The 51,874-nt window shown below is 46.5% G+C and carries 44 protein-coding genes; 16 read left to right on the top strand and 28 right to left on the bottom strand.

The window, feature by feature from the left end:
- The 14 genes from HY879_08190 to HY879_08125 all read right to left on the bottom strand — a co-directional run.
- On the bottom strand, positions 1-1,107 hold a 1,107-nt coding region (locus tag HY879_08190), incomplete at its 3' end, for an HDOD domain-containing protein (GenBank protein ID MBI5603322.1).
- A 269-nt stretch (positions 1,108-1,376) separates the two neighbouring features.
- Positions 1,377-1,949 (bottom strand): pantetheine-phosphate adenylyltransferase, encoded by a 573-nt coding sequence (gene coaD, locus HY879_08185; GenBank protein MBI5603321.1) that lies wholly within the window; start codon positions 1,947-1,949, stop codon positions 1,377-1,379.
- A 17-nt stretch (positions 1,950-1,966) separates the two neighbouring features.
- Positions 1,967-2,521: a 16S rRNA (guanine(966)-N(2))-methyltransferase RsmD gene (gene rsmD, locus HY879_08180; protein MBI5603320.1), complete on the bottom strand. Its 555-nt coding sequence runs from the start codon at positions 2,519-2,521 to the stop codon at positions 1,967-1,969.
- Positions 2,522-2,651: 130 nt separating this feature from the next.
- On the bottom strand, positions 2,652-3,662 hold the full coding sequence (locus HY879_08175) for an aspartate-semialdehyde dehydrogenase (protein MBI5603319.1): 1,011 nt from the start codon (positions 3,660-3,662) through the stop codon (positions 2,652-2,654).
- 119 nt (positions 3,663-3,781) lie between these two features.
- Positions 3,782-4,840: a 3-isopropylmalate dehydrogenase gene (locus HY879_08170; protein ID MBI5603318.1), complete on the bottom strand. Its 1,059-nt coding sequence runs from the start codon at positions 4,838-4,840 to the stop codon at positions 3,782-3,784.
- Positions 4,841-4,850: 10 nt separating this feature from the next.
- Positions 4,851-5,381: a 3-isopropylmalate dehydratase small subunit gene (locus tag HY879_08165; GenBank protein ID MBI5603317.1), complete on the bottom strand. Its 531-nt coding sequence runs from the start codon at positions 5,379-5,381 to the stop codon at positions 4,851-4,853.
- 225 nt (positions 5,382-5,606) lie between these two features.
- Entirely contained in the window at positions 5,607-6,893 is a 1,287-nt protein-coding gene (gene leuC / locus HY879_08160; GenBank protein ID MBI5603316.1) for a 3-isopropylmalate dehydratase large subunit, read from the bottom strand.
- 79 nt (positions 6,894-6,972) lie between these two features.
- Complete coding sequence (locus HY879_08155; GenBank protein ID MBI5603315.1) at positions 6,973-8,514, bottom strand: 2-isopropylmalate synthase; 1,542 nt, start codon at positions 8,512-8,514, stop codon at positions 6,973-6,975.
- Between the two features lie 179 nt (positions 8,515-8,693).
- A complete protein-coding gene (gene pssA, locus HY879_08150) occupies positions 8,694-9,461 on the bottom strand; it encodes a CDP-diacylglycerol--serine O-phosphatidyltransferase (GenBank protein MBI5603314.1) in 768 nt (255 codons plus the stop codon).
- Positions 9,458-10,093 carry a phosphatidylserine decarboxylase family protein gene (locus tag HY879_08145; GenBank protein ID MBI5603313.1) on the bottom strand — a complete coding sequence of 212 codons (636 nt, stop codon included), beginning with the start codon at positions 10,091-10,093 and terminating at the stop codon, positions 9,458-9,460. Before HY879_08145 ends, pssA begins: the two co-directional genes overlap by 4 nt.
- Before the next feature lie 195 nt (positions 10,094-10,288).
- Positions 10,289-11,278 (bottom strand): ketol-acid reductoisomerase, encoded by a 990-nt coding sequence (ilvC, locus tag HY879_08140; protein ID MBI5603312.1) that lies wholly within the window; start codon positions 11,276-11,278, stop codon positions 10,289-10,291.
- The gene (gene ilvN / locus HY879_08135) at positions 11,275-11,835 is read right to left on the bottom strand and encodes an acetolactate synthase small subunit (GenBank protein MBI5603311.1); all 561 of its coding nucleotides are present in this window, start codon (positions 11,833-11,835) and stop codon (positions 11,275-11,277) included. The genes ilvC and ilvN overlap by 4 nt, the downstream gene beginning before the upstream one ends.
- 103 nt (positions 11,836-11,938) lie before the next feature.
- Positions 11,939-13,627 (bottom strand): biosynthetic-type acetolactate synthase large subunit, encoded by a 1,689-nt coding sequence (gene ilvB / locus HY879_08130; GenBank protein MBI5603310.1) that lies wholly within the window; start codon positions 13,625-13,627, stop codon positions 11,939-11,941.
- A gap of 5 nt (positions 13,628-13,632) precedes the next feature.
- A complete protein-coding gene (locus HY879_08125; GenBank protein MBI5603309.1) occupies positions 13,633-13,860 on the bottom strand; it encodes a DUF465 domain-containing protein in 228 nt (75 codons plus the stop codon).
- A gap of 190 nt (positions 13,861-14,050) precedes the next feature.
- Here HY879_08125 and HY879_08120 point away from each other — a divergent pair, with 190 nt between their 5' ends.
- Both HY879_08120 and HY879_08115 read left to right on the top strand, forming a co-directional pair.
- Positions 14,051-14,806, top strand: a complete 756-nt coding sequence (locus tag HY879_08120) for an enoyl-CoA hydratase/isomerase family protein (GenBank protein MBI5603308.1) — start codon at positions 14,051-14,053, stop codon at positions 14,804-14,806.
- A gap of 112 nt (positions 14,807-14,918) precedes the next feature.
- Entirely contained in the window at positions 14,919-15,461 is a 543-nt protein-coding gene (locus HY879_08115; GenBank protein ID MBI5603307.1) for an O-acetyl-ADP-ribose deacetylase, read from the top strand.
- Positions 15,462-15,466: 5 nt separating this feature from the next.
- Here HY879_08115 and malQ read toward each other — a convergent pair whose 3' ends face one another.
- Complete coding sequence (gene malQ / locus HY879_08110; protein ID MBI5603306.1) at positions 15,467-17,767, bottom strand: 4-alpha-glucanotransferase; 2,301 nt, start codon at positions 17,765-17,767, stop codon at positions 15,467-15,469.
- Entirely contained in the window at positions 17,764-18,708 is a 945-nt protein-coding gene (locus HY879_08105) for a CapA family protein (GenBank protein ID MBI5603305.1), read from the bottom strand. The genes malQ and HY879_08105 overlap by 4 nt, the downstream gene beginning before the upstream one ends.
- 315 nt (positions 18,709-19,023) lie before the next feature.
- Here HY879_08105 and HY879_08100 point away from each other — a divergent pair, with 315 nt between their 5' ends.
- The 5 genes from HY879_08100 to alaS all read left to right on the top strand — a co-directional run bounded on the left by HY879_08100 (position 19,024) and on the right by alaS (position 25,206).
- Positions 19,024-19,491 (top strand): phosphatidylglycerophosphatase A, encoded by a 468-nt coding sequence (locus HY879_08100; GenBank protein MBI5603304.1) that lies wholly within the window; start codon positions 19,024-19,026, stop codon positions 19,489-19,491.
- Positions 19,482-20,753, top strand: a complete 1,272-nt coding sequence (locus HY879_08095) for a competence/damage-inducible protein A (GenBank protein ID MBI5603303.1) — start codon at positions 19,482-19,484, stop codon at positions 20,751-20,753. Before HY879_08100 ends, HY879_08095 begins: the two co-directional genes overlap by 10 nt.
- Positions 20,719-21,294: an RNA 2',3'-cyclic phosphodiesterase gene (thpR, locus tag HY879_08090; GenBank protein MBI5603302.1), complete on the top strand. Its 576-nt coding sequence runs from the start codon at positions 20,719-20,721 to the stop codon at positions 21,292-21,294. The genes HY879_08095 and thpR overlap by 35 nt, the downstream gene beginning before the upstream one ends.
- A 120-nt stretch (positions 21,295-21,414) precedes the next feature.
- Complete coding sequence (gene recA, locus HY879_08085; GenBank protein ID MBI5603301.1) at positions 21,415-22,440, top strand: recombinase RecA; 1,026 nt, start codon at positions 21,415-21,417, stop codon at positions 22,438-22,440.
- 105 nt (positions 22,441-22,545) lie between these two features.
- The gene (gene alaS / locus HY879_08080; protein MBI5603300.1) at positions 22,546-25,206 is read left to right on the top strand and encodes an alanine--tRNA ligase; all 2,661 of its coding nucleotides are present in this window, start codon (positions 22,546-22,548) and stop codon (positions 25,204-25,206) included.
- A gap of 88 nt (positions 25,207-25,294) precedes the next feature.
- On the opposite strand, the gene HY879_08075 is transcribed toward alaS, so the two are convergent.
- On the bottom strand, positions 25,295-26,146 hold the full coding sequence (locus tag HY879_08075) for a serine hydrolase (protein MBI5603299.1): 852 nt from the start codon (positions 26,144-26,146) through the stop codon (positions 25,295-25,297).
- 338 nt (positions 26,147-26,484) lie between these two features.
- On the opposite strand from HY879_08075, the gene alr reads away from it, so the two are divergent.
- The 9 genes from alr (at position 26,485) to HY879_08030 (ending at position 39,726) form a co-directional block, all read left to right on the top strand.
- A complete protein-coding gene (alr, locus tag HY879_08070) occupies positions 26,485-27,630 on the top strand; it encodes an alanine racemase (protein ID MBI5603298.1) in 1,146 nt (381 codons plus the stop codon).
- Positions 27,631-27,706: 76 nt separating this feature from the next.
- Positions 27,707-29,368 carry an arginine--tRNA ligase gene (locus tag HY879_08065; GenBank protein MBI5603297.1) on the top strand — a complete coding sequence of 554 codons (1,662 nt, stop codon included), beginning with the start codon at positions 27,707-27,709 and terminating at the stop codon, positions 29,366-29,368.
- A 6-nt stretch (positions 29,369-29,374) separates the two neighbouring features.
- Positions 29,375-30,091 carry an SPOR domain-containing protein gene (locus tag HY879_08060; protein MBI5603296.1) on the top strand — a complete coding sequence of 239 codons (717 nt, stop codon included), beginning with the start codon at positions 29,375-29,377 and terminating at the stop codon, positions 30,089-30,091.
- Positions 30,088-30,543, top strand: a complete 456-nt coding sequence (locus HY879_08055; protein MBI5603295.1) for an N-acetyltransferase — start codon at positions 30,088-30,090, stop codon at positions 30,541-30,543. The genes HY879_08060 and HY879_08055 overlap by 4 nt, the downstream gene beginning before the upstream one ends.
- A gap of 125 nt (positions 30,544-30,668) precedes the next feature.
- Positions 30,669-33,188, top strand: coding sequence for a preprotein translocase subunit SecA (secA, locus tag HY879_08050; protein ID MBI5603294.1), 2,520 nt, complete (start codon positions 30,669-30,671; stop codon positions 33,186-33,188).
- Entirely contained in the window at positions 33,130-34,380 is a 1,251-nt protein-coding gene (gene argJ, locus HY879_08045; GenBank protein ID MBI5603293.1) for a bifunctional glutamate N-acetyltransferase/amino-acid acetyltransferase ArgJ, read from the top strand. Before secA ends, argJ begins: the two co-directional genes overlap by 59 nt.
- Before the next feature lie 81 nt (positions 34,381-34,461).
- Entirely contained in the window at positions 34,462-36,180 is a 1,719-nt protein-coding gene (gene ade / locus HY879_08040) for an adenine deaminase (GenBank protein MBI5603292.1), read from the top strand.
- Positions 36,181-36,200: 20 nt separating this feature from the next.
- On the top strand, positions 36,201-37,772 hold the full coding sequence (locus HY879_08035) for an AAA family ATPase (protein MBI5603291.1): 1,572 nt from the start codon (positions 36,201-36,203) through the stop codon (positions 37,770-37,772).
- Positions 37,765-39,726, top strand: a complete 1,962-nt coding sequence (locus HY879_08030) for an O-antigen ligase family protein (protein ID MBI5603290.1) — start codon at positions 37,765-37,767, stop codon at positions 39,724-39,726. The genes HY879_08035 and HY879_08030 overlap by 8 nt, the downstream gene beginning before the upstream one ends.
- 3 nt (positions 39,727-39,729) lie before the next feature.
- On the opposite strand, the gene HY879_08025 is transcribed toward HY879_08030, so the two are convergent.
- The 11 genes from HY879_08025 to HY879_07975 form a co-directional block, all read right to left on the bottom strand.
- A complete protein-coding gene (locus tag HY879_08025) occupies positions 39,730-41,187 on the bottom strand; it encodes an undecaprenyl/decaprenyl-phosphate alpha-N-acetylglucosaminyl 1-phosphate transferase (GenBank protein ID MBI5603289.1) in 1,458 nt (485 codons plus the stop codon).
- A complete protein-coding gene (locus tag HY879_08020) occupies positions 41,184-41,963 on the bottom strand; it encodes a glycosyltransferase (GenBank protein MBI5603288.1) in 780 nt (259 codons plus the stop codon). Before HY879_08020 ends, HY879_08025 begins: the two co-directional genes overlap by 4 nt.
- A 21-nt stretch (positions 41,964-41,984) precedes the next feature.
- Positions 41,985-43,022 carry a GDP-mannose 4,6-dehydratase gene (locus HY879_08015; GenBank protein MBI5603287.1) on the bottom strand — a complete coding sequence of 346 codons (1,038 nt, stop codon included), beginning with the start codon at positions 43,020-43,022 and terminating at the stop codon, positions 41,985-41,987.
- A complete protein-coding gene (rfbF, locus tag HY879_08010) occupies positions 42,985-43,767 on the bottom strand; it encodes a glucose-1-phosphate cytidylyltransferase (protein MBI5603286.1) in 783 nt (260 codons plus the stop codon). Before rfbF ends, HY879_08015 begins: the two co-directional genes overlap by 38 nt.
- Positions 43,767-44,843, bottom strand: coding sequence for a radical SAM protein (locus HY879_08005; GenBank protein ID MBI5603285.1), 1,077 nt, complete (start codon positions 44,841-44,843; stop codon positions 43,767-43,769). The genes rfbF and HY879_08005 overlap by 1 nt, the downstream gene beginning before the upstream one ends.
- Before the next feature lie 34 nt (positions 44,844-44,877).
- Positions 44,878-45,825: a glycosyltransferase family 2 protein gene (locus HY879_08000; GenBank protein MBI5603284.1), complete on the bottom strand. Its 948-nt coding sequence runs from the start codon at positions 45,823-45,825 to the stop codon at positions 44,878-44,880.
- On the bottom strand, positions 45,800-46,741 hold the full coding sequence (locus HY879_07995; protein MBI5603283.1) for an NAD(P)-dependent oxidoreductase: 942 nt from the start codon (positions 46,739-46,741) through the stop codon (positions 45,800-45,802). The genes HY879_08000 and HY879_07995 overlap by 26 nt, the downstream gene beginning before the upstream one ends.
- Positions 46,738-47,271, bottom strand: coding sequence for a dTDP-4-dehydrorhamnose 3,5-epimerase family protein (locus HY879_07990; GenBank protein ID MBI5603282.1), 534 nt, complete (start codon positions 47,269-47,271; stop codon positions 46,738-46,740). Before HY879_07990 ends, HY879_07995 begins: the two co-directional genes overlap by 4 nt.
- A gap of 6 nt (positions 47,272-47,277) precedes the next feature.
- Positions 47,278-47,931, bottom strand: a complete 654-nt coding sequence (cysC, locus tag HY879_07985) for an adenylyl-sulfate kinase (GenBank protein ID MBI5603281.1) — start codon at positions 47,929-47,931, stop codon at positions 47,278-47,280.
- Between the two features lie 34 nt (positions 47,932-47,965).
- On the bottom strand, positions 47,966-50,014 hold the full coding sequence (locus HY879_07980) for a glycosyltransferase family 39 protein (protein ID MBI5603280.1): 2,049 nt from the start codon (positions 50,012-50,014) through the stop codon (positions 47,966-47,968).
- 61 nt (positions 50,015-50,075) lie between these two features.
- Positions 50,076-50,996 (bottom strand): sulfotransferase, encoded by a 921-nt coding sequence (locus HY879_07975; protein ID MBI5603279.1) that lies wholly within the window; start codon positions 50,994-50,996, stop codon positions 50,076-50,078.
- Positions 50,997-51,874 lie beyond the last annotated feature (878 nt).

The raw sequence follows: 51,874 nt of genomic DNA, 5'->3' as shown, positions 1-51,874 counted from the left end.
TTCAAGGGCTATCCTGATGACATCATTCAAGGCAAAGGGCTGGAGTATCGAACTATTAATATCCTGAATCCCTTTTGAAAAAATAGTTTCGGCTTCTTCCTCTTCCCTGGGGAAAAACGTTTCGATGATCTTCAAATCATCTAGGCTGCCTTCTTCTGCGCCGGAGGTGATTTTAATTTCAGGCCCTGCCCATTCTATCAATTGCTTATGCAAAGAGGTTCCTTGTACATCGAGATTCAAATCAGCGGCCAGTCGATTCAGATCCCGGGCAGCGGCCGTTATCAGATGGTCGAGATTCTCCGAAATTTTTATATGATCTTTATAATCGTTGATAAGCTTTTTCAATTTATCGGTTTTTTCTTTTTTCCCAAAATCGGTTCCCAGAGTATTGGAGATTTCCGTAGAAAGGGTGGCTATCATACGGAGTTTCTCCATTTCTCCGAGATCGGCTGTGAGATCAGAAAGGCGGGTATTGTGCATACTCTGGATGATTTTTGAGGGAAAATTCCATTCCGTGGCGATCGTTACCCCTATTTCTTCAAAGGAAATCCCCAGGACGGAAGTAGAGACTGAATTTTCAGTGTAGTCTTTCTCAGTTTTTTGTCGCTCCATCTCGGCAATCTTCTCCGGCATGGCGAAAGCCGTCAGGATCTTACCCAGAGGATGAAGAAGGGCGCAGATAAAGGCTTCTTCCTCCTCTACAAAGTTCAGATCGTGGACTATTTTTTCTGCCATAAATCCGCCCAAATAGGCCTGGCTGATTATATCCAGAATTTTAGGATGCCCACTGTGTTTTTGAAGATGATCCAGGATCAGCAAGGTGAGGGAAATATCTTTGATGTTCTCTATACCCAAAAGAAAGATGGCCCGGGATATAGTAGTCACCTCACCGAACTGCAGATAAACGACACTGTTGACGACTTTCAACAGTTTGGCGGTTAGAGCATAGTCTTTCAGAATAATATTGGCGATTTCCGTAATATTTTGATCGGCAAAAGCCTTTATATTCTGAATAAATTTTATGGTTTCCGCCATGACAGGGAGATCGCTTGCCTGGCGAATAGTTTGTAAAACAGCTTCTTTTTGGCTGACCCTTGGCGTGCCCATCAAAACAAACTCAGTGACTTAAGAATAAATTTCTACGCAAAATGGATAGAATTTTTGTATCAGTTTAGCTTTTTAAAAAAAAGTCGACAACCTCTCCGTCATTCCGGTGAAAACCGGAATCCAGGTTCTTTTCGTCGCAGCATAACACCTGGATTCCGGTTTTCACCGGAATGACGTGTGCGAAAGTGGGGATTTTCAAACAAAAGTTTCAAGTTTTTCAAAGGGCTAAATTGTTACGAATTTTTGGGTTCCGGCTGGTCCGGGTTGGGTTATTCCCAAATTTCCTTTTTGCGGGACTTGCTTCTGGAATTTATTGAACCATTATTTTTCTTTAAATGATTGTTTGTTGGAGAAATGGGGGGAAACCCGAACTTTTCTCTAAGCCTTTGTTTAACCAATTCCGGTACCAGGCCGTCGATATTTCCACCTAAGGAGGCCGCTTCTTTAATAATAGTGGAGCTGATGTAAAACCATTTATAATCGGTCATCATAAATACCGTCTGGACCTTCCGGCTTAGCTTTCGATTCATCAGAGCTAACTGGAATTCATACTCAAAATCCGACAAAGCCCGCAGACCTCTCAAGATAATATTGGTCCCCTGTTGTTGGACATAATCCACCAATAAGCCTTGGAAATGATCGATTTTGGCCCGGGGATAATCCTTTAAAACCGTCGTCAGGATGTCGACCCGTTCTGCCAAGGTGAACAAGGGTTTTTTTTCCGGATTGATGGCAATGGCCACAATAACTTTGTCAAATATCTGAAGGCCCCGGCGAAGCAGACTGAGGTGTCCATTGGTGATGGGATCAAAAGAGCCCGGATAAATCGCCACTCGCTCCATTATTGTTTTCTACCTTATCATTTTTTTGATTTGTAAAAAGAAATCCTGGTCTGCCCATACCGCCGTTGATCGGCAACTCCCCAGGCCCCGACTGCCAGAGGAACAAACTCTGTTAAATCGTGTTCCAGAACCAGAACCCCTGTTTCTTCAAGGACGGGAAGATTCAGCAGAGAGGTGATGATAGGTACACACCACCCCCTTCCGTAAGGAGGATCCATAAAAACAAGATCAAAGGGACTGCCGGCTTTGAGTAAAAAATGAATCCCTCGAGCCAGGTCCCGTTGGATCACCCGGGAGCTTTCCTCCATTTTCAAACGACGAATATTTTCCCGGAGAGCATCAATAGCCCTTCGGGAAGAATCCACAAAAAGGGCTGAACCGCCCCAACGGCTTAAGGCTTCCATTCCCAAGGCCCCGGTCCCGGCAAAAAAATCGGCTATTCTTAAAAAAGGGCCTTCAGGCTCCAGGATGTTAAATATCGCTTCCCGGACCTGATCTTGAGTCGGGCGGGTCTGCCTGCCTTTTAAGGGAGCTAACCGATGTCCTTTGCAATGGCCGGCAATGATCCTCATGGGAGGGGTGACGGGTGACGGGTGACGGGTTAAAAACAGAAAGAAAAATCAACTTTGTTGATTCCTGACGAAATCGTAGGGATTCCATATTAGTTTTTTCTCGTCACCCGTCACTCGTCACAATCTAGAATCACCCTCTCTGGGTCCATATCTCAGCGATCTGTACGGCGTTGGTGGCCGCCCCTTTTCGAATATTGTCGGCCACGATCCACATGGCGATCCCTTTTTCATGGGAAATATCCTCCCGGATCCGGCCGACAAAAACTTCGTCTTTTCCTTCGGCCATTAAAGCGGTCGGGTATATCTTGTTGGCTATATCATCGACCACCATTACCCCGGAAGCGTTTCTAAGGAGATCTTTGACCTCTTGGGGATGGATCTTTTTATCGGTCTCAATATAGACGGCTTCCGAATGGCCGTAAAAAACCGGGACCCGTACCGTCGTGGCCGAAACCCTGATGGAATCATCTTCCAGGATTTTCCGGGTTTCATTGACCATCTTCATCTCTTCCTTGGTGTAATCGTTTTCCAGAAAGACATCGATATGGGGCAGACAGTTATAGGCAATCTGGTAGGGATATACCTTTATTTCCGGTTCTTTTCCTTCCGATAACTCCTTGATCTGATTCTGCAGTTCAAAAATGGCCTTCTGACCGGTCCCCGAAACGGCCTGGTAGGTAGAAACAATAATCCGTCTGATCCGGACCTGATCATGGATCGGTTTTAAGGCCACCACCATTTGGATGGTCGAACAATTCGGATTGGCGATAATCCCTGGGCCCCCGGTTATCCGATGAGAGTTGCATTCCGGAACCACCAAGGGAATTTTGGGATCCATCCGGAAGGCGCTGGAATTGTCAATCACGATGCTCCCGGCCTGGACCGCCTGGGGAGCAAATTTCAGGCTGGTAGAGGCCCCGGCAGAAAACAAGGCAATCTCGATGTTTTTAAAAGAGTTCTCCTTCATTTCCTCAACGGGGACCGGTTCCCCTTTATAGGGCAGGGTTTTGCCAAGAGAACGGGCCGATGCCAAAAACCGGATATTTTTTACTGGAAAATTTCTTTCTTCCAGACAACGAATCATCTGATTTCCAACCGCACCCGTGGCACCCGCTACCGCCACATTCCATGTTCTACTCATTGGTCTTACCTCTCTTTGATACCAAAATAGGATTCAAGGATTCCGGGATTCGAGGGTTCAAGGGTTTAAGACCAACGCCTTTCACTTGAATCCTTGCCCCCTGGACTCCTTGAACCCTGTTATAAATATGATACCACCAAATCTCCAACTTCCTGTGTCGAAAATCCCATCTTACCGGCCGTAAGGTCCTTGATATTATTTTTGACCACCATCCGGATGGCCTTGTCTACTCTTTGAGCGGCCGGATCCAACCCGAGATGGGCCAGCATCATTTGGGCCGCTCCGATAGCGGCCAGGGGATTGATGATATTTTTCCCGGAATATTTAGGGGCTGAACCGCCGATCGGCTCAAACATCGATACTCCCTGGGGATTAATATTCCCGCCGGCGGCGATGCCCATCCCGCCCTGAATCATGGCCCCCAGATCGGTAATGATATCTCCAAACATATTGTCCGTGACAATAACATCAAACCATTCCGGGTTTTTTACCATCCACATGCAGACCGCGTCCACATGGGCGTAATCCGTGGTGATGTCCGGGTATTCATTCGCCACATCCTTGAAAGCCCGCTCCCAGAGATCAAAGGCGAAGGTCAGGACATTGGTCTTGCCGCAGAGGGTCAGTTTCCGTTTTTTATTCCGACGGCGGCAAAAATCAAAGGCATAGCGGATACACCGTTCCACGCCTTTACGGGTATTAATGGATTCCTGGATAGCCACCTCATCGGCAGTCCCTTTTTTCAAAAATCCACCGGCCCCGGCATACAGACCTTCGGTGTTCTCCCGAATCACTACAAAATCGATATCGGCCGCTCCCTTATTTTTTAAAGGGGTGTCCACTCCGGGATAGAGAATAACCGGTCGCAGGTTGATATACTGATCCAGATCAAATCGCAGTTTTAACAACAGACCCTTCTCCAAAATACCCGGTTTTACCCCCGGATGGCCAATGGCCCCGAGATAAATGGCGTTGACCTTCTTTAATTCTTCCAGGACCGAATCCGGCAGGATTTCCCCGGTCTTTAAATAGCGCTCGCCGCCCAGATCAAAAGGGATGAAATGAAAAGAGAGCTTCTCCTTTTGACCTACGGCCTTAAGCACCTTTAAACCTTCGGCCACCACTTCTGGTCCGGTGCCGTCTCCTGAAATGACTGCAATCAGATATGTTTTTTTCATGGTTTTTCCCTTACCTCTTTGATTTTTGGCCCTGTACCTTGGGCTCTGGGCCTTGGGCCTTTTTATTGATATGGGCAACCAGCCCCCCGTCATCGATCAATTCCTGCATGAACGGAGGAATAGGTTCGGCTTGAAATTTTTTCTTTAAGGTTCGATCTTCAATCAGGCCGGTTTCGGCATTAACCACCACAACATCCCCGGTTTTAATCGTTTGGGCGGCTTCCGGGGATTCAAATATCGGAAGCCCCATATTAAAGGCGTTTCGATAAAAGATCCGGGCGAAGTTTTCGGCAATCACGCAGGAAATGCCGGCGGCTTTGATGGCAATAGGGGCATGCTCCCGGGAAGAACCGCTCCCGAAATTTCTACCGGCAACAATAATATCTCCCTTATGGACCTTCTTCACAAAATCAGGATCAGCATCTTCCATACAATGGCTGCCCAATTCCTTCGGATCCGAAGTGGTTAAATGACGGGCTGGGATGATGACATCGGTGTCAATATGGTCTCCGAACTTCCAGACGCGGCCGGTATATTTCATTTTGTATCCCTTTTCTTCATGATGACGATATAAAAACTCGTCATTCCCGCGCAGGCGGGAATCCAGTCCATGCCTAACCAATTAAAACACTGGATTCCCGCTTTCACGGGAATGACGAAAATGGGTGCTTCCGGATTTTTATAAACTGGTCTCTTCATAACGCCTAAATATATTTCCGGCAGGTACTCCTGATGTTGGAAAAATTTTGTTTCTCTGAACTCCGAACTATAAACTCCGAACTTTTTTCAGCCTCGGCAAGGCCTCCACCGGCCCGATAGATCCCAGGACGGCCGAGGCCGCGGTAATGGCCGGGCTGGCCAGGTAGACCTCACTGCCCGGATGGCCCATGCGGCCCACAAAATTGCGGTTGGTGGTTGAGATGGCCCTTTCTCCCTGGGCCAGAATCCCCATAAACCCTCCCAGACAAGGACCGCAGGTGGGGGGGCTGATCACCCCACCTGCCTTCAAAAAGATGTCCAGCAACCCTTCGGACATGGCCTGCTGGTAAATCCAGGGGGTTGCCGGGATAATGATCAGCCGGACCCCCTTGGCGACTTGGTGCCCTTTTAATACCCGGGCCGCAATCCGCAAATCCTCCAGCCGTCCATTGGTACAAGATCCTATGACGGCCTGATCAATCGGTACCTTTCCCACTTTCGATATGGGCCGGGTATTTTCGGGCAGGTGGGGGAAAGCCACCTGGGGTTCGATGCTACTCAAATCATAATAACGCGTTTCCCTATATTGGGCATCCGGATCGGAATGCAAAATCTTGCCTTTTTTCTTGGATCGTTCCCGAACGTAGGCCATGGTGCTGTCATCCGGCTCAAAGATACCATTCTTGGCCCCGGCCTCAATGGCCATATTGGCCATGGTGAACCGATCGGCCATGGAAAGACCGGCCAGGGCCGGCCCGCTGAATTCCATGGCCTGGTAGCGGGCCCCATCCACCCCGAGGTCTCCGATGGTATACAGGATCAGGTCTTTACCCGAAACCCAGGGCCTGGGTCTTCCGCGATAAACCAGTTTTATGGTCTCGGGGACCTTTAACCAGGTTTGGCCGGTAACCATAGCCGCGCCCAGGTCCGTGCTCCCGACGCCTGTGGCAAAGGCCCCCAAAGCCCCATAGGTGCAGGTATGACTATCGGCCCCGATAACCAGATCCCCGGGTAAGACCAACCCCTTTTCCGGAAGCAGGGCATGCTCTACCCCCATCTCCCCCAACTCAAAAAAATGGGTGAGCTTTTGCTCCCTGGCAAAAAGACGCATCTTCCGGCATTGTTCAGCCGCCGCTATATCCTTATTGGGTACGAAATGATCGGGAACCAGGACTACCTTTTTCGGGTCAAAAACCTTTTTACCGCTGGCCTTATAAAAAACCTCCATGGCGATAGGGGCGGTAATATCATTGGCCAGGGCCAGGTCCACCCGGGCTTCGATCAACTGACCGGGATGAACGGTTTTCACTCCGGCGTGGGCAGCTAAAATTTTTTCTGTAATGGTTTGAGACATAATTCCCTCGATAACAGCCGTTCGGCGTTCGTAGATTTTCTTTTTCGCTGAACGCCGAACTCCGAACGACGAACGTGTATTACGATAGTTTTTTAATCGGATTCTTTTTTAAATATTCCAATCGATTCAGGGCATTTAAATAGGCCTTGGCACTGGCCGTTATAATATCCGGATCCGATCCCTTGCCCAGGCCCACCTTGCCGTCCTGTTCGACACGGACATTAACCTGCCCCTGGGCGTCCGTACCACCGGTAATGGCATTGATCGAAAAACTTAAAAGCTTACAGGCCTTGGTACAGGTTCGAATAATTTTATTGATGGTATTAAAAGTGGCATCAATCGGACCCACTCCAAAACCGGCCTTCTGGATAATTTCTCCATTGACCTCAATCTTAACAGTGGCCGTCGGGACCGCCATATTTCCGCTGATCACACTTAAATAGACCAGTTTATAGGTATCGGGAATCATCAGGATCTCATCAGCGATCAAGGCCTCGATATCTTCATTGACCACTTCCTTTTTCTTGTCGGCCAGGTCTTTGAACCTCTCAAAGACTTTTTGTAAATCTTCCGGACTCAAAACATAGCCCAATTCCTTCAGGCGCTCCTGAAAGGCATGGCGACCGGAATGTTTTCCTAAAACCAATACATTTTGGTCCAGTCCGACATCCTTGGGGGTCATGATCTCATAGGTCGCCCTCTTTTTAAGAACCCCATCCTGATGGATCCCAGATTCATGGGCAAAGGCATTGGCCCCCACTACGGCCTTATTGGCCGGGACCAATAGGCCGGTTATGCGGCTCACTAAGCGACTGGCGGGATAGATCTGCCGTTTTTCAATATTGGTAAAATAGGGCATTCGATCTTTTCGGGTATGCAGGGCCATTACCAGTTCTTCCAGAGAGGTGTTCCCGGCCCGTTCCCCGATACCGTTGATAGTCACCTCCGCCTGCCGGGCCCCGTTCTGAATGGCGGACAGGGTATTGGCTACGGCCAGCCCCAGGTCATTATGGCAATGAACGCTCCAGACCACCCGATCATCAGCCGCCACCTTTTCCCGCAAAAGGTGAACCCTTTGCCCGAATTCTTCCGGCAGGGCGTATCCCACCGTATCGGGAAAATTGATGGTGGTGGCCCCGGCCTTGACGGCCGTTTGGACGACCTGGACCAGATAAGAAGGATCGGTCCGGGAACCGTCTTCGGTGGAAAACTCGATATTGGTGGTATAGCGCCGGGCATAGGCAATCGCCTTTTGAACGATCTCCAACACCTCTCTCCGGGTCTTGCGCAATTTGTATTTTAAGTGCAGGTCGGAGGTCGCTATAAAAATATGCAAACGGGGATCAGCCGCCTCTTTTACGGCCTCCCAGGCCCGATCGATATCCCCTTTGGCTGTCCTGGAAAGGGCGGTAACCGTCAATCCCCGGACCTCTTTGGCAATCAAGGCCACGGCCTCGAAATCGCCTTGTGAGGCCACCGGAAATCCGGCTTCGATCACATCGACCTTTAATTTTTCCAATTGCCGGGCCAGACGCAGTTTTTCGGCCTTGTTCATGCTGGCCCCCGGGGATTGCTCCCCGTCTCTTAAGGTTGTATCAAAAATAATAATGCGTTCAGCCATGTTCCTCGTTCCTCGTTACTGGTCTCGTTAGGCGTTAGTGATTAGGCGTTCCTCACTCCAGTATCCAGCACCCAGTATCTGTACTAAGCCCCCATGCCCCAATGGGTTACTAACGGTTTTTGAAAATACTTTTTTAAATTCCGAAATCCGCACTCCGAAATCCGAAATCTTATTTATTATCAGACCGTCCGCTCTACGGGTTCGGTCGTCGGTTTCCTCTTCAACTTATACAAAGCCAGGACAGGACCGGACAGCACATATCCCAGGAGCCCCACGGCCAGCATGACGAAGGGTTCCAAGGCCACCAGAACAAAAATCAGCACCGCCGCCACCAGGAAGTTGAAAGAGCGTCTTTCCGCTAATTTCAGGCCTTTAAAGCTGGGATACGGAATATTGCTGACCATCAAAAATGATAAGACATAGATCATGATCAACACCACCAGGTAACCTGTTGATCCTGTTCCGCCTACCTGATAAATGAACAATATCGTTGCGGCCACGATACTGGCTGCGGCCGGAATCGGCAGGCCGACAAAATAATTGTTTCCCACCTGCCCCACTTGAACATTGAAACGGGCCAACCGCAAAGCCCCGCAAACCACATAGAGAAAGGCGGCCATCCAGCCGAATCGGTTGAAGGGTTTCAAAGCCCAAAGAAAAACCAGGACCCCCGGGGCCATTCCGAAAGCAATCAAATCGCATAAGGAATCATACTGAACACCAAAGGCGCTGGTCGTCCTGGTAATACGGGCAATACGTCCATCCAGACCATCCAGGACAGCCGCAATCAACACGGAAAGGGCGGCCTGGTAAAAATTTCCCTGAATCGCACTGATTACAGCATAAAAACCGCAAAAAAGACTGGCCGTGGTCACCAGATTGGGGAGCACATAGACGCCCCTTCTCCGTTCCTTCCTGTTTTTATTCCTCCGATTTTTTATCCTCATGGCAGTTCTCCTAAAATGGTCAACCCGGCCTTGACCTTATCTCCCCGTTTGATCCGGAGTCGGGCTGCGGTGGGCAAATAAAGATCCACCCTTGAACCAAACTGGATCAACCCAAAACGCTCTCCCTGCTTTACGGTTTCACCGGCCTTGACCCAGCAGACAATCCTTCGGGCGATCAAGCCGGCTATTTGAACAAAACAAATCTTTGTCCCTGCGAGCGTAGTAAGAACCAGGGCGTTTTGTTCGTTTTGGGCCGAGGCCAGGTCATTATTGGCCGCATAGAACTTCCCGGCCTGATAAAAAACCTTTTCTATACTGCCGCTTATCGGAATGCGATTAATATGGCAGTTAAAAACCGACATAAAGATACTGATCTTTATCGCCCGGCCAGTTAAAAAAGAAATTTCTTCCTCTTCCTCGATCAGCAGGATTTTACCATCGGCCGGGGACAATAAGACTTTTTCTCCCTGGGGCGACTCCCGTTCGGGGTCCCGAAAAAACGCGGCTACGAAGATGGTAAACAGGCCGGCTATTCCCCAACCTAAGGACAGGTCCAACCAGGCAAAAAGAACAACCCCTGCCAACCCAAGAATAATAAATGGATACCCTTGACGGGCTATCGGAATAATCATAAAAAACCCGTTCGGCGTTCAGCGTTCGGCGAACCCAATTTACGTATTAACCGGGACTCCGGAAAAGCCAGGGACCGGCCGAGACTGGAGTAATGGGAGCGAAGACCTACCACTCCGGACTCTGAACCCCGAACACTGGCCGGGAGTGACAACAACCTCGAATCCTCGAACCCTTGAATCCTTGAACCCTCATCATCATTTCTTCAGCCAGCTCATCATATCGCGGAGTTTCTGGCCCACTTCTTCTATGGGATGTTCGGCCTCAATACGCCGCAAGGCATTAAAGACCGGTCGATTGGCCTTGTTTTCCAGGATCCATTCTCGAGCGAATTCACCCGTTTGGACCTCTTGCAAGATTATCTGCATCTCTTCCCGGGTCTCTTCCGTGACGATGCGATTTCCGCGGGTCAAGTCGCCGTATTCAGCCGTATCACTTATGGAATAACGCATCCGGCTGATGCCCCCTTCATACATTAAATCCACGATCAGTTTTAACTCATGTAAACATTCAAAATAAGCGATCTCGGGTTGATACCCGGCCTCCACCAGGGTATCAAAGCCGGCCTTGACCAAAGCGGTTACACCGCCGCACAAAACGGCCTGCTCACCGAAGAGATCGGTTTCCGTTTCTTCTTTAAAGGTGGTCAAGATAACGCCGGCCCGGGTGGCTCCAATCCCCTTGGCATAGGCCAAAGCGGTCTTCATGGCATTGCCGGAAGGATCCTGATGGATCGCAACCAGGGATGGAACCCCGGCCCCTTTTTCAAATTCCCGACGTACCAAATGACCTGGTCCCTTGGGGGCAACCATGACCACATCCACATTAGACGGGGGGACAATTTGCCCATAATGAATATTAAAGCCGTGTGAAAAAACGATGGTTTTATCGGGCGTCAAATGGGGCAGGACCTCATTTTCAAACAGATAGGCCTGGGCATGGTCCTGGGCCAGGATTTGAATAACCTGGGCCTGGGCTGCGGCCTGGGCCGCAGTAACCGGAACAAATCCTTGTTCCTGGGCCAGTTGGTAATTAGGAGTACCGGCCAATTCAGCTACAACCACGTCCACCCCTGAATCCCGTAAATTCAAGGCCTGGGCGTGTCCCTGACTCCCGTAGCCGATGATGGCTACTTTCTTTCCTTTTAGGATGTTAAGATCTGCTTCCTGGTCATAAAAAATTTTCATTTCTTTCCTCCTCCAAACGTCTCTTGTAGTATAACAGATTTTTCCCTCTTTAATGAACCTTCTTTTTTGCTCCGGGCCATGGCAATAGCACCGGTGCGGGCGATTTCTTTAATCCCAAGGGGACCCAGCAAATCCAAAATAGCCTTGATTTTCCCTTCATTGCCGGTCACCTCAATCGTATAAAATTGGGGACTTACATCGACCACCTTACAGCGGAAGATGTCTACGATTCTCAAAATTTCGGCCCGGGTTTGGGCCTCGGCCCGGACCTTAATCAAGGCCATCTCTCTTTCGACAAATTCGGTATTGGTAAAATCTATTACCTTAATGACATTGATCAGTTTATTGAGCTGTTTGGTTATTTGTTCTATAATTTGATCATTTCCTCGTGTTACTAAGGTAATTCGAGAAACCAGGGGATCCATGGTCTCAGCCACACAAAGACTTTCAATATTAAAACCTCGGCCGCTGAATAAACCCGTAACGCGCGACAGGACCCCGGGTTCGTTATCCACCAATGCAGAAATAGTATGTTTTTGATCCTGGTTATTTTCCATTTAGTAGCCTAATAGTCGTAGCTTTCAGCGGTCGGCGGTCAGCTTTCAGCAAACCAATAACCATCTTGGCTGGACGCTGACCGCTGATTCCAGATCGCTTATTTTACACCAACAGCATCTCGGTCATGGCTTTTCCGGAAGGGACCATTGGAGAGACACATTCTTCAGGGCTGACAACAAAATCGATTATCACCGGTCCTTTAATGGATAAGGCCTTTTCGATAACCGGCCCCACCTCTTCGGGGTGCTTGGCCCTGAGTCCGGTTGCCCCATAGGCTTCAGCTATTTTCACAAAATCGGGATTGCCCTTGAGGAAGGTCTGGGCATACCTTTTTTCATAAAAAAGTTCCTGGAATTGACGCACCATCCCCAAATAACCATTATTTAAAATGGCAATCTTCACCGGCAATTGATTGGCCACAACCGTTGCCATTTCCTGAATGTTCATCTGGATACTCCCGTCTCCGGCAATATCGAATACGATTCGGTCCGGGCAGGCCACCTGGGCCCCAATCGCGGCCGGAAAACCATACCCCATGACCCCCAATCCACCGGATGTAATAAAGGAATTGGGTTGGTCGAAATGATAATATTGGGCGGCCCACATCTGATTTTGTCCCACCTCCGTGGCGATGATGGCCTTTCCTTTGGTCAGTTCATAAATCTTTTCAACCACGTATTGGGGTTTGATTTCGTCTTTTCCCTGTTCATAGTTTAGCGGGTGGGTTTCCTTCCATTCCTTGATTTGTTCCAGCCAGGGTTGTCTTATCTTACGCCATTCCTGTTTTCCCGGTTTTTGGACCAGTTGATTTAATTTGGTTAAGGCATCCTTGCAATCTCCGACAATCGGGATATCCACCGAGACATTTTTCCGGATCGATGTGGGATCGATGTCGATATGGATAATCCGGGCCTCGGGGGCGAACAGATCCACCTTACCCGTGACCCGATCATCAAATCGGGCTCCCACGGCAATCAAGAGATCACAATGAGCCACGGACATATTGGCCCAATAAGTCCCGTGCATCCCCAGCATCCCCAGCCACAGGGGATGCCTGCCGGGAAAGGCCCCCAACCCCATCAGGGTAGTCGTTACGGGAATGGTCAAGCTCTCGGCTAAGGTTTTTAATTCTGAGGAAGAATGGGAGGTAATGACCCCGCCTCCGGCATAGATTACCGGCCTCTTGGCCTTCAGGATCTGTGCTGTTGCTTTTTCGATTTGTTTGGGATGGGCGCTGTAAGTCGGCCGGTAGTTGCGCATCTCAATTTTTTTAGGATACTTAAATTCGGTTTTGTTGTGCAGTATATCCTTTGGCAAATCGATCAGGATCGGTCCCGGTCTACCGGAACGGGCCAGGTAAAAGGCTTCCTTTATGATTCCAGCCAGATCTTCAACCGCCTTAACCAAATAATTGTGTTTGGTACAAGGACGGGTGATGCCTACAATGTCCACTTCCTGAAAAGCATCATTGCCGATTAATGGGGTTGGAACCTGGCCGGTAAAAACCACAATGGGGATAGAGTCCATATAGGCCGAAGCTATTCCCGTAACGGTATTGGTGGCCCCCGGGCCGGAGGTCACCAGACAAACACCCACCTTTCCTGAGGTCCGGGCATATCCATCAGCCATATGGACGGCGCCCTGTTCATGGCGCACCAGATAATGACGGATGGGACTTTTATCCAGGGTGTCATAAATGTCCGTAATAGCTGCTCCGGGATACCCGAAGATAGAGGTAACCCCTTCCTGGATCAAGCTTTCTATAACGATTTCGGCTCCACTTAATCTCAAGCGCTTTAACCTTTTGCCCGGTGGTCTCTCAATATCTGTTCAATCCGATCCCGGCCGGCCAGCTTTAATTTTTGAAGCTTTCTCTTTTCTCGATTTTCTTCATCGGAAAGGTATAACCTTTTATTGAATTCTTCCAACTGGCTTTCAAATTCTTTGTGTTCTTTCACCAACTTTCGCAGTTCTTCATCCTCGGCAATCAGTTGGGCGATTAATTCTTCGTCTCTTTTTTCCATAAGCTACTCCCTTAGAATTTAATGGATATTAAAATATCCCGGTCGTTTTGTCAAATACAAAGATAGGTGTAACCTGTTAATTAAAATCTAAAATAAGTTTGAAAAATTAATTGGAATTCATGAAATAGAATAGGGTATAATTTCAAAATGCCTCAATTCCAAAATCTATCAGACTTAAGGAGGTCAGCCTATGGGGTGGATCGAAGCCTCGACAGAAGAACAGGTTCGGATATTAAAATTAAATCGGGGGATACCCAACCCCATAAACAGAGAACTGGTAAAAGAGCTTGCGCTTCATCTGAAGGAAGCTCAGGACAGCCAGGGGGTCCATTCCCTGGTCCTGACCAGCGCCAATGATAAATTTTTTTCCATGGGTTTTGATCTCCCTGAACTCTATTCCAAGGACCCTCAAGTCTTTAAGGAATTCTTTACGGCCTACAACCTGCTCTGTTTAAATCTCTATATTTTCCCCAAACCGACCATCGCTTCCCTTAACGGCCATGCCATCGCCGGGGGGTTTATCCTGGCTTCATGCTGTGATTACCGTTTTATGAGCCAGGGAAAAAAATTTTGCGCCTTAAACGAAATCAACCTGGGTGTTCCTTTGCCCTACCTCTCGGATTGCATTTTAAGACAACTGGCCGGAGACCGGAAGGCAACAGAGATGATGTATACCGGGAAAATGATCCCGGCCGAAGAGGCCTTATCCATGGGGATCATCGACGGCCTTTTCCCTTCGGAAAACCTTTTTCAGGAGTCTCTGACCAAGGCCCGGTTACTGGGCGGTCTTCCGGCTGAGGCCTTTGGAGCAATCAAGAAGAATAGAACCGGTTCGGTGGCCGAGGATATCCGCCGGCGCCTGGAGGACGATGTAGATCTGTTTTTAAAATTTTGGTATGCCGAAGAGGCCCGGGAAAGGCTTAAAGAGGCCATGAAAAAATTTTAACAACAGGCGTAAGGCGCAAGGCACAAGGCTCAAGGCAAACGATTTGTTTGATTTTAAGTTAAGCCCTTGTACCTTGTGCCTTGTGCCTTGCGCCCCACAAAGGAGGCATTTCATGGAATTTAAAATCGGACCGACCCTCTTTTTCTTGGAAGAAGGGGATATCACCCAACAGGAAACAGAGGCCATTGTCAATGCCGCCAATTCCCGTCTGGCCGGCGGTGGTGGGGTGGACGGGGCCATCCACCGGGCCGGCGGACCGGCTATCATGGAGGATTGCCGAAGGATCGGGAGCTGCCCTACCGGACAGGCGGTGATTACCAGCGGCGGAAATCTTAAGGCCAAATACGTTATCCACACCGTCGGACCTGTTTTTCATGGGGGAAACAAAGGGGAGGCCGGACTTCTGGCCAGCGCTTACCGGGAAAGCTTGAAACTGGCCCATAAAAAAGAGATAAAGTCGGTGGCTTTTCCTTCTTTGAGCACCGGCGCTTACGGGTATCCGCTGGACGAGGCCGCCAGTATCGCTGTAAAAACCGTTACGACCTACATCCGTGAAAATCCGGTTTTCCACCGGGTAGGGTTTGTCCTTTTTGGGAATCAAGCCTACCAGGCTTATTATCAAGCAACCGGCGAAGCATTGGGGTTGGGGAAATGAAAAAATTATCTCTCTCCCGTTCCTGACCCTTTTATCCCCCTTCCCGATCCATCTATTGCAGCTCGAAATAACCGGGCCATCTTTTGGACATCGGGATGTTCCCAGAGCTCTTCTATGGAATAACGCATCTTTCTGGACCAATTAGGATGTTCGGTGATGGTCCCGGGCAGGTTGAGCTGCGCCTTCTCCAGGAATAGATCCTCCTGGCTCAAGACCAGAAGCTTGGCCTTGGTGGAGGCCAGAAAGGCCATGACGGCCCGATGGAGTTCTTCGGTTAAAACCGGTTCTTCCTGAGCATGGAGCGTCAGTGCTTCTTCCCGGGAAAGGAATCCAAGAGTTTGAAGCCGGTCGATCATCCGGCGCTTTTCCTTGATCCGCTCGGCCATAGCCTGATGAGATTGCCCTTCTTCCAGGAAAAGACCTAATTCTTTCCGAAGAATAATATCCTCCATACTCCAGAATCCGGCTAAGGGGGGCAGGTCATGGGTACTGATCGAGGCCAAAGCCAGTTCCGGATAGCTTTCCGGGGCCTTCAGGTCTCCGGTCTCATCTTTTTCGAAGTAAAACAACCGATAAGAAAAAATGCCCTGCTTTTGCAGGCTCTCTCTTAATTGGGTCGGAATGGTCCCCAGATCCTCACCGATGATCAGGGTTTTTGTGCGAACACTTTCCAGGGCCAGGACCTGAATCAATTCATCAAAAGGATATCTTACATAGGCCCCATCTACCGGGGCCTGTCCTTCCAATATCCAAAAGAGACGGGCGAGTTTCAAGATATGGTCGATCCGTAACGCCCCCCCGGGATGGCTGTTTTTCCGTATCTCCCAGGCAAAGGGTTTAAATCCCTCCTGACGATAGGTTTCTTCATTGGGTGGGGAAAACCCCCAATCCTGCCCTTTAGGGGAAAAGTCATCAGGCGGTGCCCCAACCCGGACACCAGGGACGGTAAAACCCGGCCAAGCCCAGGAATCGGCCCCCTCAGGATCAATGCCCAGGGCCAAGTCGTGATAGAGACCGATCTCAGCCCCTGATTGTAACGCCAGATCCTGGACTTCCGACAATTGGGCCTCCACTTGCCATTGAAGATATTTATGGAACAAGACTTCTTGCCAGTGCCCTTTTCGAAAGGTTTCGACTTCCCGGGAATCAGGATTTTGAAAAGGAAAAGGCCACTGTTTCCAGGTATAAATTTTGGAGTTTTCTTTCTGAAAATGGTCGTTCAAGGCGCAATAAACAGCATAGCGGTCCAGCAGATTCCCTTCCCGGTCGATATAAGCCGTAAATTCTTTTTGCCGACGGGTCTCTTGTCCGGCCGTCTTCCAATGGCGTTCTATGAAAATTTGGAAAACTATTTTCAAAATCTTTTGTTTCAGGCTATCCACCCTCTCAAACTGAACCTTTTCCGATCCGTTAAGTTCGTCTAACCATTTTTGCGTCTCCGGAGCCATTACCATTTTCCAGGCCTTTGGAGCGTAGTTATATTCTTCTATTTCAGGGATATTCAAATAAATGGGATTCCGATAAAAACGGCTGGTGGGATAATAGGGACTGATATTATAAGGTTCCTTATTGGAAAGGGCATGTAAGGGAAGGAGTCCGATAACATCCACCTGAAGGGACAAGATAGCCCAGCGCACCAATTCCTTCAGGTCACCAAAATCCCCTATTCCCCAATTATGCCGGGAGCGAAGTCCGGCCAGGGAAATGGTCAATCCGGCCCTCAGACCGGCATCTTTAAGACCCGGGGGGAGATAAGCCTTTTCCGGACAAACAATCAGCCTTATGGACTGTCTAAAACGATGACCGGCCTGCAGTACCATAAAAAAAATCTGGTGATAGCCTAATGGAAGCCCTTTGGGAAAAGGAAGACCCCCTCTTAAATAAATGGCCCCCTCGATCTCTCTGGCTTCTTTAAACCGGAGATGTTCGTGAAGAAAATAGTGGGCCTTAAGATTGCCGTTTTCCTCACGAATTTTTAAGTGAACCTGAATATCGTCAGGCAATCGGTCAAGCTCCAATTCTTTATTTACCGGGATTTGAAAGCTCAATTCTTCCGGCAAGGCATTAATCGAGACGATCCGAACAGGTTCAATTAACTGTTTCCATTCCCGATATTCCTCTCCCCGAACTACCGCTTTCAGTTTTTCAAAATCTTCCACCTTACAACCCATGGCCTTAAGGATCTTGACCCTGGTTTCCTGTGGGATGGGATGAATATGGCCGAAGTTGTCCCGATATTCAGGTTCAATCCCTTTCAGGGTTGCCAGTCGGGCCAATAATTTTTGGTATTCTTCAGAATCCATCATCGAATTGGCCTGATTTCGCCCTCGTCGCTTATCCGGACATTAAAGTCATACCCGTTATTATGGGTAAGCTCTTTCAACAACGCAATCCCTTCCTGAGTACTGTCATATACCGGAATGCCTCCATTAACCAATTTTACCGGAATGATCCCTCCTTCCAATAACCCGCCCTTTTCAGTATCCAACCGGACCTTCAGGATGACACTGATTCCATTAGGTCCTTTCAGGTTAAACATCCCATAGGTTAAAAAATTCCCCAGGCTATAGGCGATTAATTTTCCCTTGTAAATCTCTAATGCCCTTAACACATGAGGGCCATGGCCCAGAACCAGGTCCGCACCGGCATCAACCGCGGACCGTGAAAAATGTATGACATTCCCCCTTTTTTCACCCAAGAATATTTCATTTTCGTCCCTGACCTGAAGGGCCGATTTCCCCTCCGCTCCACCATGAAAGGTTACAATGACCAAATCATGGGTGGCCTTCAACCGGGCTATGATCTCCCTGGCCTTTTCTATCTCCAGTATGGAAAAGGAATATTTTGAAGAAAGATAGGAAAATCCGACCAAGGCGACCTTTTTCCCTTTTATCGTTAATTCAACCACGGCCTCTCCCCCCAAGGGAGCAATCCCAAGGGAACCCAGGGTCTCCAGACTGCTTTTGATGCCCTCCGTTCCAAAATCCAGGATGTGGTTGTTGGCAATATTTAATACATTAAAACCGGTTTCTTTAAGATAACGTCCATAACGGGTCGGACTTTTAAATTCAAAGCAATAGCGGCTTTTTTCTTCCCGGCACTTGCCGGATTCTCCTTCATCCAAGAGGGGGCCTTCCAGGTTTCCAAAAACAATATCCCCGTCGTTCATATAAGGTCGAATATTATTAAACAGGTCCCGCCCGTCGTCAGGGGGCAATATTCCCCGCAACCCGGTTGAGCCCATCATAATGTCTCCTACGGCAATAACAGTCAAATAATCTCCGGCAAAAGTCTTTGGGAGGAAAGACCCGGTAACCAATACTAACAACAAGAAAAAAATGAAATTATTGCGTTTCACGGAGCGTATCTTTCGCCAAATAGATTTAGAGAAATAAATATACTACAGAAATCAACCCTTTTAAACGGCAAAATTCTAAATCAGACCAATCCGCCTGATTCGGAAATTTCTCCTCCCCAATCATCTTGACAATTGATCCAAAAAAGTATAAAAATCGAACTATTAAAGATCGCTATTTCTCTTCCGGTGGGAATATTAAATCCAATGAGCAACCCTTCTTTAAAAGGGCCGATCTTATTTCTGAGTTCCGGGACCTATCTGGGTTATATCCCCCTGGCTTCAGGCACTTTTGGAACCCTTTGGGGGCTGCCCATTTTCTTCTGGCTTTCAACTCAATCCCTTTGGATCCAGGTTCTTTTTATTATTGGCTCCATCGGCCTGGCCATCCTTTTGGCCGGACAAGCAGAAAAAATTTGGAACCGGAAAGATCCCTCCCAGGTTGTGATCGACGAAATAGTCGGTTATCTGACCGCCATGGCTGGAATGCCTTTCTCCTGGACCATGGCTGTTTCAGGTTTTTTTATCTTCCGGATCATGGATATTTTAAAACCCTTTCCGATTCGAAAAATCGATCAGGGTCTGCCGGGAGGTTGGGGCATCGTCCTGGATGACGTTTTAGCCGGGGTTTATAGCCAAATCATACTTCGTATCCTGGTTTATTTATGGGGCTAAAAATAGAAATCATTGGTATAGGTAATGAATTGATTACCGGCCGGGTCCTGGACCAAAATGCCGGTTATGCCGCTGCCAGGTTGCATTCCTTCGGATTTGAAGTAAGCCGTATTGTCCTGATCGGAGACCAGCCCAAGGTAATCTGTTCGGCCCTGAAAAAGGCCGAAAAAAGGGCTGATGCGGTTATAGTGACCGGTGGTTTGGGGGGAACCCTGGATGATCTGACCGTTGATGCCGTCAGTCGTACTTTTCACCGACCCCTGGTCCTCAATCAGGGTCTTCAAGGTCAAATTAAAAAATTTTTAACGAAAAGGGCCATCCCCTGGGACCCCATTTTTGAAAAAATGGCCTGGTTACCGGAAGGGGTGGAACTTTTTCAACCCAGACCAAAGGCCTGCGGTTTTATCATGATAGAAAAAGGGAAACCTTTTTTCTTCTTACCCGGGGTACCCGGTGAAATGCGAAGGTTCTTAGACCGTCAGATTATTCCTTATTTAATCCAGCAATATCCGGGTCAAGGGGTCATCCGGCAAAGGGTTTACAAGATTTTTGGTTTATTGGAACCGGAGATCAATGAAAAGCTTAAGGATTTGGCAAAGCATTATGAAACTCTCCAATTAGGGTTTTATCCCAATTTTCCCGAGCATCACTTAACGGTCTCCGTTCGGGCCGAAAAAGCCCAGTGGGCCGACTCCCTCCTGGATAGCATCGAAAAGGTGGTGGAAGAACAATTATCCGAGTATCTTGTTTCCAAAAATGATCAAACCCTGGAACAAGTAGTCGGCGATTTATTGCGGCAAAAAAAATGGACCCTGGCTGTGGCCGAATCCTGTACTGGCGGCCTGATCGGTCATCAAATTACCAATGTTCCGGGAAGTTCTGAATATTTCGATCGTGGCCTCATTGTCTACAGCAACCGGGCCAAAACGGAACTGCTCGGAATTCCCCAAAGGACCTTATCCCGATATGGGGCGGTCAGTAAAAAAACTGCCCTCTTAATGGCTGAGGGTATTCGGGAAAAAAGCCGATCAGATTTAGGATTGGCCGTCACCGGCATAGCCGGCCCTGGAGGGGGAACCCCTGAAAAACCCGTTGGAACGGTCTGGATTGCCCTGTCTTCGGAGCAAGGCAGTAAAGCCGGGCATTTTCTTTTTGGCCGCCGACGGGCACAAATCAAAATCCTGACGGCCTATACCGCCCTGAATTGGGTCCGGAGGCTTCTCTTAGATGATACGTTCCTTTTTAGCGATAGAACTTCCTGAAAACCTGAAGGGGAGCATTGCAAGTGTTATCAACGAGCTGCGTAAGATTCCTTCAAATATTAAATGGGTCTCCTCAGAAAACACCCATTTGACCTTGAAGTTTTTTGGCTCCATACCCGATGAAAGGGTTGAAAAAATTTCACAGACACTTTTGAAGGTTGCCCCGGCTTACCCCAGGTTCAAACTGAGTCTGAAAGGGTTGGGCGCTTTTCCAAACCTGTTCAGGCCCCGGGTGATCTGGGCCGGTCTGGGGGGAGAGATTGAGATCCTGCAGGGATTTTACCATGACCTTGAACTGGCCCTTATTCCCCTGGGAATCCCGAAAGAAGAACGGCCATTTCATCCCCATCTGACCCTGGGGAGGAACAAGTTAAATCAAATAAATGAGCCCCTTTATACGCTCTTGTCCGGATGGTCGAAAGAAGAGACGGCCTCATTTGAGGTGCAGGAATTGATTTTTTTCCGAAGCGATTTGAAACCTGCCGGGCCGGTTTATACCCGGTTGGGGGTCTTTCCACTGGAACAAAATAACGTGCTATAGGGTGATGGCTTGAAAAAATCCAATATCTCAGTACTCCGTCACTTCAATTGAAAAAGTTAGAACTTTTTAGGATTTCATCAAAATAACAAACCATAATTTTCCAATTTACAGGGAGGTAATATGAAACCAAATGGTGACAAAGGCGGTGACAAAGGCCGGGCCATAGAAATGGCTATGAGTCAAATTGAAAAGCAGTTTGGAAAAGGCTCTATTATGCGTCTGGGAGCAGAGGCCTTAACCGCCGATATCCCTTTTATTCCTACAGGATCTTTATCCCTGGACATTGCCACCGGCATCGGCGGAATTCCCCGTGGCCGAATCACCGAAATCTATGGGCCGGAATCATCCGGCAAGACCACCCTGGCCTTGCACACCATCGCCGAGGCCCAGAAAAGAGGCGGCATGGCTGCTTTCATCGATGCCGAACATGCCTTGGATATCATCTATGCCAATAAATTGGGGGTGAATTGCGATGACCTCCTGGTCTCCCAACCCGATAACGGAGAGCAGGCCCTTGAGATTGCTGAAATACTGGTACGCAGTGGGGCCATGGATATCGTCGTAGTCGATTCCGTGGCGGCCCTGGTCCCCCGGGCAGAAATCGAAGGAGAAATGGGAGATGCCCATATGGGGCTTCAAGCCCGGCTCATGTCTCAAGCCCTTAGAAAACTGACCGGGACCATCAGCAAGACCCACACTTCCCTGGTTTTTATCAACCAGATCCGGATGAAAATCGGCGTTATGTTCGGCAATCCCGAAACCACTACCGGTGGAAATGCCTTAAAATTTTATGCTTCCCTGAGGCTGGATATACGGAAAACCGGCACCCTTAAGGATGGGCAGGAAATCGTCGGAACCCGGACCAAAGTCAAGGTAGTCAAAAATAAGATCGCCCCTCCGTTTAAAGAGGCTGAATTTGACATCCTCTACGGAGAAGGGATATCCAAAGAAGGGGATATCCTGGATCTCGGAGTAGCGCACGATATTATTGAGAAAAGCGGTACCTGGTATTCTTTTGCAGGTAATCGCATCGGCCAGGGCCGTGACAATGCCCGGGGTTATCTTAAAGAACATCCGGAAGCCCTGGCCGAAGTCGAAACAAAAGTTAAACAAACCTATGGATTGATCAAGGAACCACAACAATAACCAGGATTCAAAGGGTCGAGGGTTCCATGATTCAAGTGACCTAATCCTTGAACCCTGGAATCCTGGAATCCTTGAACCCTTGTTTTTCGGAAAGGATAATCATCATTGAAAACCGGAAAAGAGATACGTCAAACCTTTTTGGACTACTTTAGAGATCAGGGACACGAGGTCGTCAAGAGCGCTTCCTTGATCCCGCGGGACGACCCCACTCTGCTCTTTACCAATGCCGGAATGGTCCCTTTCAAGAGGATTTTTTTAGGGGAAGAACGACGGGAGTATTCCCGGGCCGTCTCCAGTCAGAAATGTGTTCGCGCCGGAGGAAAGCATAACGACCTGGAAAATGTCGGCCGGACTGCCCGCCACCATACCTTCTTTGAGATGTTGGGCAATTTTTCCTTCGGCGATTATTTTAAACCCGAGGCCATTAATCTGGCCTGGAATCTATTGGTCAAGGTTTATAATCTGCCGGAAGAAAAACTTTATGTCTCCGTTTATGAAAAAGACGATGAGGCCTATAAAATTTGGCACCAAAAAATAGGGATTTCCAAAGAAAAGATCGTCCGGTTGGGGGACAAAGATAATTTCTGGTCCATGGGAGATACCGGTCCCTGCGGGCCCTGTTCGGAAATCCTGATCGATCAGGGACCCGAACTCGGCTGTGATCGGCCGGACTGTGCCCCCGGATGTGATTGCGATCGTTACCTGGAAATCTGGAACCTGGTTTTTATGCAGTTTAACCGCGACTCGAACGGCGTTTTATTGCCGTTACCCAAACCGAGCATTGATACCGGTATGGGGCTGGAACGTATCACCGCCGTCATCCAGGGAGTCCCCAATAATTTTCAGACCGACCTCTTTCGGGACATCATCCTGGCCATTGAGACCCTTTCCGGAACCCGTATAGGGCAAAAAGAAGAAACCGATATTGCCATCAAGGTTATCGCCGACCACAGCCGGGCTTTGGCCTTTTTATTAGCCGATGGGGCCATCCCATCCAACGAAGGAAGGGGTTATGTGGTCCGCCGGATATTGCGTCGGGCGGCCCGGTTTGGCAAGGTCTTGGGTATTAACAAACCCTTTTTGCATGGTTTGGCCGAGGTTGTGGCCGAGGTGATGTCCGACATCTTTCCCGAGGTTAAGGAACAGATTCCTTTTACCTCCCAGGTCATTCAAAAAGAAGAAGAGCGCTTCCTGGAGACTCTGGATTATGGCTTAAAAGTCCTTAATGATGAATTAGACCGGCTCCGATTGCAAAAAGAGAATGTCCTGCCGGGTGCCTTGGTTTTTAAGTTATATGATACCTACGGATTCCCTCTGGACATCATACAGGATGTGATCCGAAACCAGGACCTGCGCCTAGACCAGGAAGGTTTCGATCTCCATATGGAAAGACAACGGGAGATGTCCCGGCAAGCCTGGAAAGGCAGCGGGGAGCGGGAGCTTGAGGACGTCTATAAAGATCTGATGGCCCGGGATTTAAAAAATGAATTTATCGGCTATACCACTCTGGAGAAAGAATCCCCAATTTTAGCCTTAATTCAGGAGGGAAAAGAAACCAAACAGGCCATCGCTCCCGGAGAAATTGAGCTGGTGGCAGCGGAGACCCCTTTTTATGCCGAATCGGGGGGACAATCCGGCGATCAGGGGACTATTACTTCCAAGCAGGGTTGGCTTTCTGTGGAAACGACCTTTGCCTTACCGAATGGTTTGATCCTACATCGCGGTCGTTTGCAGGAAGGGACCTTGAAGGTAGGAGACCGGGTTATCCTTTCTGTTTCCAACGACTGGCGATCCTCTACGGCTAACAACCATACCGCCACTCACCTGCTCCATGGATCCTTACGTCGTATTTTGGGAGATCAGGTCAAACAAGCAGGATCCCTGGTATCTCCCCAAAGACTGCGTTTTGATTTTTCCCATTATTCGGCCCTGTCCCTGAAAGAACTCCAGGCCGTGGAAGATCTGGTTAATGCACAGATTCAGAAAAATTTTCCGGTAGATACCAAGGTCATGGCGTATGAAGAGGCCAAAGCAACCGGGGCTATCGCCTTATTTGAAGAAAGGTACGGTGACCGGGTTCGCCTGGTGCGCATTGGGGATTTCAGCCAGGAATTATGTGGAGGGACTCATTCCTCTCGAACCGGAAATTTAGGATTTTTTAAGATCCTATCCGAAGGAAGCGTGGCTTCCGGGGTAAGACGGATTGAGGCGGTTACCGGAAAGGAGGCTGTAAAAATCGTTCATCAAACCGAAGAACGTCTGAAAGCCTTAGGAGAATTGTTGAAGGTGGGACCGGAAGATCTGGGGCTCCGTATTGAAAAACTTCTGGCCCAGCAGAAAGAATTGGAGCGAACCATCGCCCGGTTGAATAAAACGCTTCTCGGCGGAGGGGGGATTGAAAAAATCCTGGAAGGCGCCCGGGAGATCCAAGGGATCAAAATCCTTTCCACTCCTGTCCCCATCAGTGAGTCCAAGGAGCTCAGGGATATGGCCGATTCCCTTCGAGACCGTCTGGGCTCAGGAATCGTCATCCTTGGCGGGGTAAACGATGAAAAGGTTCTATTGGTAACCATGGTCTCCAAAGATCTTACCCGGAAATTCCAGGCCGGAAAAATCATCAAACGGATTGCCAATGCCCTGGGGGGAGACGGCGGGGGAAGACCGGACATGGCCCAGGCCGGCGGTAATCGCCCTGATTTACTGGAAACAATCCTGGCCCAGGTTTATGAATGGATTGGGGAAGAAGGGGGCTCTGGCAAAGGTTAGAGGATCGCTACGCTTTCTAAATATTGATCTCTCATAATTTTAAAACTGAATTCTGGCTCCTGGATTCCAAAATTTCAAATAGTTTTGGTTAGCTCTTGGATTGGCCGTTTTTCAGGGTCTGGTAGATTCGATCCGAAAGATACCGGATGACGGAGCTCTTTTTCTTTCCCCATCCTCCATCGGAAGGACGGGTTTTATTTTCAATAATAATGGAAAGGGCATAATCACACCCGTTGGTAAGGCTTTTTTGATAGACGATACCACAGTCGCCATTTAAGCCGCGAACATAACCGGTCTTGTCGGCTACGGCCACGCCATCGCGCTTGATTTGGGGCGTTTTGATGCGATCATGAATATTTTTCAGTAAGAGTTCATTCATTTTCTGGGAATATTGGGGGCTGATTAATTTCTGTTCATAGAGTAATCGATAGAAAAGAGTGGTGTCGGCCGCCGAAGTCTGGTTGGCATAAGTTTTTCCTCCATCGGGGATCAGCTCCCGGAGACGGGTGCTGGAGAAACCGACTCGACGTACCAAGGCATTGATAATCATGATCCCTTGAAGGGCATCCCCATTCCCCAAACGACGGATCAAATAATTCGTAGCCCCGTTATCACTTACGGCGATCATTCGATATAAGTGGTGTTCTATTTCAGGGGTTTCATGGAACTCTTGACGGGAAATGGAATCATAAACAGCCAACATGACAAAAAGTTTGATCAGGCTGGCCGCATTTCGGGTTTCATTCCCGTTAATGTCGGCCAGCATTTTTTTAGCAGTCAGGTCGTATAATTGAAGGGAAATCTCGTCGCCCGGCAAAAGTCGCCGGCTGACCTTGAGATGGATAAGTTCATTCTCAACCAGGCTTTGAATGGTACTGCCTTCGAGGACAACAGGGGACTGAAAGGTATTTTCAATCGGCAGGTCATTTGCTTCAACCACGCGATGCGACCCAGGGGAGGAAACAGCCTTATTCTTTTTTTTAATCGAAGGGGACTTTTTTCGTTTCTTTTTTTGCCGAAGACGTTTGGTTTTCTTCTTTTTAGTTTTTTTATGAATGCTTTTTTCTGTTGTTTCAACCGGCCCATCCGCCGTCTGAGCAGCCTGCAGGGGAAGGTTAAAAATTAATAAGAAGGACAAAAACAAAGACAGGATGATTTTTTTATTGAAAAGGGTCATACAGACAACTTAAGAAATTTCAGGTTTTCTTGTCAAGAAATATTGGCAGGCCATCTTTTAACTTATTAAAAATCATATAGATATTTTTTTGCCGGTGACTTATGAAAAACCCTGTTCGTTCTACTCCGGGTTCCTGGGTCGAAATAAATCTTTCCCATCTCAAAGAAAACTATCTATCCATCAGGGAGAAGATTAACCCCCCTGCCAAAATCATGGCGGTTGTTAAAGCCGATGCCTACGGTCATGGCCTGGTTCCCGTTGCCAGGGAATTGATTCGTCTCGGAATAACCGTTCTTGGCGTCGGTTCTGTCGAGGAAGGGATCATGGTCAGGAAAAAGGTCAGTGCCCATATCCCGGTAGTCATTTTGCTGGGGTGTTATGCTGAAGAAAGCACCGCTTGTCTTCGCTACCGATTGACCCCGGTCGTCTATTCTTTGGAAGTGGCTCAACAGCTCCACCGGGCCGCCCGAAAAAGGAAAATACTTTTCCCGGTCCACCTCAAGGTTGATACCGGCATGGGCCGTTTAGGGGTGCCTTGGTCTGAACTGGAAGCCTTCTTAAAAAAACTGATCTTGTTAAAAGGTCTTCAAGTAACCGGGATAACATCGCATTTCGGCCAGGCGGACGTTAAAAAACAACCCTATAATGACCTGCAATGGAAACGATTTGTCATGGCCGTTGACAGGGCTCGACAACTTGGATTCGCATTAACCCAAAACCATATGGCCAATAGCGCCGCCCTGCTCAATTATAACCATAGCCACCTCCAGTATGTTCGCCCCGGAATCTTGCTGTATGGGTGTAACCCGACCATTCCGGCCGTCCGGACCCGACCTTTCAAGGTAACACCGGTCATGACTTTAAAAAGCCGCATCCTGCAAGTCAAACAACTGCCGGCTGGGGTTGAAGTCAGTTATGGGGGAACTTATATTACTGCTCGACCGGAAACCGTTGCTATTATCCCCATCGGGTACGCTAACGGTTATCCCAGAATTTTATCCAATCGGGGCGAAGTCTTGATACGGGGACGTCGTTTTCCTATCATCGGGCGGGTTTGTATGAACCTGATCATAGTCCGGGTTGATCCCACCCTCCCGATACAACCGGGCGATGAAGTCGTGCTTATGGGAAGTCAAGGGCGAGATAACGTTAGTGCTGATGAACTGGCCCAAAAAGCGGAAACCATCCCCTATGAACTCTTATGTCTCCTGGGGAGGTTGAATCACCGAAAATATTTAGATATTTGACATAGGATAAAAAAAAGATTATAAAAAAAAGTTTGGGTTATAATAGATTTAATTTTCCCATAGAGAGAAAAATCGAGTGCGCGATCAACTTAAAAAACGGATACAAGAAGCCATCGCAGGAACTCAGGGGGATTATTCGGGGGGCCCTCTGTTAAATAGTCCTATTATCCTTTCTGTCCCCAAAATTGAGGACTATGGGGATTATGCCACCAATTGGGCCATGCTTATGGCCAAAGTGCTGAAAAAGTCTCCTATGGCCATAGCCGAATCTTTGGCAGCGAAGATTTCGACCGAATCCGGTTGGTTGGAGAAAATCGAAGTGGTTAAACCGGGGTTTATTAATTTTTATTTAAAAGACGACGCCCTTCGAAATATTCTCCCTACCATTCTCCGCCAAAAGAATGCCTTTGGTCAAAGCCGGTTGGGAGAAGGGCTGAAAGTCCAGATAGAATTTGTCAGTGCCAACCCCACCGGTCCCTTGCATATAGGACATGGCCGGGGCGCCGCCCTCGGTGGCGCTTTAACCGAATTATTGAAGGCCACCGGCCATGAAGTAACGACGGAGTACTATTTAAATGATCTCGGCACCCAAATGGAAACGTTGGGTCGTTCCCTTCAATCTCGATTTAAGGAATTACAAGGGGAATCCTCTGTGTTTCCGGAAAACGGCTATCAGGGTGCTTATATAAAAGACATCGCTGCCGAAATAAAACAAGGAATTTCCAACGGGGCCTTGGCAGGGTCTTTTCCGGACCTGTCTTTCTTTTCCCAATATGGCCGTACGGCCATCTTAAAAGACATTCAGGAAGACCTGAAAAATTTTGGAATCCATTTCGACTCCTGGTTCAGTGAGGCCAGTTTAGTTAACGAGGGAAAGGTTGAGGCCCTGCTCCAGGAGATGCAAGACAAAGGTCTTTTGTATCAGGAAGGGGGGGCCACCTGGTTTAATAGTAAGTCTTTCGGAGATGAGAAAGATCGGGTGGTGGTGCGGGCCAACGGCGCCTTGACCTATTTCGCCTCGGACATGGCTTATCATTTACAAAAATTCAGCCGAGGTTATCATCGGCTGATCGATATCTGGGGGGCAGACCATCATGGCTATGTCCCCAGGCTGAAAGCTGCTCTTCAGAGTTTAGGGAGGGACCCGAATGATTTGACGGTCATCCTGGTTCAACTGGTTACCTTGATCCGGGAGGGCAAACCCGTCGCCATGTCCACCAGGGCAGGAGAATTCATCACTCTAAAAGAAGTCTTGAATGAAGTGGGCCGGGATGCCGCCCGCTATATTTTCCTGACCAGGCGATCGGACAGCCCTTTGGATTTTGATCTGGATCTGGCCAAAAAACAGAGCAACGAAAATCCCGTTTTCTATGTTCAGTATGCCCATGCCCGGGTTTGCAGTGTCTTAGGTGTAGCGCAGTCACAAGGATTTAACATAAACGACCTGGATTTAAAGACCATCCATCGATTGACCTTGCCTGAAGAGAGAAGGATCTGCAAACATTTGATGGAATATCCGGAAGAGGTAGGGCAGGCGGCCATCAAGTTGGAACCCCACCGGTTACCTTTTTACTTAGGGGAATTGGCGGCCCAGTTTCATTATTATTATAACCAACACCGAATCCTCCTTGAGGACCGTGAACTGAGTCAGGCTCGCTTAATCCTCTCCCAGGCCATAGGAATAGTAATAAAAAATGCTTTACATTTGTTGGGAGTTTCCGCCCCGGAAAAAATGTGAGGGATAATGAAGCCGCAACCCTACAATCGAAAAAAACGATTCTCTTTTGAGCTGAACAGGACCCAGATGATCATCAGTATCGCCGGAGCCCTCTTCATCTTGTGTTGGGTCTTTATCTTGGGAATCATTGTCGGTCGTGGATACGTTTCAGACACCATAAGCCGGGCCTTTAGTGATCAAATTCAGAAACTTCAACAAGAGAAAAAGGCCCTGATGGATAAATATCTGGCCCAGGAAAAAAAAGGCGATGGTCCTCAGGCGGAAATCCTTAAACCCCAATTGGACTTTTATGATAAGCTCTCCCAAAAAGATTCGGGAAACACCCTGATGACGGCTCCCACGCCAACCCCTAAACCCTTATCAGGAGAGGGGAAGGCCGAGGCAACCAACAAAACCGCTTCGCCGGAAACTCAAAAGGAGTCCAAGGAAACGCAGCCGGAAGCCAAGGTTTTCAAAGAGTCTCCGTCATCCCCGGGGGAGACGGAAAGCTTCATGGTTCAAATCGGATCTTATCGTGAGGAGGCGACGGCCCAATCCGGTGTTAAGCGATTACAGGGAAAAGGGTATCAGGCTTATTTGAAGGCCAAAGAAATCCCCCAAAAAGGCGGAAAATGGTTCCGGGTTCAGATTGGTCCTTTGAAGACCAGGTTGGAAGCCGAAAAAATGGTTAAAAAGTTAGCCCATGACGGCTTCCAGGCTGTGGTGCTGGAAAACAACCCATGATCCGAAAAGCCACCATGAGGGACGTCAAACCGATCCAAAAATTGTTGGAGCACTATGCCCAGAAAGGCTTGCTCCTTCCCCGCTCCCTGAATGAGTTGTATGGCTATTTGCGGGACTACTATGTCTTTATTCCTGAAGGCGAAGAAAAAATATGCGGCACCTGTGCCCTGCACCTGTGCTGGGAAGATTTGGCCGAAATCAAATCCCTGGCCGTGGCTGAAGCCTACACCCGACAGGGGATAGGAACCCGATTGGTGGAAGCCTGCGTTTCCGAAGCCATTACATTAGGCCTCTATAAAATATTCGCCTTGACCTACCGGGTGGATTTCTTTAAAAAGGTCGGTTTCAAGGGTGTGGACAAAAGTCTATTACCTCATAAAATCTGGTCTGATTGTTTGAATTGTGTGAAATTTCCGGAGTGTGACGAAGTGGCTGTGCTGCTGGAAATATAAAAAAACGGTTCAAGGTCTAAGGTGCAAGGTCTAAGGAGAAAACCCCAACCTTTCAGACCTGAGACCTAACCGGGCACCTTGCACCTTGCACCCTGGACCTTGAACCGTATTCATTGAAAGGCATTATGTTCAGTAGTCTAATTAAAAAAGTGGTCGGAACCAAGAATGACCGGGAACTTGGTCGCCTGGCCCCTATTGTCGATCGTATTAATGACCTGGAACGGGATATGCGCCTTTTAACAGATGCTCAACTCCAGGCCAAGACCGCCCAGTTTAAGGAACAATTGGCCCGGGGGGCAACCCTGGAAGAAATCCTTCCCGAGGCCTTTGCCGTTGTTCGGGAGGCCTCGGTCCGGGTGCTGGGGATGCGTCCTTTTGATGTCCAGGTCATTGGGGGAATTGTCCTCCATGAAGGTAAAATCGCTGAAATGAAAACTGGAGAAGGCAAGACTTTGGCCGCCACCCTTCCTGTCTTCTTGAATGCCTTGACTGGTGCAGGTGTTCATGTAGTGACGGTCAATGATTACCTGGCCAGACGGGACAGCGAGTGGATGGGAGGGATCTATCGTTTCCTGGGCCTTTCCGTGGGGGTCATTGTTCATGATTTGGATAAGGAAGGACGAAGGACCGCCTACGGCTCGGATGTGACTTATGGAACCAACAACGAATTCGGATTCGACTATCTCCGGGACAACATGGAGTTCTCCCTTTCCGATTATGTGCAGCGCCCTTTTAATTACGGCATTGTCGATGAAGTAGACAGTATCCTGATTGATGAGGCCCGTACCCCGTTGATTATCTCCGGACCGGCGGAAAAATCAACCCGTATGTATTATGACATCAACCAGATTATCCCCAGGTTGCACAAAGAGAAGGATTATACCATTGAAGAGAAGACCCGGACTGTAGTCTTAACCGAGACCGGGATTGCCCATTCAGAAAAACTATTGAAGGTGGATAATCTTTATGATCCTCGCCATATGCTTTTAGTGCACCACATCAATCAGGCCCTTAAAGCCCATGCCCTATTCAAGAGAGACGTCGATTATATCGTCAAGGAAGGCGAAGTCATCATTGTGGATGAATTCACCGGCCGTCTGATGCCGGGACGTCGATACAGCGAAGGGCTTCACCAGGCCTTGGAGGCCAAAGAAGGTGTGCGGATAGAGAGTGAAAATCAAACCCTGGCCACCATCACCTTTCAGAACTATTTTCGCATGTATAAAAAATTAGGAGGAATGACTGGAACGGCTGATACCGAGGCCCCGGAATTTAAAAAGATCTACAACCTGGAAGTAGTCGTCATCCCCACTCATAAAAAAATGATCCGGGAAGATTTTCCGGATGTGATTTACCGTAATGAGTTGGAAAAATTCCAGGCCATCATCGAGGAGATTAAACGACTGCATACCAAAGGTCAGCCGGTTTTGGTGGGAACGATCTCCATTGAAAAATCTGAAAGACTGGCCAAAGTGCTTTCCCGGGAAGGAATTAAACATTCGGTGTTGAACGCCAAAAATCACCAATTGGAAGCCGATATCGTTTCTCAAGCCGGACAAAAAGGGGTGGTCACCATCTCCACCAATATGGCCGGCCGGGGGACCGATATCGTCCTGGGAGAAGGGGTCAATGAGTTAGGAGGTCTGCATATCTTAGGTACCGAACGTCATGAATCCCGCCGTATCGACAACCAACTCCGGGGGCGTTCCGGACGTCAGGGGGATCAGGGGAGTTCCCGTTTTTACCTCTCCCTCGAGGATGACCTGCTGCGGATCTTCGGCTCCGATCGTATTTCCGGCCTTATGGGGAAGATGGGCATGGAAGAAGGAGAACCGATTGAACATTCCCTGATTTCCAAGGCCATCGAAAATGCCCAGAGACGAGTGGAAGGACACAACTTCGAAATCAGGAAGCACCTCATCGAGTATGATGATGTCATGAATCAACAACGCGAGGTCGTCTATGGGCAAAGACGCAAGGTCCTGGAAGGTAAAGATCTAAGAGAAATGATCCAGGAAATGACCGAAGACCTTCTTGATGGAATTATGGATATCTTTGTGAGCGAAAAAATTTCCCCGGAAGAATGGGATCTTAAATCCCTGTCCGACAAGCTCTTTCAACAGTTCTCTGTTAAGCTTTCTTTCGATGGGCAGGACCCCCTACCCGAGCCCGAGGACCTGAAAGAACAGATCCGGGATCAGATCTGGTCGACCTATTTAAAAAAAATCGAAACTATCGGTCCGGAAGTCATGGATTCTTTGGAACAGATGGTCATGCTGGAAACAATCGATGTCACCTGGAAAGATCATCTTCTCAGCATGGATCATTTAAAAGAAGGGATCGGCTTACGAGGTTATGGCCAGCGGGACCCCTTGCGCGAGTATCAGCGGGAAGGTTATGAAATATTCGTGGATATGATTGAACGGATCAAGGAACAGACCGTCGCCAACCTTTATCGTCTTCAATTGGCCCGTGAAGAGGACATCCAGCCCTTGACCGAACGATCGGAAAGGCCTATGTTCTTCAGCCATGGCGGAGAAGAAAGCGCTGCGCCCAAGAAAAGAGAAGGAAAGAAGGTGGGAAGAAATGATCCCTGTCCCTGCGGAAGCGGAAAAAAATACAAAAGGTGTTGCGGCCAAAAATAAACCTTTCGGGGTTCCAGGTTTTTTGGCGGCCGCCATTGCGGCTGAAATTAAAAAGGGGAACCAACGACCCGATTTGGGTTTGATTTTTTCAGAAGTGCCGGCGGTAATCTCCGGTGTCTTTACCCGCAATCAGGTAAAGGCCGCACCGATTCAAATCGACATGGAAAGGATTGCCCAAAAAACAGGCCGGGCCATCCTGGTCAACAGCGGCAACGCCAATGCCTGTACCGGCCGGACCGGGCTTAAAGAAACCCAAAAATTCTCCCTACAGGTTTCTCAACTTTTATCCATCCCGGATGCGCAGCTTTTTCTGGCCTCGACCGGGGTGATCGGTAAAAAACTGCCTGTATCTCGCATGCATAAGGCCATCCCGGCTCTGATTAACACCCTGTCCCCTCAAGGACTGCCGAATGTGGCCGAAGCCATCATGACTACCGATACCTTTCCCAAGATAGTTGCAAAAGAACTGATAGTAATGGGGAAAAAGGTCCATATGGTGGGCCTGGCCAAAGGGGCCGGTATGATCCATCCCAATATGGCCACCATGCTCTGTTTTGTGCTCACCGACTTGGCGGTCTCCCCTGCCCTTCTGGGCCAGTTTTTACAAAAATCCACCGATCATTCCTTTAACCGGATCACGGTGGATGGTGACACCAGTACCAACGATATGGTCCTGATCATGGCGAACGGACTGGCAGGAAATCCTATTTTGAAAGATTTTAACAGCCAGGGTTCCCGGGCTTTCGGCCGGGCCTTGGATGGGATTTTATTAACCTTGGCCAAAATGATTGTAAAGGACGGCGAAGGGGCAACCAAGGACGTGACTCTTCAAATTGAAGGGGCCAGGTCCGAAGAAGAAGCCAAAACCTTGGCTATGACCGTAGCCACCTCTCCTCTGGTGAAAACAGCCCTTTTCGGCCAGGATGCCAATTGGGGAAGGATCCTGGCCGCTTTAGGAAGAGCCGGTGTTCCATTCGATCCCGAAAAAGTGGACATTTTCTTCGACGATCTACCGGTAGTCAAGAATGGAATCAGCAAAGGGGCCAGGGCAGAATCTTTGGCCGGCCGGGTTTTAAAAAAGCCGGCCCTGACCATCCGAATCGATATGCATCAAGGAAAGGCCAACACCACAGTCTATACTTGTGATCTTTCCCTGGATTACGTGCGCATCAATGCCGACTACAGGACCTGAAACCGCAGAGGGCATGGAGCAGAGAGCATGGGGTTCCTTACTCTTTACCCTATGCCCTCTGCCCTATGCTTCTTTTAATCCATGACCTTAACCAAACTCCACCAATTCATCCAGGTGGCCCGGGGAGAAATCCCGGCTGACCTGGTCCTTAAAGGCGGCAAAATCGTCAATGTCTTTTCCTGCGAAATCCAGGAGGCTGATGTAGCCGTTTGCGAAGATCGTATTGTAGGGTTCGGATCGTATCAAGGGCGGGAGATTATAGATTGCCGTAATCGTTTTATCTGCCCCGGTTTCATTGACGGACACTTTCATATTGAAAGTTCCCTGCTGACCCCCGCCAATCTGGCCCCCGCCATACTCCCCCTGGGGACAACGACACTGATTGCCGATCCCCACGAAATTGCTAATGTCCAGGGGTTGAGTGGCATTGAATTTCTGTTAAATAACAGTCACGCCCTTCCCCTGGAAATGTATTTCATGGCCCCTTCCTGTGTTCCGGCCACCCATCTGGAAAGCTCGGGGGCCGTTTTAAATGACAGAGATTTAAAAACCTTGAGTCGCAACCCCAGGGTACTGGGCCTGGCAGAAATGATGAATTTTCCAGGGGTCCTCTTCGGGGATCCGGAGGTTTTAAAGAAATTAATCTCCTTTCAAAAAAAAATCAAAGACGGTCATGCCCCCCTATTATCGGGAAAAGATCTTTGTGCCTATGTAACAGCCGGGATCAGGTCGGACCATGAATGTACCCGATTATCGGAAGCCCGGGAAAAACTCGCCTTGGGCCTGACGGTGATGATTCGACAAGGGACTCAGGCCAAAAATCTGCGAGATCTTCTTCCCCTGGTCCTTTCTTGCAATGCGAGACGATGTCTGCTGGTTAGCGATGACCGGCACCCGGAAGACCTCCGACAGGAAGGCCATCTTGATTTTGTCCTCCGACAGGCGGTAGGGATGGGATTAAATCCCATTCTGGCAATTCAAATGGCCACCCTGAATCCGGCCGAGTACTTTGGTCTTCGTCATCTGGGGGCCATTGCACCCGGCTATCAGGCCGATATATTGATCCTGAAATCGCTGTCCTCCATGGAAGTGGAAGCAGTCTTTAAAAAAGGAAAACTGGTGGCCCGGCAGGGCCGCTATCTGGGAGAGCCTCCCCGGTCCTCTCAACTCGGTGAAATGGCCGGCATGAAGATCGGAAATCTTTCTCTTGAAAAATTTCAAATCCCCGTCCAGGGAGAATGGGCCAAGATCATCGAATTGATCCCGGATCAAATCCTGACCAGAAAGATCAGGCAAAAAGTGCAGGGGAAAAAGGGCCTGGTGGCCTTCAAGCCCCAAGAAGATATCCTCACCCTGGCCTGTGTGGAACGGCATAAAGGAACAGGCAACGTAGGATTGGGGTTGGTTAAAGGCTTTGGAATTTCCAAAGGGGCACTGGCCTCTTCAGTGGCCCACGATTCTCATAACATCCTGGTCGTTGGTCGAAAACCCGAAGAGTTGTATCTGGCTGTCAAGACGGTTGAAGAAATGGGCGGCGGTTTGGCAGTCGTTGTTCAGGGAAAAGTAGAAGCAAGACTTCCATTACCCATCGCCGGGTTGATGTCCGATCAATCCATCGAAACGGTCATCCATCAGCAGCAACAGTTGCTCCAGGCCGTACAGTTAACCGGCTGCCGCCTGAAGAACCCCTTTATGGCCCTTTCCTTCCTGGCTTTGCCGGTAATCCCGGAATTAAAAATTACCGATCAAGGGCTGGTGGATGTAAACCGTTTTGAAATTGTGCCGCTGTTTGAATCCTGACGAAAAAGAATAGTGATATCGTGATAGATCAAGAAATAATCATTCAGGCCATGCTGGACCCGGAGACCTATCCCGAGACCCCTGAAAAAATCACTCACCTCCAGACCCATATCTCCCATATTTTTTTAACCGGCGGTCTGGTCTATAAAATCAAAAAACCGGTTGATTTTGGTTTTTTGGATTTTACCACCCTGGCCAGGAGGCGTTATTTCTGCCAGCAGGAGGTAATGCTCAATCGTCGACTGACCGAAAATGTCTATCTGGGGGTGGTCAAAATATCCTCCCATAATAGAAGGCTGGTTATCAACGGAAAAGGGGCGGCCCTTGAATATGCTGTTTTGATGCGGGAGATGCCCCAGGAACGGATGATGGATCGTTTACTTCGGGCCGGCAGGGTGCAGGAAAAAGACGTCCTGGGTATTGTCCGGAAACTGGTCCCTTTTTATCAGAAGGCCCGGACCGGGAAAGGGGTCAACCCGTTCGGACGGATCGAGATCATCAGAAAAAATACCGAAGAGAATTTTATCCAAACCCAATCCTACATAGGACGATTGATTAACAGCCGGACCTACGACCGGATTGCCTCCGGAACCAGGAATTTTTTAAAGAATGAAAAAAACCTTTTCAAAAAACGCATTCAGGAAGGTCGTATCCGGGACTGTCATGGAGATCTCCATTCGGCCAATATCTGTCTGGAGAAAAAGGTCCAGATTTTCGATTGTATCGAGTTCAACCACCGCTTCCGGTACTCGGATATTGCCTGTGATTTGGCCTTCCTGTCCATGGACCTGGATTTTCATGGATACCCGGAACTGTCAAAAACCTTGATGAAGGAATATGTCCGTCGGTCAGAAGACCATGAACTCCCACGGCTCTTTAATTTTTATAAAGCCTACCGGGCTTATGTGCGGGCCAAGGTCCATTCATTTTCCTCGGATAATGGGGAAATATCTTTCAACGAAAGGAAGGCGCACACCCAATCGGCCAAAAAATATTACCGCTTGGCTTATGAATATATTAAAAAAACGGACTCCACCCAACTGATCGTGGTCTTCGGGCTCATGGGGACGGGCAAAACCTCCCTGGCCCAAAAACTGGCTAAACAGACCGGATGGCCGTCATTCAGTTCGGATGAAATAAGAAAAACCCTGAAGGGAATTCCTCCCACAACCAGGAAACGAGAATCTTTTGGAAAGGGTATTTACTCGGAGAGAATGTCCAGAAGGACCTATTCAATGATGAGGGAACAAGCCCAAAAATGGTTAAAACAAGGCCGTTCGGTTATACTGGATGGATCGTATAAGCGGCAAAACGAACGGCTGGACTTATTGAAAGTCGCTGAAAAAAACAAGGCCCGGATTCAATTCCTTGAATGCCGGGCTCCTTTAAACATCATTCGACAGCGGTTAGACCGGCGCGTCCAGGATCCTAAGACAATATCCGACGGCCGATGGGAACTGTTTAATCAACAGCGTAAGGACTTTGACCCCATTGACGAGCCGGTGAAATCACACCTTCTGCGGATCCAAACCATCTATCCTGTTGAGCAATTGGTTCAAAAGGTCATCAGGGAACGCCAAGCCCATGTCTGAAAGTTTTACCGGAACCCCATTCCGGCCCCTTACCCCCCTGTGGATAATTGTTTTTTTTGTTCTGCTCTCCGCTGCTGTTCTGCTTTTTCAAATACCGGAAAGGATTACAGCCATTGTCTATTTGTGTTTCTTCTTTCTGCTCGCCTCCTTGAATCCGATCAATGGAATTGCCCTTATGATTCTGTCCATTCCTTTTTTCCTGGGAGCCCCTCACAAACCCTATTTCTTTCTCTTTGAAATCATTATTTATGGAACACTTCTTATTGGATTTTTGCATTTATGGAGGCAAAAAAGGGGAATTAAAATCCCTTTTAAAAACCTGTTACTCCTTCTGGCTTTCTCTGGTCTCTTCAGCCTCCCCCTTAACACCAAAGAATATTATTATGAATTTTGGGCCACGCCCTTTAAGGATATCGGGTTCCAATGGCTGACCGGTCATGAAAAATTCACCTTTATCCATCTTAGGGTCTTATCCAATAACCTCAGCGGGATCTTGCTGTTTGTTTTGACTTTTAACCTGTTTTCTCAAAAAGGCCTTAAAGATCTGGAAGGGATATGGAAGGGGCTGGTCGGAATGGCTGTTGTGATCTGCCTGATAGGATTTCTTTTCCTCTTTAATGTACTGCCTTCCCAACAAAAAGCCTACTTATCTTTGTCGCTGGCTGGTATTCATGAGGATGCCATTTCCGTCTTTGCCTTTAATCGCCAATATCTGGCTCAATACCTGATCATTTTGTTTCCAATCCCCTTCTATTTTCTTTATTTAAACAGGAGGAAAATTCCCTTTTTCACAATCTATTTCTCCGCGGTTGGGATTATTTTGATCGCGTTATCGGCCAGTATGCAAAGGAGTGCCTATCTGGTCCTCTTTCTGGAAACCTTTCTTTTGATTTTTTGTTATACAAAGATTGTTTCGACAAATAATAAAACCAACCTGCTTTTATTACTTATTCCCTTTTTCTTTTTGGGCGGTATGGTGCTCATCGACCTCCTTTTCTTGAATAAAAGATTCCTGGTAAGAGTGCTTGCCCTTGGCTTTTCCGACCCGGATCAAAGACGTTACCATCTCTGGAACACGGCCTGGCAAATGTTCACATTTTCCCCCTTGTTGGGAATAGGTCTGGGTAAATATTATTCATTTTTTCCAGAATTTTTTCAAGATCCTCAGATAAGTTGGAAGGTTTTTGGTTTTTTTCGCGGCGAGCCTCATTCCTTTTATCTCCAGACCCTTTCTGAACAGGGCGCCATCGGATTTCTTCTTTTCGTCTCTTTAGTGGCTGCGGTCATTTATAAAATGATCAAAAAAACAGGGGGAGAATCGACTATAGACAACAAACAGCTACTCAAAATGGTTTTGATGATCTCATTGCTGAGTTGGTTTTTCTTGGGTTTTTTCCATAACGTTTCCTATGTGCGTTCATTGGGTATCTTATTTTGGATAATTTTGGGATGGGCGGTCAGCCTGGTTGATCCCCGGGCGGTTTCCGATAAAGGCCATCGAAAGAATAAAGGATTTCTGGTGGGGGGATTATTGGTGTTAACATTGGCCTTGGGGTACCAGATTAAACTGATTTACGATCGGCCCCTAAGTCCTGTTTTTCAAACCGGATTATATGGGAGGGAGGTCTTGCCTGGAGGGGAGAAAATTCGCTGGATGGGGAAAAGGGCCGTCTTCCCTTCTAAAATTCATAACGAAACCGTGGTCCTCTTTTTGTCGGCTCCCCTGCCGGGGATAGCCCGACATCCTCAAAGGGTTCGCATCTGGGCGGGGAAAAATTTCCGGGAGGTCATCCTTAAAAATGACCAATGGGTTCCGATTACTATCCCGATCAAGGAAAAATCAAATGACTGGATACCCCTGAAAATCGAGACAGACTATACCTTTAATCCTCATAAATTAAAAATGAGTCGGGACGATCGTAACCTCGGAATTATGATCAAGGAGATTGGATGAAGGTTAGATAGAGGAAACAGAAGGGGGTGTCTGAAGACCACGGCAGAATTCATTGACCATTACATTTAATATCCTGCTCATGCCGGGAGGAAACACACCCTGGGAAGTGCTCCAGATGATCGCTAAATTGCCCACAGACCCTTTTTCTCCTGCCAACGGAAGGTTCAAGGTTACCGTCCTGTTGGGCTCCTCAGCTGGTTTTTGGGCAGACCAGATAAGTGGTTGGTCCGGGGTCTGGGCTGGTGAGAGAACGGCCTGCTTAATCCCCATCTCTTCAAACAGCTCTCCCACCAGTTCCCACCTTCCGACCAGGGTCTTTTCCTCTTCGAAAACCCGGCAGAGCAGACGGGTCCGGAAGGCCAGATACTTGGACTTTTGAGAATCCTTCCACCTGGTGATCAAGTCCTGGAAGAGCCCGGAGAATTTAAAATACCCCAGGAGTCTGGATCCCATGATAAACCCGGCGCCCAATACCACAACCACGTAGGCGGCCGAAGAATTTCGGGTAAAAAGCAAAAAGCCGGCCAGGACCGCCAGAAAAAAATTTACCCCATAAAGCATCAAGACCGCCCGCCGGTGGGAGAACCCCTTTTCCAATAACCGATGGTGAATATGGTCACGATCGGCCTGCCCGATGGGAACCCCCCGATGCCAACGTCGCAAAACCGCATAAATCACATCCACAATCGGAATTCCGAGGGCAATAATAGGGATAAACAAGGCAAAGGCGATGGCACTTTTTTCAGAGGCCCACAATGAAAGACCACCAAGATAAAACCCTAAAAAAAGGCTACCTGAATCTCCTAAAAATATGGTGGCAGGAGAAAAATTATACCGTAAAAAGCCCAGGCTGGCACCCGCCAAAGCCACGGACAGATAAGGGACCAAGGTATAAATGCTGGAGGAAGTCATGATAAAAAGAATGGCCGAGGCAAAAGTAGCTATTCCCACTGCCAATCCATCTATCCCGTCGGCCAGATTCAGGGCATTGGTTATTCCAACCAGCCATAACACCGTAATGGGACCGCTCAACCAGGAAAGATCTAATTGCATTCCGAAGGGATTGGAAAGAAGTTGGATTTTTAGCCCGAAGATAAAGGTGACGCTGGCCGCCACAATCTCCCCCAACAGTTTGGGCCAGGGAGGTAATCGGTGAATATCATCCCAAATCCCAATTCCAAAAACAATCAGACAACCGAGGGATAGCCCCAGAAGGGGTTTCCATAAATAAGGGATTTCATGGATCGTGGAATCCCCTAAAAAAAAGAAGCAAAGAAAAGGGAATACGGTGGCTATAAAGATTGCAACACCGCCAAGACGGGGAATTTCCTTTTGGTGTACCTTCCTTTTCCCCGGAGAATCAAGGATCTCGAAACGGGTACCCAGTGCCCTGATGTAAGGGGTGATGACCAGGGCGCTGATTAAGGCCACGCCGAAAAAAAATAAATGGGATAGAGTCATAACGGGGGGTTGACCATTTTATTCGATCGGTTCAAGAGGCACTCCATAAAAACCCGGGAGGAAAAGAAACGCAAACCGCTTAAAATATGCCACATAAAATAACGAATATTTTTATGACTGTCTCTACGGGCCTCGTGGACGACCGAAACCGAAGGATCCAAAACCACCTTATAACCGGATAGTCTCAATCGACTGCAAAGGTCAACGTCTTCAAAATAAAGATAAAAACGTTCGTCGAACCCGTTCATTTCGGCAAAAACCGGCCTCGGAAATAACATGAAAATCCCCGCCACCCAATCCGGGGAAAGGAAGTTATTTCCGATCTCATAATCAAATTTGGCCTTTTTCCCCCCGCTGAAATTTCTCCACAAAAGCCGGAAAGGGGTTGGAAGCCGGCGGGCGCTGTCTTCAATTGAATGGTCTTCATTGAATATAAGAGGGGCGATTACTCCAATTTGTCTGTCGGTTAATCGGGCCATAAGAGGTTGAAAAGGATCTTTCGTTAATTTTAAATCAGGATTTAATACCCCGAAAAAATCGGAGGGCTTTAACTTAAAGGCGGCATTATGATTGGCCCCGAATCCTTTGGGACGAGTATTTTGAATAATTTCCAGTTTAAAATCAAAATCCCTTTCAGCAAAAGATATTTTTTCCCTGCAATTTAAAGTGACAATCACCTCCATCTCCTGATGGGGGCAGAATTGCTGAAGGTCCTTTAAAAGCGAATAAACAAAATTCCCTTGGTTATGACTTATTATCGAAACAAGAAGAGACATGATACGAGGGTTATTAAATCTTCAAATGTCTCCTGGAGTAGGTCTAAGGCTGAAGTATTTATCATTATCAAAAAAACGAATGAACCATTTTATCGTTTCGCTTATTCCTTTTTCTAAAGAATTTTCTGTCTGCCAGTTCAGGAGTCTTTTTGCTTTTTTTGAGGACAAAAATTGTTCGTGAATCTCGGCCTTTTGCTTGCCTTTCCCGATAATCTCCGGCGTACGACCACCATTCGGAAAACTGTTGATTATTTTGTGGACCATATCTAAGACGGTAACCGGATTTTCGCTGCTGAAATTAAAGGGGTGTCCCCAGAGTTCTTCGTCATCCAATCCTTTGGCCAAAGCGAGGTAGGCCTGAACCGCATCTTCCACATAAAGATAATCCCTGCGAGGTGTTCCATCGCTTCTAATAATCGGTCGTTCATTATAATAGAGGGAGCGTATGGTTCCTGGAATGATTCGATTAAAATTCAGATCTCCTCCCCCGTAAATATTTCCGCATCGGGCAATGGCAATAGGCATTTTATACGTAGCATAATAAGACTGCGCGATAAGATCTACACAACTTTTTGAGACATCATAAGGATGTCTCCCCTGGAGTGGATAATCCTCATCATAAGGCAATTGATCATGATCCCCATAAGCTTTATCGCTCGAGGCGATGACCAGTTTTTTTACAATTCCGGTTTGTTTAGCGGCCTCCAACAGATTCCAGGTCCCTTTAATATTGGATTCAAAAGTAGAAAGGGGCGATCGATTGGCTATGGTGACAATCGTTTGCGCGCCCAAATGAAAAATAGTCTCTATTTCATATTCGTTAATAATTCTTAACAACAGTTCATAATCGGTAAGGGTCCCCCGAACGACCTCTATCCGATTATGAAAACCTGATAAATAAAGATTGGATTTCGGGATAAGGTCCCTGACCAAGCCGATGACATTGGCGCCCTTTTCGACCAATCTGATGGTCAGCCAAGAGCCCAGCAGTCCGGTACAACCAGTAATTAAAACATTCGATTTATTCATTCCATATTTTCCAAGGGGCTTTGTTATCATTCCACATGGCATTCAATTCTAAAAAATCCCTGTACGTGTCCATACAAAACCAAAACCCATTATGTTCATAAACCGAGAGTTCTTTATCCCGGGCCAGTTGTTCCATGGGTTCCTTTTCCAGAATACAATATTCATCCAAATAGTCAAATATTTTCTTGTTGAATACAAAAAACCCTCCGTTAATAATCCCGTCCAGATTGGGTTTTTCCCGAAACCTTTCAACAATCCCTTCCGGAGTGCGTTCAATGATTCCGAATCGGGATACCGGATGGATGCCACAAATGGTGGCTATTTTTCCTTTTTGAATATGAAACCTGACCAGACCCTCCAAATTAACATCGGCCACGCCATCGCCGTAGGTGACCAAAAAATTTTCAGTATCCACATACTTTTCAATTCTTTTAATCCGGCCTCCGGTCATGGTATCCACACCGGTATCGCAGAGGCTCACCGACCAATCCTCAATTTCCCCATCGAATACCACTTTTTTATTCTGCTTTCCCAACGTAATGGTAAAATCTTGATTCATATAAGCATAGTTTAAAAAATATTGTCTAATCATCTCCCCTTTATACCCAAGACAACAAATAAATGAATTATAGTTAAAATGGGCATAAATTTTCATGATATGCCAAAGGATAGGACGTCCTCCAACGGCGACCAACGGTTTGGGCATAAATTCCGTTTGTTCTCTCAATCGCGTACCCAAACCTCCGCATAATATAACGACTTTGCAAGATTCCATCATTTTTCTCCATAGTGTTTATACTTGAATATATTTCTTTTTAAAGAAGGACGTGTTTCACATTCAGTCCAACAATGGCACTTATTCATTTTAATATCCTCTCTACTATTTTTCGTTAGGTCAGAATTCCATATTTTTTCAAAGGGGGTGGTCTTAATATTGCCGACCGGGAAATCCGAAAAAATACATGAAAAAATATTTCCATAAGGATCCAAAAAAAAAGATTGAGTCCCGGAAAAACATTGGAACAGTCGTTCTGGATTTTTCTGATAATGGACCATTTTGGAATAAAAAAAGATATCCAGATCAAAAAACCGGTTTCTTATTCTTCTCGAACGGGTTAATTCTTTAATAATAGAGTTTATTTGACCCTCCGCCCTTTCCAACTGCTCCGGGGTCCATTCCGTATTCAATTGGACATTATTATAATACATTTCACTTTTACTGGCGAATCTCATGGTAAACGATAGTTTCAGTTCCCTGGACAATTGGAAAACCTTCTTTAATTCGCTGTAGTTGTCAGGCAATATCGTAAAACTTATCCCGATTCTAAGAGCGGAATATTGTTTTTTGCAAGCCATGATGTTTTTCATGACTTTTTCATAACTGTCTTTTATTCCACGAATGGAATCATTGATACTTCCCAGGCCGTCAAGAGAAAAAACCAGGATAGTCTGAGACATATCTTCTGCATCCAGATCCCATTCCTTAATTGACTCCAGGCCGTTGCTATTAATGATTACCCTGGTCCGGGGAAATTTATTCCTCAAATACCGATACAGAACAATGAAGTCCGGACGTAAAAAGGGTTCCCCTCCGGTCAAATTTATTTCATCCAGGCAGGTAAAATAAGGAACCTGATCAAAAAACGCCCTAATCTGGGTAAAATCCAATTCTTCATTCAAAAGGCCAGGCTCTTTCCGATATTTTTGCCAGATTGAGCAGGTTTTACAACGACTATTACAACGATAAGTAACAGCGAAATTAATGCGGGTGATTTTCTTAAAATCAGGTTTTGAAATGATTTGTTTGTAGAGATTATAAGATCGGACTAAGTTATTTTTAAATGAATGCATTAGCGATGGCAAATAGAGAACGCTCTAAAACGGATTAACGAATATTAATGGTTTTTTCAATGATAACTAACGGTCTGATTTTGATTTGAAGGTAAATCCTCCCCAGATATTCTCCGATAATACCCAGGAATAATCCATTCAAACCGATCCCAAATAAGATAAGAACGGTAGTCGTTGCAAATCCACGGGGCCAGTTTCCTGACCCATAAAACCTCCCATAAATAAAAACCAGGGTTAAGAGTAGTGCCCCGATAGTTATCAAAAACCCCAGATAGGTAGCCATTCGAAGAGGGATGACGGAATGGCTGACGATTCCGTCTATGGCCAATTGAAATAAATGGGATAAATTAAACTTACTTTTTCCTGCCTTTCTGGCCTCTCGGCTGTAAGAAATGCCGATCTGTTTAAAGCCTAATGAAGCAATTAATCCCCTTATATAAGGACTGGCATCCCTGATCTTTTTTAGTTCATCGATAATACAACGATCAATTAATCTGAAGTCACCGGCATCATGGGGAAGTTTATCGGCACTGATACGATCGATGAGGCGATAAAATATCTTGCGGGTGGTATTAATAATCCACCCTTCTTTTCTTTCTTTTCGTATCCCATAAACGACCTGGTATCCCTGCTCCCACAAGGTTAAAAATTCGATCAAAAGCTCAGGCGGATCCTGTAAATCACAATCCAATTGAATAGCCGCTTCCCCGGAAGCAAAGGAATATCCGGTGATAATGGAGCGTTGATATCCAAAATTTCTTGAAAATCGTATGATCTTAATCCGCGGATCGATCTCGCTTAATTGTTTTAATATAAAAAAGCTATTATCTTCACTATGATTATCCGTAAAAATAAATTCGAATTCATAGGTATCGATTAACAACTTAGAAATTTTGTCGACTCGATCATATAAGGTTTGTATATTTTCCTCCTCGTTATAAACCGGAACGACAATACTAATTTTTTTCATCCTTGATTCCATTATGAATTAAAACTTTCTCGATCCCCTCGGCAATCGTTGTTCGTTTGTATTCCCCTATTAATCGTTGCCACTTGGTGGTATCTGCGACCAGGTACCACATTTCAGTCGGACGATAAGGTATCCGGCCGAAACCCATCAGATGTTCTTTTTGAAATAGCCCGGCAATGGTAAGAATAAAAGCTTTCAAGGTAACAGGAATCCCGGTCCCTAAATTAACTATTTCATAAGAGGGAAATCCGGAACCTTCGACAAGGGCTATAATCATAGAAGCGGCATCTTCCACATAAAGATAGTCGCGTATCTGTTTACCTCCTGTTAATGGTAAGGGCTGGTTAGATAAACAATATTTTATTACCAATGGAACCAGACGATGTTCTTCTTCCATTGGTCCCCAGAGTCCGAAGGGTCTGATAATGGCCAAGGGAACGGATAGTTGTCGGGACAGGGTCATAGCCAACAAAGTTGCGGAAGCCTTGGTGGCGCCATAAATACCTGTCGGTTCTAATAAGTCACTTTCCTTAACCGGAAATTTTTTATCCCCGTATTCAAAACAGGAACCGATATGGAGAAAACGGGAAATATTAAAATGGCTCGCCGCTTTAATAAGTTCCAATGTACCCGACACATTAACCGATAAAGCTTTTTTAATATCTTGATCGGAATAATTAACGCCATAGGCGGCACAATGAATCACGATCTCCGGGCGATTTCTGTTAAATACATTTTTGATCGATGGATTTTCATTTAATTCCAGTTCAACCTGTTCGACCTCATTGAGGAATGGTTTAAGACGCTGCAAACTGGAATCGGGACGGTGAGCTGCCAAGACCTGATACCCTTTTTTTAATAATTTTTGAACTAAATGGGCACCCAGAAACCCATTCGCCCCTGTCACTAAGACTTTTGCCCCTTTCATTTGGTGTGATAATCCGGAAAAGAATTATCTTTCAAGGAGACAATTGGATCGGAAACAGGCCAAATTATTTTAACCAGTGGATCATCCCAGCGAATACCCCTTTCATATTCCTGAGCATAAAATTCCGTAGAAAAGTAAAATGCCTCCGTTTTATCCGCCAACGTCTGGTAGCCATTGGCAAAACCTTCAGGAACAATTAACATCATCTGATTGGCAGCAGATAGTTCTATTCCAAACCATTGACAAAACGTGGGGGATTCAGGCCTCAGATCAATGACCACATTATAAAGAGCACCCAGGAAACAACGCATCATCTTGACCTCCGCCCTGGGTGAAATCTGATAATGTAACCCTCGAATGGTTCCTTTTTTATGGCTAATCACATGATTTATTTGAGCTATTTTTTTTATAAGGCCGACTTGTTTTAATTCCTCATAGCAATAACTTCTTGAAAAAGAACCGCGGAAATCTTCTATCGGAGCAAATCTTACATAAAAAACACCTTCCAAGGGCGCCTTTATAATTTCCATTTTTTTCTATTTCTCACCTAAAAACTTTTTATTATCCAACCATTCCAATATGCTGGAAATCGACTCCTGGACCGAATTTTGGGTAGTATCTATCATAAGATCCGGGTTGAGGGGTTCTTCATAAGGCGCTGAAAACCCAGTATAGTTTTTTATAAGGCCCATCTTTGCTTGTCTGTAGTGCTCTTTTGGATCACGTCTTTCGCATTCTTCCAGAGAACATTTTACATAAATTTCCCCATAAATTCCCTCATGAAATTTTGTCCTGATAAATTGCCGGTCTTCTCGATAAGGAGAAATAAATGCAGCCAGTACCAAAACACCCGCGTCCGCCATTAATTTGGCTACTTCAACAATTCTTCGAATATTTTCTTTTCTATGTTCAGGACTGAATCCAAGATCCTCATTTAACCCATGTCTGATATTATCACCATCTAGCACATAACAAAAAATTCCCCTCTTAAAGAGTATCTTTTCTAACTGGTAAGCAATTGTGGATTTTCCGGAGGAGGGAATTCCGGTAAACCATAATAGACCACTTTGGTGTTTGTTTCTCTTGATACGATCTTTTTTTGTAATATAGCCATTATTCCAAACAATATTTCTTTCTTTTTTTTCCGAAAGCAGTATATCCCTATTCTCTACTTGAATTAAGCCGGCCATTTATATCCTTTTAATGATCATCAACAGGTTGAATTTATAAGGTGATGAGTGTCTTGGCTAAAAGATCCAAATCCCATCTCCCCCGTGAAATAATATCCTTAAGGACCTCTCTTTTGGAGTAGATCAGGAAAATAGGAGGCAGATCGATTTCTTCAAAAAATGTTTTTTCTTTAGAATCTTTCATATTCTCAAAAAATATTTTTAGGCGGTACTTCCCATTAGGAAATTTTTCAGGAAGATATAAGGGAATAGAATCTTCTATGATGCCAGGCTGTTCTCTGGGAGCATAGGCTTTAAGATTAAATATAGGGGTAATATGCCGTTCAAAGGTTATCTCCGGGTTTGGAATAAATTGAAAGCTTATATTTAATTTGTATTTTTTATTGAAATCAAACCCTTCGTTCATTTTCCAGAAAAGGGTAAGGTTATCCGGGAACCATCCTTTTTCAAACCGGTATCCTTGCAGGGAAATCCCTGTTCCCATGCTCCGTTTTACCGCGATGTATTGCCTTTTCTTTACATCCTCTTCCTGGGCCGAAAAAGATATCCGATCTCTTGCAAAGACAGTATAATTTCCGATCATTTTTTCAATAACATATCCAGGGGGGATCAGTTCCATCAGCTCCCTGTCCTTAAGAACAATCCGGGTGACCTGGTTCTTGGCTAAAAATTGGTTAATCTCAAACAAATTCGATAGCGTCCCCGTATCAAGGGGCAAGGCCGTTTGATCTATTATTTTTTGACGTTGTTTTACTATGTTAAATAAAAAATTGCCCGGCTTTTCCGAGTAGGCGGCCAAGGCGGCATGTTCACTTGAAAGGACCAAATATTCCTGTTCGGGGAGGTTCATCTTTTTGTTAAGCACTCGAAAGGTGAGTTCCGAACATATTTGCTCTTCTGATCTTATTTGACCTTGTTCAAAACAAGTCTTCAAATATTTCCCGACATTCGCCGTATTTTGATAGCGGGAAGAAAAATGGAAGGCTTTAAAACAGTTGATCAACAACAATATCGATACCATCCCGATTAATAGATTCTTACCGTATTTCTTTTCCCAGAGTTGGCTTAAAAAAAAAGCAGCAAAGGGGGCCAATAAGACAACGTTAATCAGAACATATCGCTGGGGGGCGGCCTTGGTTCCCACCCCATAAACCGAAGCGATCATCATGAGCAACAACTGACTGAGAACCAAATACAAATACTTTTTCTGGTCGGGATTAAATGTTTTAAAGGAAAAAAAGAGACTCAGAAGGGTTATTAAAAATAAAGGGGGGGAAATCAGAAACATCAAAAAGGGATATTGAAGATTTTTGATTTGAGCCGCCATCCCGTGTAAACCCAAATGAGTTTGGATGATAGTTTTACTGAATTTTAAAAAATAAACAGGGGCTCCATATTCCATCCAGTTATGTAAAAGCCAAACAAAAATAAACAAAAGCGATAAGGTTACCGCTAAAACCGTTGTTTTCAGGGATAATGGGCGGTTGTCTTTTTTCCGGAAATAATCCAGCAATATCCAAAGGGTAAAAAGGCCTGCAAAGATCCATCCCTCAGGTCGAAACATAGTGGCTATTAGAAAAAATAGGGAAGTGGTCACCAGCCACGAAAACCTTTCCTCTTTTTGCCAAAGAAGAAAAAATAAAAAAGCACCGATCAGGGCGGCACAATAATAGATCATCTCGGTCATGGAAAGGCTAAGCCAAATCTGCCAAGGTAAGAAAGCGACCAAAAGAAGAGTTAGGAAAGCGGTAATGGAATTAAAAAGAATTTTAGCCAGAAAGAACAGGAAAATCAGTCCCAGAATATTGGCTATAATACTTGTACTAACCATGGAAAAAATCAGATTTTCGGTGAGGGTATAAAGGCTCCCTGTAATCCAGAAATGGGTAGGAAACCAGAGCACTGACATGGCCCCGAAAGCGGTTGAAAACAAAAAAGGATCGTATTTCCATTCATAAGTAATCAAGGCACGGAAAAAATCATCCCCGGACGCCCCTGAAAAACCGCTTTTATATATGATCAGTAAAAAAAAGAACTGGGCCCCTAAGATTAGGGTCAAAAAAATACTCTCTTTCTTGGCCATTAAAATCTTCGATTCGGTTTCTTGATCTCTATCTTCAACCGAAATATCTTCAGGTATGGATCTATTTCAACCAATGGGTCAAATCCCTCTTAATTAAATCTTGAAGCATTAAGATATCATCATGGAAATAGTTGATCAGTTCTTGCCGGGTCTCTGGTTTCATTTCCGGCTTAACCAAATTTTTCTCCCTTAACCCTTCTATCCACCTTCTTCTTTTCGTTTCAGGGATCAACCACCTTATGCCCGGCCGTAAAAAATTTTTAAGCGCATTCGGTTCGGTTATAACCTTATGAATCAACATATTTTTGGGAACGCCTGAAATATTATGTTTGGTATTCACATCTGGAACAAACGTAGTATCTACTCCTAAAAAAGCATATATGTCTTTAACGATTTCCCGGGTATGGTTCTTTAGCTCCTCAAAAAGATAAATCTTGACCTCTTTAAAATGTTCGAGATAAGCCCTTACCTGAGGATAAAAGATGCCTGCTCCTTTATAAAAATGGATCATTGCCCAATTATTTTTTTTTCTATTTTCTTCTAATTCCAGGCAACTTTCAAAAGACCTTGATTCTTCAAGATCTCTCAACAAAAAAGTGTAAGCAGAAAAAGCTCGTTGAACGGGATTCCTCAAAACAATGATAATCTTGCAATCCCCGATATGTTTTTTAATTGCTGGAATCGCCAGGTCATAATGATACAAATAAGGCACTGATGCCTCCCCGATCGCTTTCTCATTTTTTACTCCAGAAAATAAATCGAGGTATTCATCCGGAGATGTTTTTAAATCATTTTTTAATACCTTGAATTTGGGGTCTTTTGGATTAAGGGATTGATAATAGGAAGAGACAAAGAATAAAGGCTCTTTGGGAACCGACATAAACACCTCGGGGTGTTGTTTTAAATAATGCCAAAGAGAGGTAGTACCGCTCTTAGAAGCCCCGACGATTAGAAAATTGGGATTTTTATAACTTTCTTTCATAACCTTTATTTTGGATTCTTATGTATATGTATTGGATAGGATAAAATTCGAAAAAATTCGGTCTGTTAGTTAAAACAGGTGGGTTAGTCTCTTTTTTATTAACCAAGGGCTGAGGTTTATCTTATTCTTCTTAATAATTGAATAGGGCTTTGTAACTTAGATAAAAGGATATTCTTCTCAAGATAACAAGCCATGCTGCATCCGCCGCAATTAAATCGCTTGTATGCTTCGATTCTTTTTTTTAGGATTCCGTTGGACCTTATTTTCCCAATCTCATCCTCTAATAAAGAGCCCATTGGTTCCTTATCCAAAGGGGAACAAGGGAAAAGGATTCCATTCGAATCTACATGAACGAAGGCCCTCCCGGCGTAACAACTCAACTTTTCGAAAATGGTTTCAATATTTTGATAAAGAAAAGGGATCAGATCATAATAGCTGAACAAATTGCCTTGAGGGATTTGCTTCAACTCGTTGGTTACCGATAATAATTGATTAAATTCTAAATGGTTAATGTCATAACGCTCGGAATAGGTTTTCTTCTCCCCAAGGGGCCAGACGGGTTGGAAATAATTATTATCCGCCCCCAGGGAAGATCTCAAACGATAGATATTTTTTAAATCCGGGATATTCGTGTTATTGATCACGGTATTGGTTGCGATTTTTGTCTTAAATTTATTCCGGTTCCTAATCTCAACCGCATTTTTTACCGCCTCGATGGTATTTTTAAATTTGCAGCCTTTGCGAAATTTTTCGTGAATAGCGGCCTCTGAACCGTCCAACGAAAATACTAAAGTTTGTAATCCCGCCTTCATCAAATTTGCGAACAGCTTTCCATCATTAATAATTCCGTTGGTAACCAAAGAGGTAATAAGCCCTTT

It is taken from the genome of Deltaproteobacteria bacterium (assembly GCA_016219225.1).
Lineage (GTDB): Bacteria > Desulfobacterota > RBG-13-43-22 > RBG-13-43-22 > RBG-13-43-22 > RBG-13-43-22.
This window is presented reverse-complemented; position numbering and strand designations above follow the sequence as displayed.

What these genes read in the sequence shown, in the direction of transcription:
- coaD (MBI5603321.1), bottom strand. Translation starts at nt 1,949, where the DNA reads ATGGAGCGAGTGGCGATTTATCCGGGCTCTTTTGATCCCATCACCAAT.
- HY879_07995 (MBI5603283.1), bottom strand. Translation starts at nt 46,741, where the DNA reads ATGAAAGGGGCAAAAGTCTTAGTGACAGGGGCGAATGGGTTTCTGGGT.
- HY879_08055 (MBI5603295.1), top strand. Translation starts at nt 30,088, where the DNA reads ATGATCCGAAAAGCCACCATGAGGGACGTCAAACCGATCCAAAAATTG.
- rfbF (MBI5603286.1), bottom strand. Translation starts at nt 43,767, where the DNA reads ATGGAATCTTGCAAAGTCGTTATATTATGCGGAGGTTTGGGTACGCGA.
- secA (MBI5603294.1), top strand. Translation starts at nt 30,669, where the DNA reads ATGTTCAGTAGTCTAATTAAAAAAGTGGTCGGAACCAAGAATGACCGG.
- HY879_08005 (MBI5603285.1), bottom strand. Translation starts at nt 44,843, where the DNA reads ATGCATTCATTTAAAAATAACTTAGTCCGATCTTATAATCTCTACAAA.
- rsmD (MBI5603320.1), bottom strand. Translation starts at nt 2,521, where the DNA reads ATGAGGATCATTGCCGGCCATTGCAAAGGACATCGGTTAGCTCCCTTA.
- alr (MBI5603298.1), top strand. Translation starts at nt 26,485, where the DNA reads ATGAAAAACCCTGTTCGTTCTACTCCGGGTTCCTGGGTCGAAATAAAT.
- leuC (MBI5603316.1), bottom strand. Translation starts at nt 6,893, where the DNA reads ATGTCTCAAACCATTACAGAAAAAATTTTAGCTGCCCACGCCGGAGTG.
- HY879_08030 (MBI5603290.1), top strand. Translation starts at nt 37,765, where the DNA reads ATGTCTGAAAGTTTTACCGGAACCCCATTCCGGCCCCTTACCCCCCTG.
- HY879_08170 (MBI5603318.1), bottom strand. Translation starts at nt 4,840, where the DNA reads ATGAAAAAAACATATCTGATTGCAGTCATTTCAGGAGACGGCACCGGA.
- argJ (MBI5603293.1), top strand. Translation starts at nt 33,130, where the DNA reads ATGATCCCTGTCCCTGCGGAAGCGGAAAAAAATACAAAAGGTGTTGCG.
- HY879_07990 (MBI5603282.1), bottom strand. Translation starts at nt 47,271, where the DNA reads ATGGAAATTATAAAGGCGCCCTTGGAAGGTGTTTTTTATGTAAGATTT.
- ilvN (MBI5603311.1), bottom strand. Translation starts at nt 11,835, where the DNA reads ATGGAAAATAACCAGGATCAAAAACATACTATTTCTGCATTGGTGGAT.
- HY879_08020 (MBI5603288.1), bottom strand. Translation starts at nt 41,963, where the DNA reads ATGTCTCTTCTTGTTTCGATAATAAGTCATAACCAAGGGAATTTTGTT.
- HY879_08000 (MBI5603284.1), bottom strand. Translation starts at nt 45,825, where the DNA reads ATGGAATCAAGGATGAAAAAAATTAGTATTGTCGTTCCGGTTTATAAC.
- HY879_08125 (MBI5603309.1), bottom strand. Translation starts at nt 13,860, where the DNA reads ATGGAAAAAAGAGACGAAGAATTAATCGCCCAACTGATTGCCGAGGAT.
- HY879_08105 (MBI5603305.1), bottom strand. Translation starts at nt 18,708, where the DNA reads ATGATGGGCTCAACCGGGTTGCGGGGAATATTGCCCCCTGACGACGGG.
- HY879_08115 (MBI5603307.1), top strand. Translation starts at nt 14,919, where the DNA reads ATGGAATTTAAAATCGGACCGACCCTCTTTTTCTTGGAAGAAGGGGAT.
- ade (MBI5603292.1), top strand. Translation starts at nt 34,462, where the DNA reads ATGACCTTAACCAAACTCCACCAATTCATCCAGGTGGCCCGGGGAGAA.
- cysC (MBI5603281.1), bottom strand. Translation starts at nt 47,931, where the DNA reads ATGGCCGGCTTAATTCAAGTAGAGAATAGGGATATACTGCTTTCGGAA.
- HY879_08155 (MBI5603315.1), bottom strand. Translation starts at nt 8,514, where the DNA reads ATGGCTGAACGCATTATTATTTTTGATACAACCTTAAGAGACGGGGAG.
- HY879_08025 (MBI5603289.1), bottom strand. Translation starts at nt 41,187, where the DNA reads ATGACTCTATCCCATTTATTTTTTTTCGGCGTGGCCTTAATCAGCGCC.
- thpR (MBI5603302.1), top strand. Translation starts at nt 20,719, where the DNA reads ATGATACGTTCCTTTTTAGCGATAGAACTTCCTGAAAACCTGAAGGGG.
- ilvC (MBI5603312.1), bottom strand. Translation starts at nt 11,278, where the DNA reads ATGAAAATTTTTTATGACCAGGAAGCAGATCTTAACATCCTAAAAGGA.
- HY879_07975 (MBI5603279.1), bottom strand. Translation starts at nt 50,996, where the DNA reads ATGAAAGAAAGTTATAAAAATCCCAATTTTCTAATCGTCGGGGCTTCT.
- HY879_08120 (MBI5603308.1), top strand. Translation starts at nt 14,051, where the DNA reads ATGGGGTGGATCGAAGCCTCGACAGAAGAACAGGTTCGGATATTAAAA.
- recA (MBI5603301.1), top strand. Translation starts at nt 21,415, where the DNA reads ATGAAACCAAATGGTGACAAAGGCGGTGACAAAGGCCGGGCCATAGAA.
- HY879_08060 (MBI5603296.1), top strand. Translation starts at nt 29,375, where the DNA reads ATGAAGCCGCAACCCTACAATCGAAAAAAACGATTCTCTTTTGAGCTG.
- HY879_08095 (MBI5603303.1), top strand. Translation starts at nt 19,482, where the DNA reads ATGGGGCTAAAAATAGAAATCATTGGTATAGGTAATGAATTGATTACC.
- pssA (MBI5603314.1), bottom strand. Translation starts at nt 9,461, where the DNA reads ATGAGGATAAAAAATCGGAGGAATAAAAACAGGAAGGAACGGAGAAGG.
- HY879_07980 (MBI5603280.1), bottom strand. Translation starts at nt 50,014, where the DNA reads ATGGCCAAGAAAGAGAGTATTTTTTTGACCCTAATCTTAGGGGCCCAG.
- HY879_08100 (MBI5603304.1), top strand. Translation starts at nt 19,024, where the DNA reads ATGAGCAACCCTTCTTTAAAAGGGCCGATCTTATTTCTGAGTTCCGGG.
- malQ (MBI5603306.1), bottom strand. Translation starts at nt 17,767, where the DNA reads ATGATGGATTCTGAAGAATACCAAAAATTATTGGCCCGACTGGCAACC.
- HY879_08165 (MBI5603317.1), bottom strand. Translation starts at nt 5,381, where the DNA reads ATGAAATATACCGGCCGCGTCTGGAAGTTCGGAGACCATATTGACACC.
- HY879_08145 (MBI5603313.1), bottom strand. Translation starts at nt 10,093, where the DNA reads ATGATTATTCCGATAGCCCGTCAAGGGTATCCATTTATTATTCTTGGG.
- HY879_08015 (MBI5603287.1), bottom strand. Translation starts at nt 43,022, where the DNA reads ATGATAACAAAGCCCCTTGGAAAATATGGAATGAATAAATCGAATGTT.
- HY879_08175 (MBI5603319.1), bottom strand. Translation starts at nt 3,662, where the DNA reads ATGAGTAGAACATGGAATGTGGCGGTAGCGGGTGCCACGGGTGCGGTT.